We start from the raw sequence: 57,671 nt of genomic DNA, 5'->3' as shown, positions 1-57,671 counted from the left end.
GGGCTGTCCTGCGTGTAGAGAAGCCAGTCATCGAACTCGACCGGACGATGAAACCACATGGCGTGATCGATGCTGGCCGCCTGAATGCCGGGATCGAAAATCGTCGAGCCATGCGCATAAAGCGAGGTGTCGAGCAGGGTCATGTCGGAAAGATAGGCCAGCACCGCCGCCTGGATACCGCGATCCATCGGCACCGGCCCCGTCGTGCGCACCCAGATCTGCTGTTCGGGATCGAGTTTTTCGCGGGTCATGTAGTGGCGCAGCGAGACGGGGCGAAATTCGACCGGACGCTTCTGGCCCCAATATTTGCGGATCGCCTCGGGCGCATGCGAAAGCACCTGCTTCTGGAAATCGTCCTCGCCCAAAAGCTGCTCCGGCGGCGGCACCTTTGGCATGTCGATCTGGTGGTCGAAACCGGGCTCATCCACCTGGAAGGATGCGGTCATCGTGAAAATCGGACGGCCATGCTGAACGGCAACGACGCTGCGGGTGGTGAAACTGGAGCCATCGCGCATGCGCTCCACCTGATAGACGATCGGCACCGCCGGATCGCCGGGGCGCAGGAAATAGGCGTGCAGCGAATGGGTGAAACGATCGGCATCGACGGTGCGCTGGGCGGCCACCAGCGCCTGTGCGATCACCTGCCCGCCAAACACGCGCTGCCAGCCGGCTTTCGGGCTTTTGCCGCGAAACAGGTTTTCCTCGAGCTTTTCGAGATCGAGCGTAGCGAGAAGCCCGTCCATGGCGGAGCGGGTGGAATCGTCATTATGCGGCATTTTGATCAGTCCCGGTGATAGGAAGCCGAAGAGGCATGCTCTATATAGGCGATGAAATGCAATAGCGAACGGAGCGTCAAATGCTGGACATGCTGATCGTCGGAGGCGGCTATGTGGGCCTCAGCGCCGCGGTGGCCGTCAAGCAGGCAGCGCCGCATCTCGCCGTCGAGGTGATCGAGGCAGCACCCGAAGGCGTGTGGGAAAAGGACGAGCGCGCTTCCGCCGTGATTGCCGCCGCCAGCCGCATGCTCGATGTTTTTGGCGCATGGCAGGAAATCCTGCCGGATGCGCAGCAGATCAACCGCATGGTCGTCACCGATTCGCGCACCTCGGATCCCGTCCGCCCCGTTTTCCTGACTTTTGACGGTGACGTCGAGGACGGAAAGCCGTTCGCTCACATGATCCCCAATGTTTCGATGGTACGGGCGCTGCGCAATGCCTGCGCGCGCCTCGGCATCACCATCCGCCACGGCGTTTCCGGCACAGGCTTTGTCACCGGCAACACGGCGACGACGCTGTCGCTTTCGGATGGCTCGACGGTCGAAACCCGCCTTCTCGTCGCCTGCGACGGCGTGCGCTCAAAGCTGCGCGACATGGCCGGCATCAAGACGGTCAGCTGGAAATACGACCAGTCCGGCATCGTCGCGACCGTGGAACATGAACGGCCGCATGAAGGCGTTGCCGAAGAACACTTTTTGCCCTCCGGCCCCTTCGCCATCCTGCCGCTGACCGGCAATCGTTCGTCGCTGGTCTGGACGGAACGCACGGCCGATGCCGAGCGCTTGGTCACCTCCGACGATCTGGTGTTCGAGGAAGAACTGCAGCGCCGCTTCGGTCACAAGCTGGGCGAATTGCGTGTTCTGGGCTGTCGCAAGGCCTTTCCGCTCGGGCTCACCCTGTCGCGTTCCTTTGTGGCGCAGCGGTTTGCACTGGCGGGCGATGCCGCACATGGCATTCACCCGATTTCCGGCCAGGGCCTCAATCTCGGCTTCAAGGATGTGGCGGCTCTTGCCGAAACCGTGGTCGAAGCCGATCGGCTTGGCCTCGATATCGGCTCGCTCAACGTGCTGGAACGTTACCAGTCCTGGCGCCGTTTCGACACGTTCAGGATGGGCGTGACGACTGATGTGCTGAACCGGCTGTTTTCCAACGATATCGGCCCGATCCGCATCGCCCGCGATCTAGGCCTCGGCATCGTCGAACGTCTGCCGGGCCTTAAATCCTATTTTATCAGGGAAGCGGCCGGCACATCTGAAAAAGGCGGCCCACGCCTTTTGGCCGGACAGGCGATATAAGTCAGTCTTCCAGCTTGCGGGCTTCTGACACGAGCATGATCGGGATACCGTCGCGGATCGGATAGGCGAGCCGCGCACCTTCCGACACGAGCTCATTGGTATCGCGCTGGAAAACCAGCCGCCCCTTGGAAAGCGGGCAGACCAGCAGTTCCAGCAGTTTCGGGTCGACCTTGCTCAGTCTTTCGTCCATCACTGTGCCTATTGCAGCCTTGGCCTATTGCAGCCTTGTCGTCTCCGCTTCGCCAAAACCGCGCGCCAGCAGGATTTCGGTGATCGCAATCAGCGTATCGGCGCGGGATTTGAGGTCCGGGGCTTCCAGCAATGCCTGTTTTTCGGCCGGACCGAAAGGGGACATCATCGACAGGGAATTGACCAGCGTGCGATTTCCGGCGCGCTCCACACTTTCCCAGTCGGCTTCCAGCTTGTTGGCATCGAGATAATCGCGAAAGACGCGCAGCAGCGCCTCGCGATCGACCGACGCCTCGTCATCATCCGTCAGGTCCGAGAGAAACGGCGAAATCCTGAATGTGCGGAAGGGGTGGCCGTCGCCGATCTCGTCAAGAAGTCGAAAACGGCAGATGCCGCTGAGCGAGGTGATGTAACGACCATCGCCTGTCTCACCGAAAGAGGTGATGCGCCCGACACAGCCGATATGGCTGAGCGCCGGTCGCGTACTCTCCTCGCCCTCATGCTCGCCCATGGCAGGCTGCACGATGCCGATCAGGCGGTTGCCGGAAATGGCAGCATCGAACATGGCAAGATAACGTGGTTCGAAAATATTGAGCGGGAGCTGCCCACCGGGCAGGAGAAGCGCGCCCGTCAGGGGAAAAACCGGGATCTTTTCGGGAATATCCTCGAGTTTCAGATATCGCGCGTTGCCAACATGCATGCCTAACCTCCGGAAGTTCCGGCGGTCCCTCCCGCGGCCGTGTTTCATGCCGGCTGACCGCCTCACGGTTAATGTGGGGCGGTCATGCCGAAACGCAAGCCTATCCGTTTAGGAAAACAGAATGGACGACAGCCGGCGGCGCGCCGAGATCGTTGCAGGGTCTTTGGGCCCCCAGACTTCGAAAAACTGCAGCAGCTGGCGGCGGGCACCATCCTCGTCAAATGCGCGATCCTTGCGCATGATGGTGAGCAGATGTTCGGCCGCAGCCTCGCGATCGCCCTGCACATTGAGGATCTTGGCAAGGTTCATGCGGGCTTCGTGATCGTCCGGGTTGGCGGCAAGCGCCTGTTCCAGCGCCACGGGATCACCCAGTTTGCGGGCTTCCTCGATCTGCTCGAGTTTTGTCTTCACCGCCTGAATGGCGGGATCAGACGTCATCTCTTCCGGCAGCGAAGCCAGCATCTGCGACGCACGCGCGGTTTCACCGAGCGCGATGAGGCACTGCATCATGCCGGCGGCGGCCTTGGCGTTTTCCTGATCTGCCTGCAGCACCGCGCCGTAAAGCTGTGCCGCCTCTTGTACCTGACCGGCGGCCAGCAGGCCTTCGGCCTCCGTCAGCGCCGCCTCGATTTCGGCCGCCTGATCGGCACCGGGAGGGCCGGCAAGCTTTTCGATGAACTGGCGCACCTGGCTTTCAGGCACAGCACCCATGAAACCATCGACCGGGCGGCCATCGACGAATGCGATCACAGCCGGGATGGACTGGATGCCGAGCTGGCCCGGAATGGACGGATGATCATCGATGTTCATCTTGGCCAGACGAACGGCGCCGCCGGCCTCGTTGACGACCTTTTCGATGACGGGGGTCAGCTGTTTGCAGGGACCGCACCACGGCGCCCAGAAATCGACGAGAACCGGACGGATGCGGGACTCTTCGAGAACATCCTTGGTGAACCCGGCTGTCGTCGTATCAACGATGACATCGCCTGATGGCACTGGGTCTGCGGCAGCAGGTGCGGAAGCGGCGGATGCACCGCCGTAAGAAACCGAGGCACCGCCCTGACCACCATAAGACTGGCCATAGGAGCCGCCGTACTGGCTGCCGCCATAAGGATTGTTCGTGTCGCTCATGATGGTCTCCCCGCGAGTGTCTGTTTGTCTTTGTATATGTAGGCCGAAAAGATCGTATGTCAGCCCGTTACTTTCAAGACAAGCGGCTCATGGCCCGTCGCCTTGAAGAACCGGATCAGGTCAGCGGTCGAAACCGAGGTCGTCGCATCATTGGACAGCGGATGGCCGTTGATGATCTCGTGCTCCATCAGTGCCTCGTCGAGCACGAAGGTGACATTCTTCTGCTTGTCGTTGAAGGCAGCAAACACCGTGACCGAACCGGGGATGACACCCAGAAACTCGATCATCTTTTCCGGCCTGCCGAACGAGACACGGCTGGAAGCGCCGATGACCTTGTGAATGGTTTTCAGGTCCACCTCGGCGCGCTCCTCGACGGTGACGACGAAATACTGGTCCTTCTTGTCCTTCACGAACAGGTTTTTCGTATGCGCACCGGGGATTTCGTCGCGCAGGCTTTCCGATTCCGCCACGGTGAAGACCGGCGCATGGGTTTTCGTCGTATGCGGAATGCCGAGGCTGTCCAGATATTCGAAAAGATCGTCGGCAGTGGCGGGCAACGTTACGGTCTCAGCAGTCTCGGTCATGTCGCGTGGTTCCATTATGGTGTTTGCGCGACATTAGACAGCGCGCCCAAACGCAACAAGGTCCGCAAGCGACATGTTCGCCCCCTGCCCACCCGCAGATCCGTTTTTCCAGCGGCCCAACATTTTCTTCGCGCCAACATTTTCTTCGCGTCGGTGCAATTTCCCTGTTGCATTTGAAAATGGTTTGAGCGATACACCGCCTCGTCGCAGCGATGCGGCCCACGGTTCAGCATAACTACCCCGGACCGGTGGATTATGAGCGGGTGTAGCTCAGGGGTAGAGCATAACCTTGCCAAGGTTAGGGTCGAGCGTTCGAATCGCTTCACCCGCTCCATTTTCTCTTCACATGACATTAAAAGCATGCCGGAAGACGCAACTCATTGCGTCACAGCCGCTTTGCGCTTGCTGCTGCAGTCACAGCGGACACTCTCGCCTTTTCCACAAACTCTCTCAGAAAAAATGCTCCCACCTCGTCACAAAGGTGTTGCATTTGAAAATGGTTTGAGCGATACACCGCCTCGTCGCAGCGATGCGGCCCACGGTTCAGCATAACTACCCCGGACCGGTGGATTATGAGCGGGTGTAGCTCAGGGGTAGAGCATAACCTTGCCAAGGTTAGGGTCGAGCGTTCGAATCGCTTCACCCGCTCCATTCTCTCTTCAAATCATTTCCCATGACATGACGATATGACCGAGCCGGAAACGGCTTTGCGCCGTCTGCCGAAAAAATTTCGCATCCGGCGGAATAAACATCCTTCGGCCTGCGTATATTCGGTCATGAGCAACAAACGACAGCCCTTTGACGTTCTGGCACAGCTTTCGAGCCTGCGCCGTTACGCGCGTTCGCTTGTTCGCCATCCGGACGATGCCGAGGACCTGGTGCATGACGCGCTGGTGCGCGCCTTTGAACGCAAGGCAACCTTCCGCACCGGTGGCAACCTGCGCAACTGGCTGCTGTCGATCGTGCACAATACCCATATCGACCGCCTGCGCCGAGCAAAATCGCTCGACCGCCGTCATGACGATGCCGCCTATCTGATCGACACAGTCGAGCAGGCGGACCCCAACCATTCCATCCGCCTGAAACAGTTGCGCGATGCCTTTCACGGCCTGCCCGACGAACAGCGCGATGCCCTGCATCTGGTGGCGATCGAAGGTCTTTCCTATCAGGAAGCCGCAAACGCGCTTTCCATTCCCGTCGGCACGCTGATGTCGCGCATTTCCCGCGCGCGCGAAAAACTGCGCGATTTCGAGGAAGGCCGGCGCAGTGCCAACCCCACCCACCTGAAGATCATTGGAGGCGGACGCGATGAAACCCGTTGACCCGATCCTGCCCACCGATATCGACGCCTATGTGGACGACCAGCTCGACACCGCGCGCCGGATCGAGGTGGAGGCCCATCTTTCCGAACATCCGGAAATCGCCGCCAAGGTGATGGCCGACCTTTCCATTCGCGGCGAGCTGCGCCTGGCATTGGCGACCGCGCCGACGCATGGAAGGCCGGAAACTCGGGAGGCCGCCCGCCGCCTGCAGGGCGCTCTGTCGCGTCACCGCATGCTCTATCCGCTGCAGCGCATAGCGGCCGTCGGCCTGCTTTTGTGCGCCGGCTGGTTTGCCAACAGCACGATCGGTCCTTTCACGCCAAGCACGGTGGAAGCCTCGACGCCTGTTCCGAGCTTTGTCGATGCGGCAATCAGCGCCCATACGACGTCCAAACTGCGCGAAACCATGCCTTCGCAAATGGAGGCGGCCAATTACGATGCCGCCGGCATCCGTTCCGCCACCGCCATTGTCATGCCGGACATTCCGGAAGGCTGGCAGGTGAAGGACGTGCAGATCTTTCCATCCGCCTTCGGCCCGAGTGTCGAGGTGACCATCCTGCGCGACGGTGCGGAACGGCTTTCGCTGTTTGCCGTGCGTCCCGGCAGTTTTGCCGTGCAGCAGGCGACACTGACCAAATCGGACGGTGTGCAGGCTTCCTACTGGCAGATCGGCGAGGTCGCTTATGCGCTCGTGTCCGAAACCCAGAATGCCAACCAGTTGAAGGACGAGGCCCAAAGCCTCGCCGACACGCTTTATTAAAAATCTCAAGAGGAGCAATTTGATGAATACGCCCCGCTTCGGCTACAATTCTTCCGTCCAGTCCCGCGCGGATTTCGACGAGGGCCTGCGCCAGCATATGCTGCGCATCTATAACTACATGGGCCTTGGCCTGATCATTACCGGCCTCGTCGCCTTCGTTGTCGGCTCCACGCCGGCGCTTTACGTGCCGATCTTCTCCACCCCGCTGAAATGGGTGGTGATGCTGGCCCCGCTCGCCTTCGTGTTCTTCTTCTCGTTCAAGATCCAGTCCATGTCGGCGGCCTCCGCACAGATGACTTTCTGGATCTTCTGCGCCGTGATGGGTCTTTCGCTCGCTTCCGTGTTCCTCGTGTTCACCGGCGCAAGCATCGCCCGCACCTTCTTCATCGCCGCCACCATGTTCGGCGCCACCAGCCTTTACGGTTACGTCACCAAGCGTGACCTGACCAAGCTCGGCTCGTTCATGATCATGGGCCTGATCGGTGTGATGATCGCTTCGATCGTCAACATCTTCCTCGGCTCCAGCGCCCTGCAGTTCGCCGTCTCGGTTATCGGTATCGTCGTCTTCCTCGGCCTGACCATGTGGGACACGCAGAACATCAAGGAACAGTATGCCGAAAACTTCGACCAGGAGAGCCAGCAGAAGATGGCCGTCATGGGCGCGCTTTCGCTCTACCTGAACTTCGTCAACATCTTCCAACTGCTGCTGAACTTCACCGGCCAGCGCGAAGAATAAGACAGACTGACCACAAGGAGCATTCTTCATGGACCAGAACGACCGCCATGCAATCGACGGCCTGTTCGGTAAACTGAAGCAGGTTGAAGGCCAGACCGGACCGCGCGACGGCGAGGCCGAAGCCTTCATCAACCAGCGTGTCGCCTCGCAGCCGGCAGCGCCCTATTTCATGGCACAGACGATCGTCGTGCAGGAACAGGCACTCGAAGCTGCCCAGCGCCGGATCGAGGAACTGGAATACCAGGCCTCGGCCCGTCCGGCCGGCGGCGGAGGTTTCTTCTCCAGCATGTTCGGCAGCAACAGCCAGCCGCGCCAGCAGCCCGCCCCTTATCGCGGCGCAGCCCCTGCGGCTTCGGCAGCCTACGGTAATCAGGGTTATGCCCAGAATGCCTATGCCGACCCGAATGGTCAGCAAGGCGGCCAACAGGGTGGACAGCCGAGCGGCCCATGGGGTCGTTCGGGTGCCGCACAGCGCCCTGGCTTCGGTGGCGCAGGCGGCGGCGGTTTTCTCGCCGGTGCGGCCCAGACGGCCATGGGTGTTGCCGGCGGTGTGCTGCTCGGCAATGCCATCATGGGCATGATGGGCGGCAACGAGGCACAGGCGGCAGAAACCCCGGCACCTGAACCGGCGCAGCCGGTCGAAGATGCCGATACTGGAATGGATGACGGCGGCGACGACATGGATTTCTGATCCACGCATCGCCTTCACCATCCGAAATGGCCGCGCCTGCCCGCGGCCATTTCTTTTTTCTGTCATCTCTTTTGCCTACAAGGCTCACATCGGCAAAATCTCGCATCACCTCTGGACCCGATGGCCTCAGACGACAGAATACAAGACGCCGATCCCCACAAGCCCGAGCAGGCACTGCGCTTTTCCGAAATTCTTGCGAACCTCGCCGGCGACGAAAGCCGCGAACGCATCTCTGTCGGTGACATTCTGGCCAGCATGGATGACCGCGCCATCGCCGCGCTGATCTTTGTGTTTGCGGTGCCGAACTGTTTTCCCACCCCGCCCGGCACATCCTCTGTTCTCGGTGTTCCGCTGATCTTTCTGACCGCGCAACTGATGCTGGGCATGAAACCTTGGCTGCCACGGCTGATCGCCGACCGCTCCATGACCAGAACCGATTTTGCAGCGATGATGGCGAGAACACAGCCCTGGATCATCAAGGCGGAGCGGATGCTGAAACCGCGGCTTCGGATTTTTGCGACACCGCTGGCCGAACGGCTTTTAGGTTGCCTCTGCCTGATCCTCGCGATCGTGCTGGCACTGCCGATCCCGCTCGGCAACATGCTGCCCGCCCTGGCGCTCTGCATCATCGCTTTCGGCATTCTGGAAAAGGATGGTGTCTGGACGATCGCAGGAACTGCGACCGGTGTGGTTTCACTCGGTGTTGTGGCCGGCGTCGTTTACGCCATGGTCAAGAGCGCCATCTACCTGCTCCTGACCTTCTTCCAGTAGTCAGCTGCGCGAGAACACGTAATCCGTTTCCTGCCGCAAGGTTTCGCCCGGACGCAAGACCGCGGTTGGGAAGCGTGGATGATTGGCGGCATCCGGCCAAACCTGGGTTTCCAGGCAGAAGCCGCCGTAATTATCATAAGGACGGCCGCCAATGCCGGAGACCGGCACATGCAGTTTCACGCCGGCATAAAACTGCACGCCGGGTTCCGTCGTGCGCACTTCCATGGCCACGCCGGAATTGAGGCTGCGCACCAGCGCCACGCTGCGCTTTTCGACCCGCTCGGTCGAAAGGCAGAAATTGTGGTCGTAAGGTACCTGCTGACCTTCGACCTCACGGCGGATCGGTCGCATTTCGCGAAAATCGAAATCAGTCTCGGCAACCGGGATCAGCGAACCGGTCGGCATCAGCATGTCGTCGACCTGCAGGTAATGATCGGCGGCCAGCATGATCTGGTGGTCGAGGATCGTATCGCTGCCATCCAGATTGAAATAGGAATGCTGGCAGACATTGCAGACGGTCGGTTTGTCGGTGCTCGCCTCATAGACGACGGACAGAACACCATCACCCTTCAGATGATAGGTGGCCGTGATCGTGCAATTGCCGGGGTAACCACCGCGGCCGTCGGCATCGATGATCGACAGCACGACGCGGTCGGCGGAAAGATCGACGATCGTCCAGTTGCGCTTGGCGATGCCATCGCTGCCGCCATGCAAATGGCCGAGGCCGTTTTCATTGAGTTCCAGCTGGTATTCGACGCCATCAAGTTCGAAACTGCCGGCACTGATACGATTGGCAACACGACCGGGCGTCGCGCCGAAATAGGGCGAATAACGCAGATAGTCTTCCAGCGTGTTGAGGCCGAGCACGAGAGGCGCCCCATGGCCTTCAAGCCGAAGGTCCTGGATGACGGAGCCCCAGGTCAGAACCTTTGCGGTCAATCCGCCACCGGATATCGTGACCCGATGGACGGTTTCTCCCTTCGGCGTATGGCCGAAAACCTCGCGTTCCCCTGCAACCATGATGCGGCTCCCTCAACCTGAGACCGCAACCTGTCTTATTTCGGATGGCTTCGCAATGGCTTACGCATATTCGGGGTTATGAAAATCTTGCGACAGAGTGGTGCTGACGCAAGTGACTTCCATCAGGCGCGATCCGCGCCGATCTCTTCCAGATCATAGGTCGTGGTCTGGTAGATCTCGTTGATCCAGTTGCCGAAGAACAGATGCGCATGGCTGCGCCAGCGGTTCTGCGGCGTCAGTTCGGCATCGTTGTGCGGAAAATAGTCATGCGGCATCTTGATCGGGATACCGGCATCGACATCGCGGAAATATTCATCGGCAAGCGAAGTGGAATCGTATTCGACATGGTTGAACATGAAGAGGCGGTTGCCCTTCTTTTCATGCACGAGGCAGACGCCCATCTCGTCGGATTCCATCAGGATTTCCAGATCCGGGATTTTTGCGATGTCCTCGCGGCGCACTTCCGTCCAGCGTGACACCGGCACCTGAAAGTCGTCGGAAAAACCGTTGAGATAGACCGAAGCCGGCGCCAGGTTGCGGTGGCGATAGACGCCAAACGCCTTTTCGTCGAGCTGGTGCTTGGGCACGCCGTGGAAATGATAAATGGCCGCCATCGCACCCCAGCAGACATTCAGCGTCGAATGCACATTGGTATGCGTCCAGTCGAGGATCTGCTTGAGTTCGTCCCAATAGGTGACGTCTTCATACGGCAGCAGCTCGACCGGGGCGCCGGTGATGATGAAACCGTCGAACTTGCGGTCCTTCACCTCTTCCCAGGTCTCGTAGAAGGACAGGAGATGTTCTTCCGAGGTGTTCTTGGCCTTGTGGCCGCCGATGCGGATGAGCGAAAACTGCACCTGCAGCGGCGAGGCGCCGACAAGGCGCGCCATCTGGATCTCGGTCTTGATCTTGTTGGGCATGAGGTTGAGCAAGCCGATCTGCAGCGGGCGGATGTCCTGCCGCACGGCGGCGGTCTCGGTCATCACGCGCACGCCTTCCTGAACCAGGGTCGTGAAGGCAGGCAGGGTATCGGGAATCTTGATCGGCATGTCGGAACCCACAAAACAAAAAACCGGCCGCAAAAAATCGCAGACCGGTCCGTGGGGAGTACCTTTTCCTCGCGGCCCTTTAGCGACTTTTTTAACGTGGCTGCAAGCCGGCCGGCCAAATCACCACAAAGTTCGGTATATCAGATAATCCTTGCCAGAGCCGGCGTCAATGGGAGCATGATTTTGCGCCGGGCGAGCGGATCACGGGTGCTCGCCCTCGGCGATGAAATTTGCAGGATGCCGGCGTCCCGCTTTCCCTTTTCCGCCGGTTTGCGCTATGGGCAATGCCGATGACATCAACGACCTTCACCATCCTTCTCGGCGGCCCGCTGAATGTAACCGAGCGCTTGCAGCGGGCGCTAGCCGGCAGCCGTGTGATTGCGGCCGATAGCGGTATGCGGCACGCAGCAGCGCTTGGCATCGAGCCGGAACTCTGGGTGGGGGATTTCGACTCCTCCGATGACGACCTTCTGCAGCAATGGCCGAATGTCGAACGACAACCCTACCCACCCGCAAAGAACGAAACCGATGGCGAAATCGCCACTGGCGAGGCGATTGCCCGTGGTGCGACGCGGCTGATCTTTGCCGGCGCGCTTGCCGGGGAACGCTCCGACCACGCCCTGCAACATTTGCTCTCGGCTGTGAGCCTTGCGGAACGCGGACTGGATGTGTTGCTGACCTCAGGTGACGAGGAAGCCGTGCCGCTTCTGTCCGGCACGAAATTTCTGGACCTGCCGCAAAATTCGCTGTTTTCGGTTCTCGGTTTTTCCGATCTGGAAGGGCTCGATATAGCCAACGTACGGTATCCGCTGAAAAAATTTTCGCTTCCCTTCGGCTCCTCGCGCACCGTTTCCAATGTCGCGGAGGGCACCGTGGAATTTTCTCTTGAAGCTGGCCGGGCAATCGTGCTCGCCCGCCCCTATGACCTGACCGGAGCCTGAACCATGGCACCCCCAATCCTGAAACTCGACGATATCCTGCTGACCTTTGGCGGCGCGCCGCTTTTGAACGGCGCCAGCCTGCAGGTGGAGCCGGGCGATCGTATCTGCCTTGTCGGCCGCAACGGTTCGGGCAAATCGACGCTGATGAAGATTGCCGCAGGCCTGGTGGAAGCACAGTCGGGCGAAGTGTTTCGCCATCCGTCCGCGACCATCCGTTATCTCGAGCAGGCACCGGATTTTGGCGCTTACACGACGGTGCAGGCCTATGCCGAGGCAGGTCTTGGACCAGGCGACGATCCTTATCGCGTCACCTATCTGCTGGAACATCTGGGCCTGACCGGTGAAGAAGAGCCATCCCGCCTTTCCGGCGGTGAAGCGCGCCGTGCAGCACTTGCCCGCGTGATGGCGCCGGAACCGGACATCCTGATGCTGGACGAGCCGACCAACCATCTCGACCTGCCGACCATCGAATGGCTGGAAGACGAATTGCGCAAGACCCGCAGCGCGCTTGTGGTCATCAGCCACGACCGTCGTTTCCTCGAAAAGGTGTCGAACGCCACCGTCTGGCTGGATCGTGGCACCTCGCGACGCCTGTCGCGTGGCTTTGGCCATTTCGAAGCCTGGCGCGATCAGGTGCTGGAAGAGGAAGAGATCGAGCAGCACAAGCTCGGCAAGGCGATCGAGCGCGAAGAACACTGGATGCGCTACGGCGTGACCGCCCGCCGCAAGCGCAACATGCGTCGTGTCGGCGAGTTGCAGGCCATGCGCGCCGAATATCGCGGCCACAAGGGGCCGCAGGGTTCGGTGCAAGCCTCGGTGGCCGAAGGCCGCGAGTCCGGAAAACTGGTGGTGGAAGCCGAGAACATCACCAAGACCTATGACAAGCCGATTGTTGCGCCGTTTTCGATCCGCGTGCATCGTGGCGACCGTATCGGTCTGGTTGGCCCCAACGGTGCGGGCAAAACCACGCTGCTGAAAATGCTGACCGGCCAGTTGAAGCCGGACAGCGGCTGGATCAAGCTCGGCACCAATCTGGAAATCGCCACGCTGGACCAGAAGCGCGAGGACCTCGACCCCGAAGACACGCTGTCGCATTACCTGACCGACGGCCGCGGCGAAACGCTGCTGGTGAATGGCGAGCAGCGCCATGTCGCCGGTTACATGAAGGATTTTCTGTTCCAGCCGGAACAGATCCGCACACCGATCAAGAACCTGTCCGGTGGTGAGCGCGCCCGCCTGATGCTGGCCCGCATGCTGGCCAAGCCGTCGAACCTGCTCATTCTCGACGAACCGACCAACGACCTCGACATCGAAACGCTCGACCTGCTGCAGGAAATCGTTGCGGGTTATAACGGCACCGTCATTCTCGTCAGCCACGACCGTGACTTTCTCGACCGCACGGTGACCTCCACCATCGCACCGGCCAGCCCGGATGCGCCGGATGGTCGCTGGATCGAATATGCCGGCGGATATACCGACATGCTGGCGCAGCGAAAGGGTGCTGCCGACGAGAAGCGCAAGGCGGAAAAGGCGAAGACGGATACCGCGCCTGCGGCTTCAGCCACCGCGGCCGAGCCTGCAAAATCCAAGAGCAAGCTTTCCTTTAAGCAGAAATTCGCGCTCGAAAACCTGCCGAAAGAAATCGCCAGGACCGAAGCCGAAATTGCCAAGCACGACCAGGCCATGGCCGACCCCAACCTGTTTTCCAAGGACCCGAAAGCCTTTGCAAAACTGGCGGAACAGGCAGCCGCCTTGCGCGAAAAACAGGCAAAGATGGAAGAGGAATGGCTGGAGTTGGAAATGCTGCGCGAAGAGCTGGAAAGCTAATAGTTACAAAAATTTAGCATTAACAATATCTTGCAACCAAAAAAAGTCTGTTGCGCGGCGGAACATTAGCGTTTTCTGGACGTTCGACATGTAATCCGGTGCTTGGCCTATGGCATGGCGAGCCCCCGGAGACGTGTTTCGAGTTCAACGAGGGGACGTTCCATGTCGGCGGGTTCTGCGTTTCGCCGGGTGGCGAGCAAGCAAATGATTCAACGGGTTATGATCGTTGAGGATGAATTCCTCATTGCGCTTGATGTGGCAGAAACCATTGAAGGCATGGGTCTGGAAGTCTCCGGTTTCGCCAGCGGGCGCAAGCACGCCATGGCGCTCGCCGCCTCTTCCGATATCGCCCTCGTCGACATCAATCTGTCCGACGGACCGACCGGACCGGACATTGCCCGGCAACTGGCGGAAGAATTCGGCATTACCGTCATTTTCATGACCGCCAACCCGGAAGACGTGAATAACGGCGTCGAAGGCACGCTCGGTGTCCTGACGAAGCCGGCCATGCCGGAGGTACTGGAACAGTCCATCAATTACGCGATTGCCAGCCGCATCGGCGGCATCGCCTCGGTTCCGCGCGAACTGCATGTGTTCCGCCAGACGCAGCATTGAAGGCACAGAATTTAGATACTAGGCACTGACGTTTACCACAACGCGGTTGCAACGGCTTGCCAACGTCGCAAGCGACGACTAAATTTTTCACCGCTCTAACGGGGTGCCGCACGAAAATGCGGCTGAGAGGCTTTTGCCAACCCGCGGAACCTGATCCGGCTAACACCGGCGGAGGGATTAGACGGCTCATCACCAGCGCCTATTCCCAAATTTTTTTATTGAGGAGGCGCCGATGCGCAGATGCATGATTTCCGTTGTCGCGGCTTTGACCGCCGCCCTGTCCTTCACCCTGCCCGCCGCAGCGCAGGAAAAGAAGACGCTCACTGTCTACACCTATGAAAGTTTTGTCGCTGAATGGGGGCCTGGCCCCAAGGTGAAAGCCGCGTTCGAGGCGACTTGCGACTGCACGGTGAATTTTGTCGCCGTCGCCGATGGTGTGGCGCTTCTGACCCGTCTGAAGCTGGAGGGGGCAGGCACCAAGGCCGATATCGCGCTCGGTCTCGATACCAATCTCGTCAAGGAAGCCATCGATACCGGACTGTTCGACAAGAGTGGTGTCGACATGAGCAAGCTGACGGTACCGGGCGGTTATCACGACGATATTTTTGTCCCCTATGACTACGGCCATTTCGCTGTCGTCTACGACACCGAAACCATCAAGACCCCGCCCAAGAGCCTGAAAGAGCTCGTCGAGGGCGATCCTTCCCAGAAAATCGTCATCGAGGATCCGCGCACATCCACCCCGGGCCTTGGCCTGCTGCTCTGGGTGAAATCGGTTTACGGCGACAAGGCGCCGGAAGCATGGGCGCAGTTGAAGAAGCGCGTTCTGACGGTGACGCCCGGCTGGTCGGAAGCTTATGGCATGTTCACCAAGGGCGAAGTGCCGATGGTCTTGTCCTACACGACCTCGCCCGCCTATCACATGGTGGAGGAGAAGAGCGACCGTTATCAGGCAGCCGCCTTCGAGGAAGGCCATTACATCCAGATCGAAGTGGCCGGTCTTTTGAAAAACGCGCCGAACAAGGAACTGGCCCAGCAATTCCTGAGCTTCATGGTGACACCGGCCTTTCAGGATGAAATCGCCACCACCAACTGGATGATGCCGGCCGCGCCGACCGAAAAGCCGTTGCCGGAAGCATTCGACAAACTGGTGAAACCGGCGAAGACATTTCTGATGGACCCGGCACAGGTGGCGAAAAACCGCCGCGCCTGGATCGATGAATGGCTGGCTGCCATGAGCCTGAATTGATCGGATGCTAACACGGACAGAGCGATATCAGGGTTATGCTGGCGGCGCAGTGGTCTTTGCCGCTATCGCCCTGTTCATCGCTCTCGCCGTGTTTGCGCTTCTCTCCTTCGATAGTGGCGAGACCGACCGGCCGCTGTTCGACGCCTATGTCTGGCGCATCCTGCGCTTCACGCTTTGGCAGGCGGGCCTTTCCACCCTTCTGTCGGTGGCACTGGCCCTGCCAGTGGCTTTGGCGCTTGCAAGGCAACCGCATTTTCCCGGCCGGATCTGGATCATCCGGCTGATGGCGGTGCCGATGGGCCTGCCGGTGCTGATCGGTGCGCTTGGCCTGATCGGCATATGGGGCCGTACCGGTATTCTGAACTCGGCGCTTGCCGCAATCGGGCTGAGCGAACCAGTCAGCATCTATGGCCTGAGCGGCATTCTGATCGCGCATGTCTTCTTCAACCTACCGCTGGCCTGCCGGCTTCTGCTCGCCGGACTGGAAAGGCTGCCGCCGGATTATTGGCGGCTGTCGGCGAGCCTTGGCCTGCCCGCGCTTTCAATTTTCCGTTTTGTCGAATGGCCGGCGATAAAGCCGCTGCTTGCCGGCATCGCCGGGCTAGTCTTCATGCTCTGCGCCACCAGTTTCACGCTGGTTCTGGTGCTGGGTGGCGGGCCGGCGGCAACGACACTGGAAGTGGCGATCTACCAGTCGCTGCGTTTCGATTTCGATCCTCAGCGGGCGATCTCGTTGGCATTGCTGCAGATTGCGGTGACCGCATCGATCCTGGCGCTGATGGCGCTATTGCCCACACCGAAGGATGACAGCGCCGTAACCGGCCGTGCAGCACGGCGTTTTGATGGCACAGGTTTTGGCGCGCGCGCCTGGGACGGGATCATCGTGGTTCTCGCCGTTATTTTTCTCTGCCTCCCCCTCGCCTCCATCCTTTTTGCCGGGTTGAAGGCGGATTTCGCACGGCTTTTGACCACGCCTGCCTTCTGGAAAGCGGCATGGACGAGTTTCTGGATCGCATTTCTCGCCGGCCTGATATCGCTGACGGCATCCATCGCCATTATCAATGCACGCGCTGCCATTGCCGATGCCCGCAAACCCGGTCTCGCGCCGCGCGGCTTTTCCGCCCTTCTCGCCAGCCTGTCATCTCTCGTGCTTCTGGTGCCGCCGGTCGTGATCGGCACCGGCTGGTTCCTTCTGCTTCGGCCTTATGGAGATGTGGCGAGTTTTGCGCCGCTTCTGGTTGTTATGATCAACGCCATGACGGCCCTCCCCTTCGTGATGCGTGTCCTGTCACCGGCCTTTGCGACACACCGGCAGCGCACCGCGCGGCAGGCCGCCAATCTCGGCATTTTTGGTTTTGCCCGGCTGCGGCTGATCGACCTGCCGGTTCTGGCAGCGCCTCTCGCGACTGCCTTTTCCTTCGCCATGGCACTTTCGCTGGGTGATCTCGGCGCGGTCACTCTGTTCGGATCGGAGGAACTCGTAACCCTGCCCTGGCTGGTCTATAGCCGGCTGGGCAGTTACCGTACCGCCGACGCGGATGGTTTTGCGTTGATTCTGGCCCTTCTGTGCCTGGGCTTGACGATTGCCGGCACAGCGGGCCAACGCGGCAGGAAAGACGACGGATAATGACATCGAACCAACCTTCCGGCATTCGATTGCAGAACGTCAGCCTGATGCTGGGGACAAAACAGTTTCGTTTCGATTGCGAACTGCCGGCCGGTGCGATCACCGCCATTACCGGTCCGTCCGGATCGGGCAAATCGACGCTTCTCAACCTGATTGCCGGTTTCGAGACGCCCGAGAGCGGCAAGGTGACGATCGGCAGCGCCAATGTCACGGCGCTGCATCCTTCGCAGCGACCTGTCTCGCTGGTGTTTCAGGACAATAATCTGTTTGCCCATCTCGACCTTGCCACCAATATCGGGCTTGGCATCCATCCATCGCTAAAACTGTCCGCAGAGGATGGGAAACGCATCAGCGGCGCTCTGGAGCGGGTGGGCTTAGGAGGATACGAAAAGCGCAAACCCGGCACCTTGTCCGGCGGCGAACGCCAACGCGCCGCCTTTGCCCGTGCGCTGGTGCGCGAACGCCCCGTCCTGCTTTTGGACGAGCCTTTTGCCGCACTGGACCCCGGCCTGCGGCAATCGATGGCGGGCCTGTTGCTGGAGCTTCACCGGGAGACGGGCAACACAGTGGCAATCGTTACACATGATGCAAACGAGGTGCGGCAATTGGCGGATCACGCACTCTTCATTGACCACGGCGAGATTACGCTGCAGGCCGAAATCGAGGTGTTTCTGATGCGTCGCGACGTGCCCGGACTCACGGAATTCCTTAAACTGTGAAAAAGCGTCAACGGCCGTGCCACAATTTGGACGTGGGCTGATGCAAAGTCCGCTATCCGAACGATAACGGATTGATAATTACTTGCAAAAGCTGGGTTTCTTTCTATTTCCTTGGATATCGGTGCATGCGGCATCCAAAATCAGCTAAGTGGAATATGACGTTTGGCAGGTTTCGTATGTTGGGTCATTATAAAGACCCGGCAGAGACGCTTGCCACAACAGGCTTGAGCAAATGACGGTTGGCAACGCGGCGAGAGAGATGACGGAAGGCTGGACCAGAAAGGCATTCAGTGACGCGCCTGCGACGACACCACGTCGCCTGCGGTCCGCAGCACTTTGCCTGCTGCTTGCCGGCGCCACCGCCCTTTCCAGCTGCCAGTCGATCCTCGACCAGACCTATCAGGCCAATGTCTCGCCCTCGTCCAATCCGCAGATTGTCGATGAGGTGCAGAAGAACGATCCGCGTGCCCAGATGGGAGCCCGCGAACATCCGCGCATCGTCGCGAGTTATGGCGGCGAATATCACGATGCCAAGACGGAACGTCTGGTCGCCCGCATTGCCGGCGCACTGACGGCGGTTTCGGAAAACCCCAACCAGTCTTTCCGCATCACCATCCTCAATTCCCCGGCGATCAACGCCTTCGCCCTGCCCGGCGGTTATCTTTACGTGACCCGCGGCCTTCTGGCGCTCGCCAACGACGCCTCGGAAGTGGCAGCCGTGCTGTCCCACGAAATGGGCCACGTCACCGCAAACCACGGCATCGAACGGCAGAAGCGTGAAGAGGCGGAAGTCATCGCCAGCCGTGTGGTGGCCGAAGTGCTCTCCAGCGATCTCGCCGGCAAGGCGGCACTGGCCCGCGGCAAACTGCGGCTCGCCGCCTTCTCGCGCCAGCAGGAACTGCAGGCCGACGTGATCGGCGTGCGCATGCTGGGCGAAGCCGGTTACGATCCTTATGCCTCGCCGCGTTTCCTCGACTCCATGGCGGCCTATGCCCGTTACTCGGCAGTCGATCCGGACAACGACCAGAGCCTCGACTTCCTCTCCAGCCACCCGAATGCGCCGCAGCGCGTCGAACTGGCGCGCCAGCATGCGCGCGCCTTCGGGCAGGAAGGCACGGTCGGCGATCGCGGCCGCGACTATTATCTCGCCGGCATCGATGGCCTTCTGTATGGCGACAGCCCCGAAGAAGGCTATGTCCGCAACGAAACCTTCCTGCATGGTGGCCTTGGCATTCGTTTCGACGTGCCGGAAGGCTTTCGCATCGACAACAAGGTCGAGGCGGTGCTGGCAACCGGCCCGAACGAAACCGCGATCCGTTTCGATGGCGTAGCCGCCGGTGATACCGGCAGCCTGACCAATTACATGACCAGCGGCTGGGTGGCAGGACTGCTGCCTGATACCGTGCGAGAAATCACCGTCAACGGCCTGCCGGCGGCAACCGCCCGCGCGAGTGCCGAACGCTGGGATTTCGACGTCACCGTCATCCGCATCGACAAGCAGATCTTTCGTTTCCTGACGGCCGTGCCGAAGGGCAGCGCCATTCTGCAGCCGACGGCGGACATTCTACGCCAAAGTTTTCGCCGCATGACACCGCAGGAAATCGCCAGCCTGAAGCCGTTGCGCGTGCGTGTGGTGACGGTGGGTGCCAATGATACGATCACCAGCCTTGCCGCCCGCATGATGGGCACGGATCGCAAGCTCGACCTGTTCAAGCTGATCAACGCCATGCCCGCCAGCGCGACCGTATCGCCGGGGCAGAAGGTAAAAATCATTTCCGAATAATCGGTCTTCCAGATCGCAGATACGAAAAAGCCTCCGAGCAAAAATGGTTCGGAGGCTTTTTCAATTGGCATGGCCGACACGAACCGTGCCGGCTTAATTTCCAGATTTATGTCCGCTTAGGAAGCGGCCGCCATCTGCGGGTTCATGGTCACCAGAGCCGATTTCAGCTTCTCGATGGCACGGCTTTCGATCTGGCGCACACGCTCCTTGGAAATGCCGAGCTCGGCGCCGAGGGCCTCGAGCGTCGCACCTTCATCGGTCAGACGGCGGGCGCGAATAATCTTCTTTTCGCGGTCGTTGAGCTTGGTCAGCGCGCCCTGCAACCATTTCAGGCGGCGTTCGCCATCGATCATGCCCGAAACCTGCTCATCCGGCAGCGGCTCTGCGCTTTCCAGCATGTCGAGACGCTCGCCACTGTCGGAATCGCCAGCGATCGAGGGCGCCTGCAGCGAAGCATCGTTGCCGGAAAGGCGTGCATCCATGGTCTGCACGTCCGCAACGCTGACGCCGAGCGCCACGGCGATTTCCTCGTGAATGGCCTGGGCGGTGAGATTGCTGTCGCCACGGGCGAGCTTTGCGCGCAGGCGACGCAGATTGAAGAACAGCGCCTTCTGGGCGGAACTGGTTCCGCCGCGCACGATCGACCAGTTGCGCAGGATGTAATCCTGCATGGAAGCGCGGATCCACCAACTGGCATAGGTGGAGAAACGAACATCGCGTGCCGGCTCGAACCTTGCCGCCGCTTCAAGCAGCCCTACATAACCTTCTTGTACGAGGTCGCTCATGGGAAGTCCGAAGCCGCGAAACTTCGATGCCATCGCGATCACGAGACGCATGTGGGCAAGCGCAATCTGATTGCGGGCGTCCTGGTCCTGATCGTCCTTCCAGCGCACGGCGAGGTCTCTTTCCTCTTCGCGGGCCAGATAAGGTGCCGACATGGCGATCTTGATCATATTACGGTCTGCGGACATGGCATTCATCACGGTCTCCTTGAAACAAGTTGATCCGGCAAAGACATCGCAATTCCACAGACCAAGACGTAAACGACGGTTAAACCATTGAAATACGGCATTTTTGTCGTGAAATTGTGGTGTCGTTGCGCCCCTCGTTTTGTCGCTCGTCGTAAGGGATACGCAGCTTGCGCCATGTCCCCCGCGGTTTTAAAACGACGCCGGTCCCATCAGACATCAAAGCGCCGTTCCGGCGGGGTAACGTTTGGAACCAGAAATGGTTCCAATAAAAAACCCGGCTGAGCCGGGTTTTTTAATTCAGGTCAATGCAGCCTTGATCAGGCTGCCTCTTCCTCTTGAGCGTCATCATCCTCGACAGCCTTGCCGCGCTTCGGGCCCTTGGCGAGATTGGTCTCGATCAGGCGAACGGCTTCGGTGTCCGACATCTTGTTGACCGCGCCAATTTCGCGGGCCATGCGATCAAGGGCAGCTTCATAAAGCTGACGCTCGGAATAAGACTGTTCCGGCTGGTTTTCGGCGCGATAGAGATCGCGAACAACCTCGGCGATCGAGATCAGATCACCAGAATTGATCTTGGCATCATATTCCTGGGCGCGACGCGACCACATGGTGCGCTTGACGCGAGCCTTGCCCTGTACGACCTTCAATGCGCGCTCGACGAAATCCGTCTCGGCCAGCTTGCGCATACCGATGCTGACAGCCTTAGCGACCGGCACCTTGAGACGCATCTTGTCCTTTTCGAAATCGATGACGAAAAGTTCGAGCGTCATGCCCGCAACTTCCTGTTCTTCGATTGCGGATATCGTGCCCACTCCATGCGCAGGATAAACGATGGATTCACCAGTCTTGAAGCCATGGCGCGCTGAAGGTTTTTTCTGCTGGGTCGTCATTCTAATAACACACTCCCTGTTACGCTCCCGGCATTATGCCGAGGCCGGGTCAGTCAGGCCCGGATGAGACGGGGGAAACCGTCGGGTGACTCCATTACTGTGCCGCGCAAGCGCGTACGAAAAAAACAACAGGATCACGATTAGCGATCGACCCGGACTTGATAAAAACTCGCGGGATCGTGCGAAAGGGACGTGTTGTTTTCGTGATGTTTTTAGGGCACACGCATGCCGCTTTGTGGAACAGTATTGGTTGTCTACCACAAAAATAGGCGGAAATCAATGATTTGGTTTCGCCGTTGCGAAGAAACAACGCCCGAATCACTGCGCAAGGGTTAGGCAATGCCAAATGACATTGCTCGTTTCTGTCTGAATTGCTGGTCCGACGGTGAGAAATCCCACCGCCAAACATTCAGCAAAATCAATCACCAGACCCCGGTTCGGAAGAGAAGAACTGCTCGAACTTGTCGGTAACGCCATCCATTTCCTTGGCTTCCGGCATAGCATCACGCTTGATGGTGATATTCGGCCAGACCTGGGCATATTCGGCATTGAGCTTCAGCCACTTGTCGAGACCCGGCTCCGTATCGGGCTTGATGGCCTCGGCGGGACATTCGGGCTCGCAGACGCCGCAATCGATGCATTCGTCAGGATGGATGACGAGAAAGTTCTCGCCTTCGTAAAAGCAGTCCACCGGGCAGACTTCGACGCAGTCGGTATATTTGCAGCGAATGCAGTTATCGGTCACGACGTACGTCATGAGGCACTCCAGATCAACGCGTTGGTCAGGAACCCGATTCCGGGAAAGGTCGAGCCCCCTGGGGCCGGACGAGGACAACGCGACCGCTGGAACGACAGAGGCGGGCTATCCGGCTGTTTCGAACGTCAGGTAAAGCCTTTGAGCCTGCTTAGCAAGGATAAAGCTTTTCGAAAAATCGCCAACTGGAGGCGGTTTATTCTAATCGTCCCGCCAATCGATGTCAGGTCCGCCGACCTCCGGGAAAAGACGATCGGTTTCGCGGCGTTCTTTTTTGGTCGGCCGACCACTGCCGGGAATGCGTTGTGCCTGCTCGAAAGCGCTCAGGCGCTCCGTTTCCTCGCGCGGCGGCGTCAGGTCCTCGTACAGCGCCTTGGCTTCCTCATAGGGACCGCGACGTTCGCCACCGGCCTTTACGATGAGGATGACATCCCGGCGCTCGAGAGAAAGCTCGACCCTGTCGCCGACCTTCACTTCGAAGCTCGGCTTGCGGATCGGCAGCCCGTTGATACGGACGTGGCCGGAATTGAGCAGCCCCTGCGCCAGGGACCGCGACTTCACCATGCGCGTGAAGAAAAGCCACTTGTCGATGCGCTGACGCAGATCTCCAGATGGCTTTTCACTCATGGCGTCACTTCTTCAGCTGCTCCTTGAGAGCAGCCAGCTTTGCGAAGGGCGAATCCGGATCCAGCGGCTTTTCCTTGCGCGGAGGGCGGGCCTCGAAACGGGCCGGCTGCTGCGACGACTTGTTACGGTCATTGCGATCTGGACGATCACCACGCGGCGGACGATCGCCACCACGATTGTCGGGACGACGGTCACCGCGGTTCGGCTTGCCGCCATCGCGACCACGGCCTTCCTGCTCGCCACGACCTTCATTGTTGCGGCCTTCGCCACCACGACGGTTGTCGCGACGCTGCTGGCCACCCTCAGTCTGGCCTTCGCCACCACGGTTCTGGTGACCATGGCCACGACGCTCGCCCTGCGGACGGCCACCACGCTGCTGTTCGCTGCGACCGCCACCCGGACGCCACAGGAGAACCGGCTTCGGCTCTTCGGCCTCGGTGGCAGCGGCTTCGGCGGCAGGCGCTTCGGCATCGGCTGCCGGTGCGGCTTCAGCGGAAACTTCCGGCGACGGTTCGGCGGCTTCTGCGCCAGCTTCAGCCGGCGCGGCTTCTGCTTCGGTTGCAGTTTCAGTAGCCGCAGCCTCTTCCGAAACAACAGCTTCAGCCGCAGGCTCGGACGCAGGAGCACCGGCAGCCTTGGCGTCTTCACCGGCCAGGAATGCGGCAGCTTCTTCAGCCTTCACGGCATCGGCGCGATACCCAAGGCCCTTGAGAATTTCTTCCATGTCGTCGGCAGTGGCGCCGAGAATGGAAAGCATCGCCGTCGTCGTGGTGAAGCGGCGACCGTCATACGCGCCTTCCGGACGCGGCTGACCGGGCTTCCACTGCAAGAGCGGACGGATGAGATCGGCCAGACGCTCGAGGATATCGATACGCACGGCGCGCTTGCCGAGGAAACGGAAGCCGGCCAGACGATAGAACATCCGCTCATATGTGGCGTCGGCGACAACAGAGGTGCGGCCAGCGGCCAGAGCCGGAATGAGTTCGCCATAACCCGGCTTGTCGAGACCGTCGTTCTTCAGCGCCCAGAGCAGCGTGATGAGTTCAGCCGGAGCCGGCTTCAACAGTGCGGGCATGAAAATGTGGTAGGCACCGAAACGCACACCGTAACGGCGCATCGAGGCACGACCTTCCTGGTCCAGCGACTTGACGTCGTCTGCGACGTCGCGACGGAACAGCACGCCGAGATTTTCGACGATCTGGAAAGCCAGTCCCTTGGCAATGCCCTGCAGGTCTTCGGCGCGCGACAGATCGTCGAGCGGCTTCAGGACCGTGGCAATGTGATGATTGACGAAACGTTCGATACGGGCAGCAGCATGATCACGGGCAGCGCCGGTCAGCTGCTCGTCGGAGAGCAGGATGACACGCGGCCGCATGACATGGTCGCTTTCCGCAAGACGGGCCACCGGATCGCCGAGCCAACGGACGAAACCGTCCGAGCCAAGCGCGAGGTCACCGTTGCCGCTGGCGTAAAGACGCGCGGCACGAGCCTCGAATTCCAGAGCCAGCGCTTTTTGCGCAGCGGTCTGTACGGCCTTGGCATCCGGTCCTTCCGTCCCCGAGACGGCGGTGAACCGGAAACCGGCGAGTTGTCCGACGTGATGTCCTTCGACGAACACATCGCCATTTACACTAATTTCTGCTTCCAGCATCGCATTCTCTCTCAGGCGCCTCATGAGCACAGATGTCCTGCGATCAACAAAGCGTTTCGTCAACCTTTCATGTAGCGCGTCGGACAACCTATCCTCGATTTCCCGTGTCTTTTCTTGCCAGTGTGTCGGATGCGCCAACCAACCCGGGCGATTTGAAACATAGGTCCATGTCCTGATCTGGGCGATTCGCGCCGAAAGCGTGTCGATTTCGCCTTCGGTTCGGTCCGCCCTTTTCACCTGCTCGGCCATGAATTCTTCATTGACCGCGCCGTGTCGCACCAGATCGGAAAAAAGAGTCGAAATGAGGTCCGCATGCTGCGCCGGTGCAATTCTGCGATAATCGGGCAGCGCGCAGGCATCCCAAAGCGTTTCGACACGCTCGGCCGTTGTCGCCAGATCCTTGATCTCGGGATACCGCGACAGGTGATCCAGCGCCTGGCTATCGGTCGCCGGCAGCGCGCGCGTCAACCCTTGCACGGCAGGTGAAGCATCAAGACTGTTGCGCAACTCGCGCAGAGACGAGAAGTCGAGTTTTTTCGAGCGCCATTGCAGCACTTTCACGCTGTCGAACTGGTGGCTTTCGATGCGCTCGACCAGCTCTTCGTCAAACGGCTGCACCTGACCGGTGACACCAAACGTACCGTCACGCAAGTGACGGCCGGCACGCCCGGCGATCTGCGCCATTTCGGACGGGTTCAAATTGCGAAACTGAAAACCGTCGAACTTTCGGTCCTGCGCGAAGGCGACATGATCGACATCGAGGTTGAGGCCCATGCCGATCGCATCGGTCGCCACCAGATATTCGACATCGCCGGACTGATAAAGCCCGACCTGCGCGTTGCGGGTGCGCGGGCTGAGCGCGCCGAGCACGACGGCCGCCCCGCCGCGCTGGCGACGGATCAGTTCGGCGATCGCATAAACTTCCTCCGCCGAAAACGCGACGATGGCGGTCCGTTGCGGCAAGCGGGTGATCTTTTTCTGGCCGGAATAAAACAGCTGCGACAGGCGCGGTCGCTCGACCACGGTGATCCCCGGCAACAGTTTTTCGAGGATGGGCCGCATGGTGGCGGCACCCAGCAGAAGCGTTTCCTCGCGGCCGCGCAGATGAAGCAGGCGGTCCGTAAAAATATGGCCGCGCTCGAGATCGCCGGCGAGCTGCACTTCATCGATGGCAACGAAGGCAGCCTTGGTTTCGCGCGGCATGGCTTCCACAGTGCAGACGGAAAAACGCGCCATATGCGGCGTGATCTTTTCCTCGCCGGTGATGAGCGCGACATTGTGGTGCCCGACCTTTTCCACCAGCCGGCCATAGACCTCGCGCGCCAAAAGGCGCAGCGGCAGTCCGATGACGCCGGATCCATGCGCCACCATGCGTTCGATCGCAAAATGCGTCTTGCCGGTATTGGTCGGTCCGAGAACCGCGGTAACGCCGCGGCCGCTCAATATCATGGGCTGAACATTCAAGACAAAAGTCCGCACTAAAAAAGAATTCGCCCACGGCCGGGACCGTCGGCGGCTTCGCCACAGATGGCGATAGTGTCTGGCAAAGGCAAGTCGTTTCTCGCAATGAGACCGCGGACGCTGCCGAACGCCCGCTTAGCAGCAGTCAAAAACTGAGTCTTTTCTGCCGGTTGGAACAGTGTGGGAACGAAAGGGCGACGAATCGCTGACTCGACCGATTCCGCATTTGTTCCGGACAACGTAACCTTAACCGGATTTTGCAGTGGACAATGTGGGTATAAATACGATTCATGCTCTTATTTGAATGCAAGATTTCACGCTCTATCCTTTATGCATTGCTAAGAAACGACACTGACTATGAATCGTTCATTGGTCAGACACATGGAAATGACTGAGAACAAGCGTGCCGATTTTTCTGTTGCCGGGGGGCGAGAGTGACTGTTCACTCGATTTTACAATTTTTGGTCTTGGCCCAAGAGGCAAAAACCCAAACAGAACTGGCAACGCAATTCGAGGCAGTGCTGAAAAGCTACGGGTTCAGCTATTATGGCGTCTGGATGAAATCCAGGACGCTGGGCTATCTCGACAGCACCGTTTTATGTGGACGCTGGCCTGAAGGCTGGCAGGAAACCTATGCCGCCAAAAAATTCGGCATGGTCGATCCGACGATCCGGATGCTGGCAGTGGCGCAGCGGCCGTTCCGCTGGCGCGAAGCCATCAGCATGTTCCGCAGCGACCCCAACCGCAAACGCATCCAGCGGATGATGCAGGACGCAAACCGCAGTGGCCTCAACGACGGTTATACGTTTCCGATCCATGGGCGTAACGGCCTGCTTGGTCACGTCAGCATCGGTGGCCTGGTCATCGATCTGTCGCCTGCGGAAATGACGATGTTCGACGCCGCCGCCAAAAAGATGTTCTGGCGCACGCTGGAACTCAGCGGCCAGGCATCCCTTTTCGAGGCGATCAAGTCGGTCGAGACAACGCTGACACGTCGTGAAACGGAAGTTCTGCACCTCCTGGCCGAAGGCATGACCTCGCATGAAATCGCCAAGGCGCTGAGCATTTCGAACCACACTGTCGATTGGTACATCAACGCCATTCAGGAAAAATTCGAAGCCAGCAACCGACAGCATGTGGTCGCCATCGCTTTCCGGCTCGGCCTTGTCTCGTGAGATTGTCGCAGACGCTAATTCAGCGATAGATTGGACTTGATCCGGCAAGATATTAGTGCTCGTCTCGCGCTTGCAGCATATCGCAAGTACGAATGGGAGACAGTCTTGCCGATCTCGAAAATTCTCGTTGCCAACCGATCCGAAATTGCCATCCGCGTGTTTCGCGCGGCCAATGAGCTCGGGATCAAAACGGTCGCCATCTGGGCCGAAGAAGACAAACTCTCGCTGCACCGGTTCAAAGCCGACGAAAGTTATCAGGTCGGCCGCGGCCCGCATCTGGAAAAAGATCTCGGCCCGATCGAAAGCTATCTGTCGATTTCGGAAGTGATCCGGGTCGCCAAGCTTTCCGGCGCCGATGCGATCCATCCCGGTTACGGCCTTCTGTCGGAAAGCCCGGAATTCGTCGATGCCTGCGACGCCGCCGGCATCATCTTCATCGGTCCGCGCCCGGACACGATGCGCCAGCTCGGCAACAAGGTGGCAGCCCGCAATCTGGCGATCTCGGTCGGTGTGCCGGTCGTGCCGGCCACTGATCCGCTACCGGATGATATGGCGCAGGTTGCCAAGATGGCCGAGGAGATCGGTTATCCGGTCATGCTGAAAGCCTCCTGGGGCGGCGGCGGACGCGGCATGCGCGCCATCCGTGACCCAAAGGATCTGGCAAGAGAAGTCGTCGAAGCCAAGCGCGAAGCAAAGGCAGCCTTCGGCAAGGACGAGGTCTACCTCGAAAAGCTGGTCGAACGTGCCCGCCACGTCGAAAGCCAGGTTCTTGGCGATACCCACGGCAATGTCGTGCATCTGTTCGAACGTGATTGTTCCATCCAGCGCCGTAACCAGAAGGTCGTCGAGCGTGCGCCCGCCCCTTATCTCTCGGAGGCACAGCGGGCCGAACTCGCCAATTATTCTCTGAAAATCGCACAGGCGACGAATTACGTCGGCGCCGGCACCGTCGAATATCTGATGGATGCGGAAAGCGGCAAATTCTACTTCATCGAGGTCAACCCGCGCATTCAGGTCGAGCATACCGTCACCGAAGTCGTGACCGGTATCGATATCGTCAAGGCGCAGATCCACATTCTCGAAGGCGCCGCGATCGGCACGCCGGAATCCGGTGTGCCTGCGCAAAAAGACATCCGCCTCAACGGCCATGCCCTGCAGTGCCGCATCACGACGGAAGACCCGGAACAGAACTTTATCCCGGACTACGGCCGTATCACCGCCTATCGCTCGGCCTCCGGCTTCGGCATTCGTCTCGATGGCGGCACGTCCTATACCGGCGCGATCATCACCCGTTATTACGACCCACTGCTGGTCAAGGTCACGGCCTGGGCGCCGCAGCCGCTGGAAGCGATCACCCGCATGGACCGTGCGCTGCGCGAATTCCGTATCCGCGGCGTCGCCACCAACCTGACTTTCCTCGAAGCGATCATCACCCACCCGAAATTCCGTGACAATACCTATACGACGCGGTTCATCGACACGACGCCGGAACTGTTTGCGCAGGTCAAGCGACAGGACCGCGCGACAAAACTGCTGACCTACCTCGCCGACGTTACCGTCAACGGCCACCCGGAAACCAAGGGCCGGCCGGAACCTTCGGAAAACGCGGCGAAGCCCGTGCTTCCTTATGTCGACGGCGATATCCAGAGCGGCACCAAGCAGAAGCTCGACGAACTCGGCCCGAAAAAGTTCGCCGAATGGGTGCGTGGCCAAAACCGCGTGCTGATGACCGACACGACCATGCGCGACGGCCACCAGTCGCTGCTGGCCACCCGCATGCGTACGCATGACATCGCACGCATTGCCGATGTCTATGCCCGCGCGCTGCCGAACCTGTTCTCGCTGGAATGCTGGGGTGGCGCGACGTTCGACGTGTCCATGCGCTTCCTCACAGAGGACCCGTGGGAGCGCCTGTCGCTGATCCGTGACGGCGCGCCGAATCTGCTGTTGCAGATGCTTCTGCGCGGCGCCAATGGCGTCGGTTACAAGAATTACCCCGACAACGTCGTCAAATATTTCGTGCGTCAGGCCGCCAAGGGCGGCATCGACCTCTTCCGCGTGTTCGACTGCCTCAATTGGGTCGACAATATGCGCGTGTCGATGGATGCGGTGCAAGAAGAGAACAAGCTCTGCGAGGCGGCGATCTGCTATACCGGCGACCTGACCAATTCGGCCCGCCCGAAATACGACCTCAAATATTACGTCTCGCTGGCGCAGCAACTGGAAAAGGCCGGCGCCCATATCATCGCCGTGAAGGACATGGCCGGCCTGCTGAAGCCGGCCGCCGCTAAAATCCTGTTCAAGGCGTTGCGTGAAGCGACCTCGCTGCCGATCCATTTCCATACGCATGATACATCCGGCATTTCGGCCGCGACCGTGCTTGCCGCCGTGGAAGCAGGTGTCGATGTGGTCGATGCGGCCATGGACGCGCTCTCAGGCAACACATCGCAGCCCTGCCTCGGCTCGATCGTCGAGGCACTTTCCGGCACCGAGCGCGATCCCGGCCTCGACCCCGAATGGATCAGAAAAATCTCGTTCTACTGGGAAGCCGTGCGCGGCCAATACGCCGCCTTCGAAAGCGACTTGAAGGGTCCGGCCTCGGAAGTCTATCTGCACGAAATGCCGGGCGGCCAGTTCACCAACCTCAAGGAACAGGCGCGTTCGCTGGGGCTGGAAACCAAATGGCACAAGGTCGCGCAAACCTATGCCGACGTGAACCAGATGTTCGGCGATATCGTCAAGGTCACCCCTTCTTCCAAGGTGGTGGGCGACATGGCGCTGATGATGGTCAGCCAGGATCTCACCGTCGCCGACGTCGAAAACCCGCAAAAGGATATCGCCTTCCCGGATTCGGTTGTCGCCATGCTGAAGGGCGACCTCGGCCAGCCTCCGGGCGGATGGCCGGAAGCGATCCAGAAAAAGGCGCTGAAGGGTGACAAGCCTTATACGGACGTGCCCGGCTCACTGCTGGCGCCGGCCGATCTCGACAAGGAACGTCAAGACATCGAGACCAAGCTGGAACGCAAGGTCGACGATTTCGAGTTTGCCTCCTACCTGATGTACCCAAAAGTCTTCACCGACTTTGCGCTGGCCTCCGACACCTATGGCCCGGTCTCGGTTCTGCCAACCCACGCCTATTTCTACGGAATGGCGGATGGCGAGGAACTGCTGGCAGATATCGAAAAAGGCAAGACGCTGGTCATCGTCAACCAGGCCGCCAGTGCGCCGGACGCGCAGGGCATGGTGACAGTATTCTTCGAGCTGAACGGCCAGCCGCGCCGCATCAAGGTGCCGGATCGCAACCGCACTTCGGCCAGCGCTGTGCGCCGCAAGGCCGAGGCCGGCAATGCCGCCCATCTCGGCGCACCGATGCCGGGTGTGGTTTCGACCGTTGCCGTCTCGGCCGGCCAGACGGTGCAGGCCGGCGACGTGCTGCTCTCCATCGAAGCGATGAAGATGGAAACCGCGCTGCACGCGGAAAAGGACGGCACGATCTCGGAAGTTCTGGTGAAAGCCGGCGACCAGATCGACGCCAAGGATCTGCTGATCGTTTACGGCAACTGATCTTGATTGATACCGGGCGCCTGAAAAACTCAGGCGTCCGTCACCTCATCGGGCTTGCCGAGACGATAACGGCGGGCCGCCAGCCGTTCGGACGAGACAATGAGCAGGCCGGCGCAGAAAATCAGCAGGGCACCGAACGCGACATTGCTGGCCGGGATATCCTGCCAGATGACGTAACCGAGCACGAAAGCCCAGATCAGCGACGAATATTCGAACGGCGCCAGAACCGAAACCGGCGCGCGCCGCATGGCTTCGAACAGCGCCGCCTGCGCCGTGCCGCCGAGCAGGCCGACCAGCAGAAGCAGGGTGCCACTTGAAAGATCGACCGGCTTCCAGTGATAAATGGCCATGACACATGTCATCAGCACGAAAAACGCATTGGTGAGCGTCATCTGCACCAACGTCGATTCGCTCATCGCCGTCTTGCGGAGCAGCACGCTCGCACCAGCCCACAGGATCGCGGCGAGCAGCGCCAGACCAACCGGGATGGAGATTGTCAGCCCGACCGGATTGGCGGCTATCAGAACACCGACAAACCCCAGAATGATCGCCGCCCAACGCACCGGCGGCACCTTTTCATGGAGGATCGGAATGGCCAGCAGCGTGGCGACGACCGGGGCCGCGTAATAGATGGTGGTGAGTTCGGCGAGCTGCAGCGATTTCGCCGCCGTGTAATAGGCGAACCACGCACCCAGCAGAAAAAGGCTGCGCACCGCCATCGGCTTCATCACGGGCGTGCGGATGACCCGACCCACAAACCCGCGCCCGCCGATGATCAGGCAGGCGATCAGGATCGTTGTGCTGCGAAAGAAAAGGATCTGCCAGACGCTGACATCGGCGACCAGAAGTTTGACCACCGCATCGTGCAGGGTGAACACGAAATAGGACAGGCTGACGAAAAGAATGCCGCTGGCTGTGCTGGTTTTCAAGAGATCACGCCCGGTGGCGCCTCGCATGGTTGCAGGCTCTGCGCTTTAGGGTATTTCAGAAGGAATGCAATCGGGATTCTGCTTCGCCCGAAAAAGCTGTTTGGGAGGACAGATGGATACCAGATCGAAAACCGCCAGGCCTGCAGTGACCCGCGAACGTATCGGCGTCGCCCTCCTGTTTCTGATGAACGGCTTTCTGATCGGCGCCTGGGCGCCCAAAATCCCGGAATTCGCGACGCGTCTCGGGCTGGACGAGGCAAAGCTCGGCGTGATGATCCTGCTGTTCGGCTTGGGATCGCTGGTGATGATGCCGATCGCCGGCAGCCAGATCGCCCGTTTCGGTTCCAGTACCGTCACCCGTTTTGCCGCCGTGCTGCTCACCCCCTGCCTTCTTTACCTGACTTTTGTCGGCAATGTCTGGCTGGGCGGTGTCGCCATTTTTCTGTTCGGCGGGCTGATCGGCGCCATGGATGTGGCGATGAATGCCAATGCGGTTTCGGTAGAGCGCCATATGCGCCGCGCCATCATGTCGTCCTGCCACGCGTTCTGGAGTCTGGGTGGCCTGATCGGCGCATCGACCGGCGGCTTTCTCATTGATCACATGGGCGTCGGCCCACATTCCATTCTGGCAACCGTCGTGGCGGGCCTGATGGTGGCGGCTGCATGGCCACTGGTTTTCCATGACGCCCCCCATCCCGACGAACGCAAGGAAGGACATTCGCGTGGCCTGCCAAGATCGCCCCTGCCCTGGCTGATCGGCATTCTGGCGCTGTTCTGCATGATCCCGGAAGGCGCCATCCTTGATTGGGGCGCGCTTTACATGCGCAATGAGCTGGGTGCTTCCGCCACGCTTTCCGGTTTCGCATTCGCCGCCTTCTCGCTGACCATGGCAGTCATGCGGTTTGCCGGCGACCTGATCCGCGACCGTTTTGGCGCGGTGACAACCCTGCGGGCCTGTGCGGCCATCGCCGTTGTGGGGCTGGTGATCATCGGCTTCGCCGGCAATTCCAGCGTCGCCATCATCGGCTTTGCATTGTGCGGCATCGGCATTTCCAACATCGTGCCGATTGCGTTTTCTGCCGCCGGCAACCTTCCGGGCATGGCACCGGGTGTTGGCCTGTCGATCGTCACCACGATGGGTTATTCCGGCATTCTGGTGGCGCCATCGGCGATCGGCTTTATCGCCCGCCATACCGGGCTTGGCATCATTTTTGTCGGACTTTCGGTGCTGATCGTCATCGCCATGGCGTTTTCTTCGCTCGCCCGCCATGCGGACAGCGCACATCATTGACGCAACGGGAAGGCTCGCCCCGAGAGGCCGAACGGAGTAAAGTGACGCCCTCGCAGGTTGACAAGGCGCATGCCATGATCCACCTGAGTGGTCCAACAGCCAAGGTACCGAGACGTTTGATGTCCTCACCCATCGATTTTGATCCAAAACCCCGTCGCGCCACTGTTGCCGTCGATGTCGGTGGCGTGATCGTCGGCGGCGGCGCGCCCGTTGTCGTCCAGTCCATGACCAATACCGACACGGCCGACGTCGACGCGACGGTCGCGCAGGTAGCCGCCCTCTACAAGGCCGGTTCGGAAATCGTGCGCATCACCGTCGACCGCGACGAAAGTGCTGCCGCCGTGCCAAAGGTGCGCGAACGCCTGCTGCGTCTCGGCCTGGACGTGCCCCTCGTCGGCGATTTTCATTATATCGGCCACAAGCTGCTCGCCGATCATCCGGCCTGCGCCGAGGCGCTGGCAAAATACCGTATCAATCCGGGCAATGTCGGTTTCAAGGACAAGAAGGACAAGCAGTTCGCCGATATCATCGAGATGGCGATCCGCTACGACAAGCCGGTGCGCATCGGCGTCAACTGGGGTTCGCTCGATCAGGATCTCCTGACCACGCTGATGGACCGCAACTCGGAACAGGGTTCGCCGCTATCGGCCCGCCAGGTCATGCATGAAGCGATCGTGCAGTCGGCGCTGATTTCTGCCGAACTCGCCGAATCGATCGGCCTGCCGCGCAACCGCATCATCCTGTCGGCAAAAGTCAGCCAGGTGCAGGACCTGATCGCCTGTTATTCGATGCTGGCCGAACGCTCCAACCATGCGCTGCATCTCGGCCTCACCGAGGCCGGCATGGGCTCCAAGGGCATTGTCGCATCTTCGGCCGCAATGGGCTACGTGCTGCAGCACGGCATCGGCGACACTATCCGCGTTTCGCTGACGCCCGAGCCGAATGGCGACCGTACCAAGGAAGTGCAGGTGGCCCAGGAAATCCTGCAGGTCATGGGTTTCCGCCAGTTCATTCCCGTGGTGGCCGCGTGTCCCGGCTGCGGTCGAACCACCTCGACCGTGTTCCAGGAACTGGCGCAGAACATCCAGAACGACATCCGCAAGAACATGCCGATCTGGCGCGAGAAATATCCGGGCGTCGAGGCGCTGAACGTTGCCGTCATGGGCTGCATCGTCAACGGACCGGGCGAAAGCAAACATGCCGATATCGGCATTTCGCTGCCCGGCACCGGCGAAACACCGGCAGCCCCGATCTTCATCGACGGCAAGAAGGCCATGACCCTGCGCGGGCCGAATATCGCCGCCGATTTCGAAAAGCTGGTGATCGACTATATCGAGAACCGTTTTGGCCAGAAGACGGCTGCGGAATAAGTCCTGAAAACTCCGGGAGTTTGTAAGGTCGGTGAAGCCATGCTTCACCGACAATCGATCACTTATCCGTTGTTTCGTGGTTTCGCCGCATTTTGTGGTAAAGGGAAACCATCTCAGACGACGGGGACAACGATTCGAATGCTCAAGAAATTTGCCATCGCAGCACTTGCCGCGACCTTCCTTTCCGCCTGCACCACCACCGACCCGTATACGGGTGAGCAGAAGATGTCGAACACGGCCGGCGGCGCTGCCATCGGCGCCGGTATCGGCGCGCTGGGCGGCCTCGTGGTCGGCGGCGGCAACAAGGGCCGCAATGCGCTGATCGGCGCGGCCATCGGCGGTCTGGCCGGCGGTGCGATCGGCAACTACATGGACAACCAGGAAGCCGAACTGCGCCGCGAGCTGCAGGGCACCGGTGTATCCGTCACCCGCCAGGGCGACCGCATCATCCTCAACATGCCGTCCAACATCACCTTTGCCACCGATCAGGACCAGGTCATTCCGCCGTTCTACCGGACGCTGGATTCGGTCGCGATCGTGCTCAACAAGTTCGGCAAGACCTATATCGACATCAACGGTCACACCGATTCGACGGGCAGCCTGCAGCATAACCAGGGCCTGTCGGAACGTCGTGCCGCTTCGGTTGCGAACTATCTCGGTGGCCGTGGCATCGATCAGCGCCGTATCTCGACCATGGGCTTTGGCCCGTCGCAGCCGATTGCCACCAACGCAACACCGGACGGCCGCGCCCAGAACCGCCGCGTCGAAGTGGCAATCGCGCCGATCGAACAGAACTGATCGCCTGACGGCATCATACAGACATCAACGGCCTCGCATCCATCCGGCATGCGGGGCCGTTTCCGTTTGCGACTGCCTCAGATGCGGCTGGTCAGCAGTTTGACCCCGGCAACGCTGTAGAACACAGCCATCGTGCCCTCGATCCAGCGACGGGCGGATTTATAGACGCGTAGCGCATGCCGCGTCGAAAACAGCAGCGCATACCCCATGAAGATGACGAAACTCGACGTGCTGAAAATACCGAGCATCGTTGCAATCATTGACGGTGGGGCATCGGCAGGCAGTCCTAGCGACATGATGGCGAGCCAGCCAAGGATCGCTTTGGGATTGGTGATGTGAATGGCATAACCACGTAACCAAAGCTGCCTCGCGGTATAATCCGTTCGTGCCGCACCGCCTGCAAGGGCTGCGTCCGCCGTACGGGCAGACCTGTAAGCTTTCCAGGCGAGATAAATCAGATAAATCCCACCGATGATCTTGATGATTTCGAGCGTAAAAGCATAGGTCCGCAACAACGCAGCCAGACCGAGCGCTGCCGAAATGCCCCAAGTCAGCGAACCGCAGAAGATGCCGAGCGCAATGACCAGGCCAGCACGTCGCCCTTGCGAGATCGCCGTACCCATGATGGCGAAATTGGCAGGACCAGGACTAAGGACAGTGATGAGATAGGCCATGTAGGCTGGCCAGATGACGGGCAGATAACTGAAGATATCCGGCATGCCATTCTCTCCCCGAAATGTTCGAGATGCCAGATGGATCCGAACCCTAGCTCTTGCGGTCGGCTATGAAACGCGCCGTGTCGCGCAATATGGCAGCCTTTTCGCCATAGGGCGAGAGCAGGTTTTCTGCCTCTTGCGTCAGCGCATCCAGACGCTTTTCCGCCCACTCGGTGCCATGCAGGGCAACCAGCGTGCCCTTGCCGCGGCCTGCATCCTTGCCGGTTGCCTTGCCGAGCGTTGCGGCATCCGAGGTGACGTCGAGCAGGTCATCGGCCAGTTGGAAGGACAATCCGACGGTTTCGCCAAATTTCCGCATCGTCAGCCGGTCGGTTTCGCTGGCGCCAGCAGCGATCGCACCGGCCTCGCATGCGAAACGCAGGAGAGCGCCGGTCTTCATGGCCTGCAGCTTGACGATGCCGGTCTCATCCGGCCGGGACTTTTCGGCCTCGATATCGAGCACCTGCCCGCCCACCATGCCGCCCATGCCGGCTGCGCGTGACAGGGCGAGCACGAGCTCCACCTTCTGGCGGTCGGAAAGATCTGTTTCCGGCGCCGTGATGATATCGAACGCATAGGTCAGCAGCGCATCGCCGGCCAGAATGGCGGTCGCCTCGTCAAAAGCCTTGTGTACTGTCGGCAGGCCACGACGCAGATCGTCATCGTCCATGGCCGGCAGATCGTCATGGATCAGCGAGTAACAATGCAGGCATTCCAGCGCCACGCCGACACGCAGCGCCGCTTCGGCCATGCCGCCCAGCATGGCCGCAGTCTCGCGCACCAGAAACGGTCGCAGGCGCTTGCCGCCGTTCAGCGTGCCATGCCGCATGGCGGCCAGCAGTTGTGACGGCCGCACCGTTTCGCCCGTCAGGGCAGCGTCACCCAGCATGGCGACAAGAGCGGCCTGCGTTTCCGCAGCGCTGTCGCGCAGGCGCGTTTCGAATGTGGATGCGGAAGGGCTGGCTTCTGAGGTCATGGCCGCTATCTGACATGAGGCAAAAGCGCTGGCAATGTCATATTCCGATCACAGTCAGTTTTACGGGCATGACCGGGTGAGCCGGCTGGTTTTTAACCGGTTTGAACGCTAGAACGGGCGAGAGGCGACAAATGAGTGCGATCTTGGACATAAGCCCGGTCGAACAGCACGATAGGAAAAAAGAGGAGCAGCCAGTGGCGCGATCCCGTCACAGGCGGATGCTTTCAAACCCGATTGTCCGGCGCGTGGTGCTGGCCATCGCAGCGTTTCTCATCCTTCCCTATTTTCTCGTCCTCCTCTACGCCATTCCCTTCATCCGTCCGATCTCGACCCTGATGATCGCCGATCTCGCGATGCTGCGCGGTTACGACCGGCAGTGGACATCCTTTGAGGATATTTCGCCGACACTGGTGCGCTCGGTGATGATGTCGGAAGACGGTCAGTTCTGCGCCCATGGCGGGGTGGACTGGAACCAGATGCGCGGCGTCGTTCAGGATGCGCTGGATGGCGCATCCACCCGCGGCGCCAGCACCATTCCCATGCAGACGGTGAAAAACCTGTTTCTGTGGAACGGTCGTTCCTTCCTGCGCAAGGGGCTGGAACTGCCGCTTGCCATGTGGGCGGATTTCATCTGGTCGAAAGAGCGGATGATGGAAATCTATCTCAACGTCGCCGAGATGGGACCGCAGACCTATGGTGCCGGCGCTGCCGCCCAGCGGCATTTCAAAACCTCGGCATCGAAACTAAGCCGGCGTCAGGCCGCCCTCCTCGCAGTTTCGCTGCCCAACCCGATCATCCGTGTGGCCAGCAAACCTGGCCGTGGCATGCAGCGGCTTGCCTCCGTGGTCGAGCGTCGCGCGCAGCGTGCCGGCGATTATATCACCTGCCTTTATAGATAGGGTTTCAGGATTTCATTGGTCACGCTCACGACCTTTCGTTAGGTTCTCTCCATCATCAATGGGGAGCACCGGGCATGGACGCGCTGACGCTTTATATCGCCAACAAGAATTATTCCTCTTGGTCCTTTCGTCCCTGGATCGCGCTGACGGCTTTTGATGTGCCGTTCGAGGAAGTGCTGATCCCCTTCGACATGCCGGCCGGCAATCCCCGTTTTGCCGAAATCTCCCCGACCTCGAAAGTACCGGCGCTGCACCATGGCCGGCTGCGGGTGTGGGAATCGCTGGCGATCATCGAATATGTTGCCGAGCTTTATCCGGAAAAACAGTTCTGGCCGGAAGATCCCGGCGACCGGGCGATGGCGCGCGCCATTTCCATGGAGATGATCTCCGGCTTCCGTGGTCTGCGCAACGCCTGCCCGATGAACATGCGGCGCCCGCGTGCCGCCCTCGATCTTAACGCGGATACGGCGAAGGCTGTCGCGGACGACGTGAAGCGCATCACCACGATCTGGCGGGAGATGCGCGAGCGTTCCGGCGGGCCCTTCCTGTTCGGCGCCTTTTCCGCTGCCGACGCCATGTATGCGCCCGTCGTCAACCGTTTTGATGTTTTCGACATTACCGTTGACGACGACGCCCGTGCCTATATGGATGCGATGAAGGCGACGCCCGCATGGCAGAGCTGGGAAACGGCGGCCAAGGCGGAAAGCTGGTTCGTTCCCGAGGACGAGGCCTGAATCAAAGTCCCGATCGGGCGATTCTCAAAAATCGACTCGAAAATCGCTGTGGGGACTGGTCAAAGGCCGATACAGCATGTATAAGCCGCCCCAATTTCCGAGTTCCAGACACGTCCATTCGGCCTGATTTCTCGGCCGGGGATTATAGTCTGCACGTCAATTGGAGTACTTAAAATGGCAGTACCGAAGAGAAAAGTTAGCCGGTCCAAGCGCGGCATGCGTCGCTCCACCGACGCGCTGGCAACCCCGACGTTCGTCGAGGACAAGAACTCCGGCGAACTTCGCCGTCCGCACCACATCGACCTGAAGACCGGCATGTACCGTGGTCGCCAGGTTCTGACCCCGAAGGAAAGCGCATAAGCTTTTCTGACGGCAAGTCATTCAAAAAAGCCCGGTCTCGCGACCGGGCTTTTTTGTTGTCAATATTCTTCGTGAATTGTCACGGACAGATCATGTCAGGCTGTCCAGACGGGTCTGCAGCGAGCGCAGCTGTTCTTTCAGTTCGTCGATATCCCTGGCATCGGCCGGCTTGCGTGGCTCGCGCGGCGCTTCTGCCTGGGCGGTGAAGGGTGTGAACATCTGCACCGCCTGACGGAACATTTCCGTATTGCGGCGCACCTGCTCTTCCATCATCTGCATCGGTGCCTGCAGGTTTTTGGTCAGCGGTGTTTCGCCGAATGTGCGGGTCATGTGTTCGCGCATCTGCGTCTGCTGATCGGCAAATGTCTTCATCGAATGTTCGAGAAATGTCGGCACGACCATCTGCATCTGATCCCCGTAATAGGTGATCAGCTGGCGCAGGAAGGACACCGGCAGAAGCGTATTGCCGGTCTTGGATTCCTGCTCGAAGATAATCTGCGTCAGAACCGAATGGGTAATATCCTCGCCGGTCTTGGCATCCTGAACCGAGAATTCCTCACCCTTCTTGACCATCTTGGCGAGATCTTCCAGCGTTACATAGGTGCTGGTGCCCGTGTTATAGAGGCGTCTGTTGGCATATTTCTTGATGACAACTTGGCCTTCATTCTTCGCCATATTCTCCTCCTCGTCCCCTTAACATCGTTCTGTTATGCGGGTTTCCTCTCCCGCGAGAACACTACGCCCAAACCGGTTGCAGTGACAACGGATTTTTGTGCGCTGCGATGAAGGCATGCTGCGCGGAAAATGCAGGCATATTGGCAATCCGGCCATTAGCCCGCTTTGGTGCAATGCAGTTTGACTTGCCGCATCAGCTTTGCCAGTTTCAGACAAAACCATGCAGATAGCCGAGGAGACATCTCATGACACTGCCTTCGATCGTGATTGCGTCAGCGGCACGCACAGCCGTCGGCGCCTTTAACGGCGCATTGTCCAGCGTTCCGGCACACGAACTCGGGGCGACGGTCATTCGCGGTGTTCTGGAGCGGGCGGGCGTGGATGCGGGTGAAGTCGACGAGGTCATCCTCGGTCAGGTTCTTGCCGCCGGCGAAGGCCAGAACCCCGCGCGGCAAGCGGCGATGAAAGCTGGCACACCGCAGGAAACAACCGCCTGGGGTGTCAACCAGCTCTGCGGTTCGGGCTTGCGCGCCGTGGCGCTCGGCATGCAACAGATCGCCACCGGCGATGCCGCGATCATTGTTGCCGGGGGTCAGGAATCCATGTCGATGGCACCGCATTGCGCGCATTTGCGCAGCGGCACCAAGATGGGTGACATGAAAATGATCGACACCATGATCAGCGATGGCCTGACGGATGCGTTTTACGGTTATCATATGGGCATCACGGCGGAGAATATCGCCCGCCAATGGCAGCTTTCGCGCGACGAACAGGACCAGTTTGCAGTCGCTTCGCAGAACAAGGCCGAGGCTGCACAGAAGGCCGGCCGGTTTACCGACGAGATCGTGCCTTTCGTGCTGAAGACCCGAAAGGGCGATGTGACCATCGACAGCGACGAATATATCCGCATCGGCGCGACGCTGGACGGGCTTGCGAAATTGCGCCCGGCCTTCGACAAGGACGGCACGGTGACGGCCGGCAATGCTTCCGGCATCAATGACGGTGCTGCCGCCGTGTTGCTGATGACCGAGGCGGAAGCGGTGCGCCGTGGCCTGACGCCGATCGCCCGTATCGCCTCCTGGGCAACCGCCGGCGTCGATCCGCAGCTTATGGGCACCGGACCGATCCCGGCCTCGCGCAAGGCGCTCACAAAGGCCGGCTGGTCGGTTGCGGATCTCGATCTCGTGGAGGCCAACGAGGCTTTTGCGGCCCAGGCCTGCGCCGTCAATCGCGACCTCGGTTGGAATCCCGACATCGTCAACGTCAATGGTGGAGCGATTGCCATCGGCCACCCGATCGGCGCCTCGGGCGCGCGCGTACTCAACACGCTGCTGTTCGAAATGAAGCGCCGCAAAGCCGCCAAGGGCCTGGCAACCTTGTGCATTGGCGGCGGGATGGGTGTTGCCATGTGTCTTGAAGCGATGTGATTTAGGCCCATCTGCCACTCCTTGAGGGCTGGGGCATGAAAGGGAGGCGCCGGGAATGACCAGAGTGGCCTTGGTATCGGGTGGCACGCGCGGGATCGGCGCTGCGATTTCCATCGCATTGCAGGCGGCCGGTTACAGGGTGGCCGCCAATTATGCCGGCAATGTCGAGCGGGCGACGGCCTTTCATGACAAGACCGGCATACCGGTGTTTCGCTGGGATGTGCGCGATTACGAGGCCTGCGTGGCGGGCATTGCGCAGGTCGAGGCACTGCTGGGACCGGTGGAGGTGCTGGTCAACAATGCCGGCATTACCCGCGATGCCATGTTCCACAAGACGACGCCCGACATGTGGAACGCGGTGATCGCCACCAACCTGACCGGCCTTTTCAACATGACGCATCCGGTGTGGCCCGGCATGCGGCAGCGCAATTTCGGACGAGTGATCAGTATTTCCTCGATCAACGGCCAGCGCGGACAGGCGGGACAGGTGAATTATTCCGCCGCCAAGGCCGGTGATCTCGGCTTTACCAAGGCGCTGGCGCAGGAAGGTGCAAGCCGCAATATCACCGTCAATGCCATCTGCCCCGGTTACATCGGTACGGAAATGGTGATGGCGATACCACCGGATGTGCTTGCGGAAAAAATCATTCCGCAGATCCCGATCGGCCGGCTGGGCACGCCGGAAGAGATCGCCCGCTGCGTGGTGTTTCTGGCGTCGGACGATTCCGGTTTCATCACCGGTTCAACCTTCAGCGCCAATGGCGGGCAGTTTTTCGCCTGACTGGACATCGACGCAAAAGAAAACCGGCGCGGAGATTTATCATCTCCACGCCGGCTTTCAGGACGTTCAAGCCGTCAGATTAGCGGCAACGAGCTTCGTAGGTGCGGCCATAACGGTCACGATAGATGCAGTAGCCCTGACGCTTCTGCGACTCGCCGATCGCGGCACCAACCAGACCACCGGCAACTGCGCCGACGGCTGCACCACCCCAGCTGTTGGTGACCGCGCCACCGATCAGAGCGCCGGAACCGGCGCCGATGGCGGTGCCCTTTTCCGTCGAGGTGCAGGATGCGAGAGCGCCGACCATGGCAGCGACGAGCACAATCTTTTTCATAACGACTTCCTTCCCTAAAACGCGGGGTCCCCCGCCTGTTAAATCCTGCCCATCAGAAGCAGGATGATCAAGATCAGAACAACCAGGCCCAGACCACCAGACGGACCATAACCCCAGTTGCGGCTATGACCCCAGTTCGGCAGAGCGCCGATCAGGAGCAGGATAAGGACGACGAGCAAGACTGTACCGAGCATTTCACTTCTCCAACACGAATTGGTTAGCTTCGTGACCGCGACAACGTGGCGACTGTCATTTTTGTTCCATCCACAACGAATCAGTTGTTACGAATGCTGCCGGCTGTCGTATCCTGGCGAAAACAGTACCTTGACTGGTCATGATCGGCATATGCGCTATCTGCCGACGTTCAGCACCGATACAGGTTCCCTGAGCTAGAAAAAGCATGAAATATCATCAGAGGATGACGCATTGAGCCTGCTGCAGATCTATTGGAGAGCACTGAAATATCTTGGAGCCAACAAGCTCAAGGTGACGATGGTGGTGATTGCCAACGTCGTTCTGGCGGCCGTGGCCATCATCGAGCCGATCCTGTTCGGCCGGATTTTCGATGCGATCTCCTCCAACAGTTCAGTGACCCCGATCCTTCTGGCATGGGCGGGCTTTGGCCTGTTCAACACCATCGCCTATGTGCTCGTGTCGCGCGAGGCCGACCGGCTGGCGCATGGCCGCCGCGCCACACTTCTGACGGAAGCATTCGGCCGCATCATTTCCATGCCGCTGTCCTGGCACCACAAGCGCGGCACATCCAATGCCCTGCACACGCTTCTGCGCGCAGCCGAAACCCTGTTCGGCCTGTGGCTGGAATTCATGCGCACGCATCTGGCCACCGCCGTTGCCATTCTGCTGCTGATCCCGACCGCCGTTTCGATGGACTGGCGTCTCAGCCTCGTGCTTTTTGCGCTCAGCATCGTCTACTGGTTCATCGGCCGCATGGTGATGAAGCGGACCAAGGAGGGGCAGGCCTCCGTGGAAAGCCATTACCACAACGTCTTTTCCCACGTCAGCGATTCGATCAGCAACGTTTCGGTCGTGCATAGCTATAACCGCATCGAGCAGGAAACGCGGGCGCTGCGCGACTACACCAAGAACCTGCTGGCCGCCCAGTATCCGGTTCTCGACTGGTGGGCACTGGCCGGCGCTCTGAACCGCACCGCCTCGACCGTTTCGATGGGTATCATCCTCGTTATCGGCACGATGCTGGTGCAGCGTGGCGAACTCAAGATCGGCGACGTCATCGCCTTTATCGGTTTCGCCAACCTGCTGATCGGCCGCCTGGACCTGCTGCGCCAGTTCGCCACGCAGATTTTCGAAGCACGCGCCAAGCTGGACGACTTTTTCGTGCTCGAGGATTCCGTCGAGGAACGTGAAGAGCCGGCCGGTCTCGCCGAATTGGCCGCGGTACGTGGCAAGGTGGAATTCCGCAATGTCAACTTTGCCTTCGGCGGCACCTCGCAGGGCGTGCATGACGTTTCCTTCGTTGCCAATGCCGGCGAGACCGTTGCGATTGTCGGGCCGACCGGTGCCGGCAAGACGACGCTGGTGAACCTCCTGCAACGCGTCTACGAGCCGGATACGGGAAAAATCTTTGTCGACGGCACGGATATCTCGACCGTGACCCGCAAATCGCTGCGCAACTCGATCGCCACGGTTTTCCAGGATGCCGGACTGCTCAATCGTTCGATCAGCGAAAACATCCGCCTGGGCCGCGATGGCGCGACGGAAGAAGAAGTGCTGGCGGCCGCCGAAGCCGCCGCTGCCGCCGATTTCATCCAGACCCGCCTCACCGGTTTCGACACCTCCGTCGGCGAGCGCGGCAACCGGCTTTCCGGCGGCGAACGCCAGCGCATCGCCATTGCCCGCGCCATCCTCAAGAACGCGCCGATCCTTGTGCTCGACGAAGCGACCAGCGCGCTCGACGTGGAAACCGAGGCAAGGGTGAAGGTGGCGATCGACCGGCTGCGTGAAAACCGCACCACCTTCATCATCGCCCACCGTCTTTCGACCGTGCGCGACGCCGACAAGGTGATTTTCCTCGAACAGGGCCGTATCGCCGAAATGGGCACGTTCGACGAACTCAGCGACAAGGGCGGACGTTTTGCCTCGCTGCTGAAGACAAGCGGGCTTTTGACGGACGACACCAAGACTGCAGCAGAGTGAGATTTGCCTGAGCCGAGATTGCAATGCCCGTCCTTTGTGGCGGGCATTTTTGTGTGCGGGAGCTTTCGCTGGCCGGAACTGTGACAAGGCAGAGTCCTCCCTTGGCGATCTCGGTTTTTCAATTTTTGCCCGGCGCCATTGTCTGGCATTGGTCCGGGTTATGCGGCCGGGGCACGTCCTGTGCCTCCTAATTTAATTTTATAATGGCGCACGACGTGCCCCGTTTCGGCGGTTTTTGCCCGCGACTTCGGTTCCTCTGCGAAAGCCGTGCCCGTGATTGCTCACGAACCGGCGATCATGTGTGCCGCACAGGCACGCCCGGCGCGCTTCTTTCGGGCTTCAGAGGCATTGCGAGGTTTGACGCTCCCAACACCTCCCCCGTGTCGCCGGAGGAGAACCAGTTTCCGCGAACCCTGAGGATGGAGACTTACGTCTTTTCTCCAACACCAGCGCCGGCTCCAACTCGCCGGGACGCCTCCCGGTGTATCCACGATGGAACGGGAGAATTGTAGGCATGGGTTTTGGGAAGGTGGACGAAGTCGAGCGTAACTATTTTACAAACGATTGATTTGGCTTGGAGATATTTTCAGGAAGAACGGATCTCCGCTAAAAATTGTTCTGTTTGCGCCGCGAGTGTCGTTAATGGCGCAGGGTGTTTGGGCGTGGCGGTTACCCCTCACAAAGCGCGTTCAGCGCTCGGCTGCGCCTCTCGCAGACTTGCTATCCTCTCCCGCAAGGGGAGAGGTAGGCGTCGAGGGTGCCGCAGCGTTATCTCTCCCCTTGTGGGAGAAGACCCCGTCAGATCACACCGCTCCTCGTTTATTCACCCAGCAACCAACAAAAAACCCGCCCTCCAACCGGAGAGCGGGTTCTGATCACATCAGCAGAACCAGAGGATCACTCCTCTGTCTTCTTGCGTGCCCTTGGCTTGGCTGCCGGCTTTTCTGTTGCCGACTTTTCGGGGGCAGGCGTTTCAGCCTTGGGCTTGGCAACCCGCGCAGGCTTTGCAACGGCAACCTTCACCGGTTTTTCCACCACGGGTGCGGCGGCAATCGCAACCGGCGTGACCGAAGCCGCACCGCCGAGAACAGCACCGCCCGCAGCATCGAGTGCGGCATCATTGACGGTGACGGCAAGCGCACCACCGGCACCCCGTCTGGCGGCAACATTGAACGTGCCTTCCGGCAGCGTCAGGTCGAGCTCAAAACCATCCCATTCGGCCGGGATGACCGGATTGACCTGAAGGCGACCGCCCTCCCGCTTGATGCCCAGAATGCCTTCGATGGCGGCGCGGTAGAGCCAGCCTGCCGAACCGGTATACCAGGTCCAGCCGCCACGGCCCGTCAGTTCGCCGACGCCATAGACGTCCGCCGCAATGACATAAGGCTCGACGCGGTACTGTTCGGCCGCATCTGGTGTCAGCGCGTGGTTGACCGGGTTGAGGATCTGGAAGGCTTTCCAGGCATCCTCATTGCGGCCCTGCGCTGCCAGCGCCAGCACCACCCAGATGGCCGCGTGGGTGTACTGGCCACCGTTTTCGCGAACGCCCGGCGGATAGGATTTGATGTAACCCGGATCCTGCGGCGTGTTGGCAAAGGCCGGCGTGAACAGACGGATGATGCCGGCCTGTTCGTCGATCAGCTTTTCGATGACCGCATCCATGCCTTGGCTTGCACGTTCCGGATCGCCCTCGCCCGACAGCACGCTCCAGGACTGACCGAGACTGTCGATGCTGCATTCAAGGTTTTCCGACGAACCGAGCGGACTACCATCGTCGAAATAACCGCGACGATAATAGGCACCGTCCCAGCCGGCCGTTTCCAGCGCCTGCTTCAGCGAAACGAGATGCGTCGTCCAGCGTTTTGCACGCGCCTTGTCACCCCGCTCTTCAGCGATCGGAGTGAAACTGCGCAGCGCGCTGGCGAGGAACCAGCCGAGCCAGACACTGGTCCCCTTGCCACCGGAGCCGACGCGGTTCATGCCATCGTTCCAGTCACCACCAAGGATCAGCGGCAGGCCGTTGGAGCCGGTGCGCTCAATGGCGAGATCGAGCGCGATGGCCGCGTGTTCGTAGAGACTGGCCGTGTCCTCCGAGGTGCCCGGCTGGAAGAAAGCATCATGCTGTCCATCGGCCAATGCCTGACCGGTGAGGAAAGGCAGTTCCTCGTCGAGCAGGGTCTTGTCGCCGGTGGCGACGATATACTGGTTGGCGGCGTAAGCGAGCCAGACCACGTCATCGGCAATATTGGTGCGCACGCCGGCGCCGGTGGCCGGAAGCCACCAATGCTGCACGTCGCCTTCCCTGAACTGGCGCGAGGCGGCATTGATGATCTGGCGGCGCGCCAAGGCCGGCTCGTGAATGAGGAAAGCCAGCGTATCCTGCAACTGGTCGCGGAAGCCGTAAGCGCCGCTCGACTGGTAGAAGGCCGAACGCGCCATGATCCGGCATCCCAGCGCCTGATAGGGCAGCCAGTGATTGACCATGTTGTTCAACGCCTTGTCCGGCGTCGAGATTTTCAGGCGGCCGGTGAACTCCTGCCAGAAGCCACGAGTGGCGGCGAGAATGCCGGCAAAGCTTTCCGAGCGGATGCCGGACGCATAGGCCTGCGCTTCCTCACGGGTGGCGGCATCGCCGAGCGCGTAGGTGATGGTCCTTTCTTCACCCGGCGCGATTTCGACATCCCATGCGAGAGCCGCACACGGATCGCCATCGAGTTCCATGGCGCTGCTGAGCGCCGCACCGGCAACAACGGCCGAAGGCAGAGCCACCGAACCATGACGACCGACAAATTCGCGGCGGCTGGTGGTGAAACCGGACGGCTGTTCGCTGGAGACGAAGAAGGCCGTGCGCTGGAAATCGTTGCTGAACCGGTTGGTGGCAAAGATCGCGCCGCTTTCCTCGTCACGACCCGACAGGATGAACGGTGCGGTGCGCTTAGGGTTCTGGCCCAGCACCCATTCAACATAACCGTAGACACGCAGACGACGGGTTTCCGAACCGCTATTGCGGATCTTCATCGATGACAGTTTGATCGGACGCGTGCGGTCTACCGTCTGGGTGAGTTCGAGCTTCAGGCTTTCGTCATCGGCGGAAAACACCGAGTAACCGAGGCCGTGGCGGGTTTCGAACTTCGTGGCCGGGCGGCGTGACAGGGCCGCGAACGGCGTGTGCATCATGCCGCTATCGAGGTCGGTGAGGTAAAAACCTTCGCCCGGGCGGTTGACGACCATGTCATTGGTCCATGACGTCAGCTGATAGTCACGCGAGTTCTGGCTCCAGGTGTAACCGGCGCCTTCCGCCGAAACGTGGAAACCAAAATTCTCGTTGGAGATGACGTTGATCCACGGCTGCGGCGTCGAGCCACCGCCGTTGATACGCGTGACATATTCCGAACCGTCCTTGGAAAAACCGCCAAAACCGTTCCAGAAGTCGAGATCGGCAGGCGCTTCGCCACCGACGGGTGCGGCAAAGTTTTCGGCAGACAACAGTGCCTGGCGATTGACCTCCACAGATGCCGGCGCAAGGGCGGCAGCACGGGTGACCTGATCGATGATCTTGCCGTTGCGGGCATGAAGGACGACGCGGGAGGCAGCGATGAGAGCCGCCCATGTCTCTTCGTCCATCAGGTCGCGGCGCAGCGAGAAGACGTGTTCGCGGGCACCTTCGGTCTGGCCGAGCTTGCGGATGTTTTCGCTGAGCTGGTCGATCGCGTGCTGCATGTCCTGCGCGTAGGAGGCAGGCTTTTCGTTGACGATGACAAGATCGAGCGTGACACCACGGGAGCGCAGATATTCCTGGGCGGAAAATGCTTCCTTGGCGACATCCATGTCCATTTCGTCATTGATGCGCAGCGTCAGGATCGGATAGTCGCCCGAGATCGACTGTGCCCACAGCATGGACTGACGGCCAAGGCCGGTTTCCAGCGTGGCGGCATCGGCGCGCAGGTTCATGTCCGGATAGACAAGGTAACGGCCGATCTGCTGGAAGGCTGCGGCCTGCTGCGAGTTGATGCCGATATGGCGCATCTGCACCTGAACGCGGGTCCAGGCCTGCGTCAGTTCGTGACCGAAGGCATCGGCGTGGCGATAGCGTTCGATGGCGACATCGAGTTCTTCGCGGATCGGGGCGGCGATAGTCCAGAAGATCACCGTCGCCTTCTTGCCGGCAGGAACGCGCACGACGCGGCGCAGCGACATGATCGGATCGAGCGTGAAACCGTCTGTGCCAGAAAGCGTCGCATCCTGATCGAAGGCGGCGGCTTCCGACAGCGAGCGGCCACGGCCAAGGAAACGGCGGCGATCGGTTTCGAATTCGGTCGGGCGCGACGAACCGGCATTGTCGGCGGCAAGATGCGCCACCCACATGGAGGCATCGCCCGAGGTGCGCTTGTTGCGCGTCGCGCGGATGACGTCGCCACGACGGCCGATCTCGGTCTTCACGAACATGCGCGAAAACACCGGATGGGCGCTGTCGTCATTGTCGTGAGCGATGACCGGTTCGAGGTAGGACGTGACCTCGATATAACGGTCTTCGGTGCCGGTATTGAGCAGCGTCAGGCGGCGGCCTTCGGCATCGTGCTCGGTGGCGACAATGCATTCAACGGTGCTGGTCAGCGTGCCGACCGTCTTGTGGAATTCGGCCTTTTCGTCTCCGAAGACGGCCTTTGTTTCCTCGCCTTCGATACGGCGCGGTTCCGCCGTCGTCGACCACCACTGATTGGTGGCGGTGTCACGCAGGAAGATGAACTGGCCCCAGCGATCCTCGGTCGGATCCGGCTTCCAGCGGGAAACGGACAGGCCGTTCCAGGTGGCGTAACCGGTGCCGGTGGAGGTGAGCATGGTCGAATAATGACCGTTGGAGAGGAACACCAGCTGGCGATCCTGAGCGGCCGGATCGTTGATGGTGCGGATTTCCGAGCGCAACAGTTCGCCCTGGCCGCTGCCGGGGGTTTCCTCGTGCTTGGCGCTCATGACAGGCACTTCGCGCGGCGCCTTTTCCTGCAGCAGAAGCTCAGCGGCTTCGATCACCGGATCGGCGTGGAAGAGCTCACGCAGGCGACCGTTGAAGACGACGTTGGCAATCGCCGCAATCGACATGCCATGGTGGTGGGCATAATAGTTGTAGACCACCGCACAACGCTTGCCTTCCGGCACGCGGGTCGGAGTGAAGTCGACGGCATCGTGGAAACCGTATTTGCCGAGCGCGCCGACGGCCTTAAGCTTTTCAAGGTTTTCCAGTGCCGCATGCGGGGCATACTGGCTGGCGAGGATCGAGGCATAAGGTGCGATGACGGCGTTCTGGCCAAGACCACGCTTGAGACCAAGCGAAGGCACGCCAAAATTGGTGTACTGGTAGTTCAGCTGATGGTCGCGGGCGTTGAAGGCCGCTTCCGAAATGCCCCACGGAATACCCAGACGGCGGCCGTGGTTCATCTGTTCGAGAACGATCAGATTGTTGGTCTGGTTGAGAATGCCACCCTGACGCTCCTGCATGACCAGAGGCGGCATCAGGTATTCGAACATCGAACCCGACCAGGAGATCAGTGCGCCGCGCGAACCGATCGGCACGACCTGACGGCCGAGGCGATACCAGTGTTCGGTCGGCAGGTCGCCCTTGGCGATGGCGAACAGGCTGGTGAGGCGGCATTCCGATGCCAGAAGGTCGTAGCAGGCCTCGTCGAGTTCATTTTCCTCGTGACGATAACCGATCGACAGGAGGCGACGGTCCTTGTTGTAGAGGAAGGTGAAATCCATCGCGAAGGCAAGCGAGCGCGCCTTGTCACGCAGCACGGCCAGACGCTTGCGCATCAGTTCCAGCGTCGAATGATCGAAGGTGGTATCGGCGATATGGGCTTCGCAGGCGGCGACCAGATAGTCGGTCCAGTTGACCAATTCGACCGACTGCGCAGATCCGACCTCGTGATCGAGATTGACGGCGAGCTTCTGGATGTCACGCGCCAGAACCGAGAGGTTGATGATGCGGATGGAGGCGAATTCGTGTTCGCGTTTGACGGCGGCAAGCGCATTGGCAAAACCGGCGATACGCTCTTCCAGACGGCGGCGCAACGGACGCACGGTCTTGCGATCGTCCGGCAGGGCCTTCAGGTTTTCGCTCAGGATTCCGGCGACATCGCCGATACCATCGAGATTGCCCTGAAGATGCGCGGACGGTGCTTCCGCCCATTCGCGGCAGGCCGAGGAAATGGCGATCAGGTGACCGGCAAGGTTGCCGCTGTCGACCGTCGAAACGTAACGGGCGCCGAGCGTCTTCAGCGTATCGGTGTAATACCAGTTGAACAGGTGGCCGCGATACTTGTCCATCTTCTCGACGGTCGCCAGCGTGTTTTCGATACGCTCGACGGTCTCGGAAAAACTGATCCAGCCGAAATGGCGGGCGGACACGGTGGAGAGGAGATAAACGCCGATATTGGTGGGCGAGGTGCGCGCCGCAATGATCGGTTCAGGGCGCTCCTGGAAATTGTCCGGCGGCAGGAAATGCTGCTCCTGCGTGACGAAGGTCTCGTAATAACGCCAGGTGCGGCGCGAGACCTTGCGCAGCTCGACCGCCACCGGCTCGGGAACGAAGAGCTGATCTTCGGTTTCGGCCGACTGGCTGACATACCATGCGACGAGCGGCGACAGAACCCAGAGGATGACGAAAGGCAGACCGATGAGGAAGGCATTGTCTTCCGGAAGGGCCGCGAGGAACAGGGCCAGCAGCGCCACGACCGGGGCGTGCCACATCTGCCGATAATAATCGGCCGGGCTACCCTGGGCAGAACCCTGAATGGAGGCAGCCGTGCGCCATTCCAGCATCATCTTACGGCTGACGAACAGGCGATAGAGCGAACGCACTATGGCATCCGTCATCATGCAGGCGGAGTCGGCAATAAAGACGATCCGCAGCGCGACCTGCGCATTGGCGTCGCGCACATCGGTCCATAGCGAGTGGAAATGCGCGCGCGGCACGATATCGGTCGAGCCCGGCACGATGCCGCGGATGAGCGACAGAGTAGGTGCCACGAACAGCATGAAGATCAGGAGGATTTGCCAGATCAGCGCGCCGAGCGGCGACATGAAATACCAACCGAGGACGGAGGCGAAGAACCAGGCGATCGGGGTGAGCGAACGACGCAGGTTGTCGATCATCTTCCAGCGGCCGAGCGCGGTGACGCCGCGCATCGGATCCATGATGTAAGGCAGAAGCTGCCAGTCGCCTCGCGCCCAGCGATGCTGGCGCGAAACTTCGACCTCGTAACGGGTCGGGAAATCCTCGACCAGCTCGACATCGGTCACAAGGGCGCAGCGCGTGAACGAGCCTTCGAGAAGGTCGTGGCTGAGAACGGTGTTTTCCTCGATACGGCCACGCAGCGCGTGTTCGAAGGCATCGACGTGGTAAAGGCCCTTGCCGGTGAAGGAACCTTCGCCGGTGAGATCCTGATAGACGTCGGAAACGGTGAAGACGTAAGGATCGACACCGCGGCTGGCGGAATAGATGCGCTGGAAGACCGAGGCATCCTTGCCAGTGGTCAAAGATGGGGTGACGCGCGGCTGCAGCAGGCCGTAACCCCGCACGACACGGCCGGTGCGCGGATCGTGAACCGGACGGTTCATCGGGTGATGCGCCTTGCCGACCAGCTTTGTGACGGCATCGCGCATCAAGCGCGTATCGGCATCGAGCGTCATGACGTACTGGACGTTTTCCGGCACGGTATTGGCGCCGGCCATATAGGTGGTGTCCTTGTCGCCGCGCAGCAGCATGTTGAGTTCATGCAGCTTGCCGCGCTTGCGCTCCCAGCCCATCCACGCGCCTTCCGAAGGATTGTAGAGGCGGCGGCGGTGCAGCAGGAAGAAACGCGTGCCGCCGTCATAGGCATAACGGGCGGCAAGATTGGCGACCTCGCGCTTGGCGTATTCGAGAACCTCGTGATCGGCCTCGGTCTCTTCGACCTGGGCGTCACGCCAGTCGCTCAACAGCGCGAAATAGACTTCGCCGCGCGGGTTGGCGAGGTAATGGACTTCCAGATTGCGGACGAGTTCATCGACCGTATCGCGGTTGTTGATGAGGCACGGCACGACGACGAGCGTGCGGGCTTCTTCCGGCACACCGGCCTTGAATTCGTAACCGACCAGACGCGCCGGCTTCACCACATAGGTGACCAACGTGTTGAAGAGGCCGGTTGCACCTTCCGATGCGGGCAGCGCGAACATGAGAAGGAAAAGCAGGATGACCGGCCAGGACATGCCGGCGCTGCCAAGAAAATAACCGACAATGCCGAGAACCAGCGCGGTCAAGAGCAGGATCGGGCCGGCCACGGAGAGCCAGCGCATGCCCTGAACCCTGGTAAGGAAAGACGCCCAAGGGCCGCGCTTGTAACCGATCGCCTTTTCGAGTTCCTGCTGGTAAAGGCCGACAAGGAAGGCGCCGACATTGGCCTTGTGCGGATCGGCCTCCGGTGTGTTGGCAGCGTCCTCGGCCAGCTGGATGGCCGCCTTGGCGACATCGATTTCCGACTTCTTGGTGCGGCGGGCAAGCTTTTCGACGCGGTTTCGGTAGGAGTTGCGCGAACCGAAATCGAGAACCTGGTAATCGCTCTGCTCACGAAAGACCTGGTCGACGAGGCAGACTTCCTCGAACCAGACGCTCCATTCGGTATCGTCGATCTCACGCAGGCTCTTGATGATATTGCCCATCGTGACATTGCCGGACGACAGGCGGTTATGTTCCGCCATCATCACGTCTTCGGCGTCGGTGCCGGCGCGGCGCATGCGCTCTTCCAGCCATTCGAGCGCAACATTCTGGCTCTGCGGCGCATTGCGCAGACGGTAGAGAAACTGGGTGTTGAACGTGTTGTCGTCGGTGAGCGGCTCGAGACGCTTCAAAAGTTCGGCGCTAGCGGCCGGATCGTTGAGGCGGATGACCTCGTCGGCGGCCTCATTGGCCTTGAGGCGCATGCTGCGCGAGCGGGCGACACGCACCGCGATACGGCGGGCATTTTCCACCAGCACGAAACGCAGGAAGGACGGAAGCGCCCAAAGTTCGCCGATCTGCAGCGGCTGATGGACCTGGAAACCTTCGGTGATCGCCGTCAGTTTTTCGCGCGATACCGTGCTGTGGGTGTGGCCGACATAAAGCCATGCCATGACCAGCACGCGCGGCAACTCCATGCCGCCGACCTTCATCGTCGGCAGCTGCGCATAAAATTTCTTCGGGAAGTCGCGGCGCACTTCCTGAATGGCTTCCTCGACGATGTAGTGGTTGTCGATCAGCCATTCTGCGGCCGGCGTGATCGTCGCGCCGGCATCCACATCCTTCGCCGTGGTGCGGTAGACCTTCAGAATTTCCGCTTCGTTTTCGCGATGACGCTCGCGGAAGGAGAACTCCATCAGGCCGGGCAGCGTCTGCGTTCCGTCGCGCGCCAGCGTTTCCCCGCATTCGCGCAGCTCCTCTATCGTCAGATAGGTAGAGCGGATCGCCTCGTTATGGTCGATCTGTCTTGTGTCGGTTTCGCGAGGGGCGGTCGGCGTATTATGAAAGGACATGTCTCGGCTTCTGAAAGAGGAATGTCGTCGTAGGGATGGCGCTCTGCCGGATCAAACGGGCCCGGCGGCCCCACCTTTTATTTTGCTTCAGACATCATCCGAACACCGTCCGAACGAAGCTTGCGGGCACAGAGGAGATAGGGGGCAAGAGCGATATGGCAAATCGAAAGACAGCAACGGCCCACATGTTCCTCCAGGATAATAAGGATTGACCGGTCTAGAGCCGCCGGCCTGAATGAAACCTGAACGTAATCAGCCGCTTGGAACACCTATTGTGAAGCTTTCATGACCGACGGAAGGCAAGCTGCCCTTGTCGGGATGGCAAATCCCGTTTCGACATCCCGAAAAGCAGAAAATACTGGAATGGAACAGATGGGAGAACTGTTAGCCTGACGAAAAAACACCTTCCGTGCATGGCGCGGAAGGTGTTTTTCTTCAAACCGATGATGGCTTTGCCGCTACGGGAAAAGCCCGAGCGTGACGCCGCAGACAAAGGCGAACGCGGCCGTGACAAGCACGGCATGCAGGGCGAACTGCCATTTGCCGGAACGTCCAGAAAGATGCCGGGGCGCATGTGTATCGAGATGCCGCATGTTATCCTCCAGCCGTAAAATGCTCATGATCGAGCAGACACCATCCTACCTTAACTCTACCAGTTCGATAGAGATAAACTTGCGCGTACCCCGGCCTGCCTTAGAAAATCCTTTTTCGTCTGAGCCGGATTTCGAACTTTCCAAGAGGATTTTGCTACGGCCTCACAGTGTGTAAAAAAACTGTAAAAATCGGAGAGGTGGGAAAATGAGCGCGGATATCGATGCGATCGTGATCGGGGCAGGCGTGATCGGACTGGCGACGGCGCGTGAACTGGCGATGACGGGCCTCTCCGTAATCCTTCTGGAAAGCACGGACGCGATCGGGACCGGGATATCCTCGCGCAACAGCGAGGTCATTCATGCTGGGCTCTATTATCCGCAAGGCAGCCTGAAGGCGAAATTCTGCGTCGAAGGACGACATCAACTCTACGATTATTGCAAAAGCCATGGCGTGGCGCATCGGCGCTGCGGCAAGCTGATCGTGGCAACGACCGACGACGAAACTGGTGTCATCGAGGGGTTGCGAACCAAGGGCGAGGCCAATGGCTGTGACGACCTGACGATGATTTCCGGCACAGAGGCGCGACGGCTGGAACCTTCGCTTTCCTGCGTGGCGGCACTGGTTTCACCGTCCACCGGAATCATCGACAGCCATGGTTACATGTTGGCGCTGCGCGGCGATGCGGAAGATCATGGTGCGGCGATCGCGCTTCTGTCACCGTTCGAGCGGGCGGAGGTGACGGGCGGCGGATTTACCGTTTTTGTCGGCGGGGCGGAGCCGATGTCGCTGACCTGCCGGATGCTGGTCAATGCCGGTGGTCTGCACGCGTCACAGATCGCCCGGCGGATCCACGGGCTTTCGCCCGATCTCGTGCCGGAAACCCGTTACGCCAAGGGCAATTATTTCATGCTGACCGGTCGCGCGCCGTTTTCCCGGCTGATCTACCCCGCGCCGCATGCGCATGGGCTGGGCGTGCATCTGACGCTCGACATGGGCGGACAGGCCCGGTTTGGGCCGGATGTGGAATGGGTGAAAAATATCGACTACGCGGTCGACCCGCACCGCTCGGACGGGTTTGCCGAAGCCGTACGGCGTTACTGGCCTGACATGCCGGACAATGCGCTGGTTCCGGGTTATTCGGGGATCAGACCAAAGATCGGCGATCCAGGTGCACCGGCCGCGGATTTCCGCATCGACGGGCCGGAAGTGCATGGCATTGCGGGACTGGTCAACCTGTTCGGGATCGAAAGCCCCGGCCTGACATCGTCCTTGGCGATAGCCTCAGAGATACGCTCACGCCTCGGCGACGGATGAGAGCGAAGACGCCCTCTTCTGGCGCACCACGGCCTTGATCGGCAAATGATCCGAGGCGATGCGGGCAAGCGCGCTGTCATGCACATGCACGCGGTCGATCAGGCCGGCACGGTTGCTCATGATACGGTCAAGAGCCAGAACCGGCAGACGCGACGGGAAGCTGGGAACCGCCTTCGGCGTGCCGCCAAAAACGCTCGACAATCCGTGCAGGGACGAACGATCGCCAAGGCGCCATTCGTTGAGATCACCAAGCAGCACGGTCGGCTGGTCGGAGCGCGCGCCCATGATTTCCAGGATCATCTTTGTCTGCTGATGGCGGGAGCGATGCAACAGGCCGAGATGAGCGGCGATGACACGCAATGTCGCGCCATTGTTGAATTCGATTTCGGTGACGAGGCAGCCGCGTGGTTCAAGCCCCGGTAATTTCACCTGATGTACGTCGCGCACCAGACCTTCGCGGAACAGAACGACATTGCCATGCCAGCCATGCGCACGCGCCACGCCCGACACAGGCACCGGCGTCAGCCCGGTCTCGCGTTCCAGCCAGTGCAGGTCGAGAAGACCGCGGCGTTCGCCAAAACGTGTATCGGCCTCCTGCAAAGCCATCACATCCGCACCGATCTCGCGGATGACGTGGCTGGTGCGCTCGGGATCAAAACGACCATCGACACCGACACATTTGTGGACATTGTAGGAAGCGACCAGCATGCCTTCGGCGGGATCATGCGGATGCGGGCCGGCATCGCGTTTCTTGCGATTGCGAATGGAGGCGATAATGCTCGCCGGGAGCGTGTCACGCTTGCTGCGCATGGGTTTGGTCATCGCTGGCAATCCTTTGACTGATAAAATACCCTAGCCGCCCGAGCGTTCCATTTTCGTTAAATGCCGGCTTGGTTAACGGCCGGGTTAGTCAAAGATAAGGCGAACCGAGCCAGAGAATTCTTTCCAGCAGACGCACGACGAAAGGCCGATTACGCAGGCCCTCCAGCGTGACGGCGGAGGCGGTCTCGATCGTCCGGTCGATGCGTTTTTCCAGATCCTCGGCAAAATTGCGATCCAGCACTTCGAGATCGACCTCGAAATTCAGCCGCAGCGAGCGCGGGTCGAGATTGGACGAGCCGACATAGGCCCAGCAACCATCGATCGCCATCAGCTTGGAATGGTTGAAGGGGCCGGTGGCGCGCCAGATGCGGCAGTAGTTTTTCAGGATCTGGTCGAACTGGGCGGTCATGGCGCGATCGACCAGCGTCAGGTTGTTGGCATCCGGCACGACGATATCGACCGTGACACCACGGCGGGCGGCGGTGATGAGCGCAGTGATAAGTTCGCGATCTGGCAGGAAATAGGGTGAGACGATGCGGATCGATTTGCGCGCGATCGAAAACGCGCCCATCAGCATCTTGTGATTGGTTTCGTTGCTGCGGTCCGGGCCCGAGCCGACGGCACGCAGCAGAACCGGTTCGCCCGGCTGTTTTTGCGGCTCGGTGATCTGCCAGGCATCACCATCCAGCACCTCGCCGGATTCGAACTGCCAGTCTTCCGAAGCGATCGCAAAGAGATCGGTCACCACAGGACCGGTGACGCGGAAATGCGTGTCGAAGGCGCATTTGTCGCCGGATATTTCTGCAGAAAAACCCTCGCGGATATTCATGCCGCCGGTGAAGGCGAGCGCGCCATCGACGATGATGATCTTTCGGTGGGTGCGCAGATTGGCATAGGGCAGACGCAGACCCATGATGACATTGCCGTTGAACACTTCCACCCGGACGCCGCCATCACGCAGCATGCCCAGAATGCTCGGCACCGAATAACGGGCACCGACGGCATCGATCAGCACCCGCACCTCGACACCGCGCCGGACAGCCTGGATCAATGCT

At 60.2% G+C, this 57,671-nt stretch carries 46 protein-coding genes, 2 tRNA genes, 1 pseudogene and 2 riboswitches (2 of these 51 cut by a window edge); of the genes and pseudogenes, 27 read left to right on the top strand and 22 right to left on the bottom strand.

What is annotated here, in order from left to right:
- Positions 1–776: the 5' portion of an acyl-CoA thioesterase II gene (tesB, locus tag J2T09_RS10615; protein ID WP_306834080.1), read on the bottom strand. 112 nt of this gene lie to the left of the window's left edge; only the first 776 of its 888 coding nucleotides appear in the window; its start codon is at positions 774–776; its stop codon lies off the left edge, out of view.
- 80 nt (positions 777–856) lie between these two features.
- On the opposite strand from tesB, the gene J2T09_RS10610 reads away from it, so the two are divergent.
- Positions 857–2,071 (top strand): ubiquinone biosynthesis hydroxylase, encoded by a 1,215-nt coding sequence (locus J2T09_RS10610; RefSeq protein ID WP_306834077.1) that lies wholly within the window; start codon positions 857–859, stop codon positions 2,069–2,071.
- Between the two features lies 1 nt (position 2,072).
- On the opposite strand, the gene J2T09_RS10605 is transcribed toward J2T09_RS10610, so the two are convergent.
- The 4 genes from J2T09_RS10605 to J2T09_RS10590 form a co-directional block, all read right to left on the bottom strand.
- Positions 2,073–2,261, bottom strand: coding sequence for a Trm112 family protein (locus tag J2T09_RS10605; protein ID WP_306834076.1), 189 nt, complete (start codon positions 2,259–2,261; stop codon positions 2,073–2,075).
- 24 nt (positions 2,262–2,285) lie between these two features.
- Complete coding sequence (locus tag J2T09_RS10600) at positions 2,286–2,960, bottom strand: LON peptidase substrate-binding domain-containing protein (protein ID WP_306834074.1); 675 nt, start codon at positions 2,958–2,960, stop codon at positions 2,286–2,288.
- Between the two features lie 108 nt (positions 2,961–3,068).
- A complete protein-coding gene (trxA, locus tag J2T09_RS10595; protein WP_306834072.1) occupies positions 3,069–4,091 on the bottom strand; it encodes a thioredoxin in 1,023 nt (340 codons plus the stop codon).
- Positions 4,092–4,150: 59 nt separating this feature from the next.
- Positions 4,151–4,675: a prolyl-tRNA synthetase associated domain-containing protein gene (locus J2T09_RS10590; RefSeq protein ID WP_306834070.1), complete on the bottom strand. Its 525-nt coding sequence runs from the start codon at positions 4,673–4,675 to the stop codon at positions 4,151–4,153.
- Between the two features lie 259 nt (positions 4,676–4,934).
- On the opposite strand from J2T09_RS10590, the gene J2T09_RS10585 reads away from it, so the two are divergent.
- From J2T09_RS10585 to J2T09_RS10555, 7 genes are all read left to right on the top strand, one after another.
- Positions 4,935–5,009, top strand: a tRNA-Gly gene (locus J2T09_RS10585).
- Between the two features lie 242 nt (positions 5,010–5,251).
- Positions 5,252–5,326, top strand: a tRNA-Gly gene (locus J2T09_RS10580).
- Between the two features lie 125 nt (positions 5,327–5,451).
- Entirely contained in the window at positions 5,452–5,997 is a 546-nt protein-coding gene (locus tag J2T09_RS10575; RefSeq protein WP_306834068.1) for a sigma-70 family RNA polymerase sigma factor, read from the top strand.
- Positions 5,984–6,757: an anti-sigma factor family protein gene (locus tag J2T09_RS10570; protein WP_306834066.1), complete on the top strand. Its 774-nt coding sequence runs from the start codon at positions 5,984–5,986 to the stop codon at positions 6,755–6,757. Before J2T09_RS10575 ends, J2T09_RS10570 begins: the two co-directional genes overlap by 14 nt.
- Before the next feature lie 22 nt (positions 6,758–6,779).
- Positions 6,780–7,493 carry a Bax inhibitor-1/YccA family protein gene (locus J2T09_RS10565; protein WP_306834064.1) on the top strand — a complete coding sequence of 238 codons (714 nt, stop codon included), beginning with the start codon at positions 6,780–6,782 and terminating at the stop codon, positions 7,491–7,493.
- A gap of 28 nt (positions 7,494–7,521) precedes the next feature.
- Positions 7,522–8,184, top strand: coding sequence for a DUF2076 domain-containing protein (locus J2T09_RS10560; RefSeq protein ID WP_306834062.1), 663 nt, complete (start codon positions 7,522–7,524; stop codon positions 8,182–8,184).
- A 120-nt stretch (positions 8,185–8,304) separates the two neighbouring features.
- Positions 8,305–8,955 carry an exopolysaccharide biosynthesis protein gene (locus J2T09_RS10555; RefSeq protein WP_306834060.1) on the top strand — a complete coding sequence of 217 codons (651 nt, stop codon included), beginning with the start codon at positions 8,305–8,307 and terminating at the stop codon, positions 8,953–8,955.
- On the opposite strand, the gene J2T09_RS10550 is transcribed toward J2T09_RS10555, so the two are convergent.
- Both J2T09_RS10550 and metA read right to left on the bottom strand, forming a co-directional pair.
- Positions 8,956–9,975, bottom strand: coding sequence for an aldose epimerase family protein (locus J2T09_RS10550; RefSeq protein ID WP_306834057.1), 1,020 nt, complete (start codon positions 9,973–9,975; stop codon positions 8,956–8,958).
- 122 nt (positions 9,976–10,097) lie between these two features.
- Positions 10,098–11,024, bottom strand: coding sequence for a homoserine O-acetyltransferase MetA (metA, locus tag J2T09_RS10545; protein WP_306834056.1), 927 nt, complete (start codon positions 11,022–11,024; stop codon positions 10,098–10,100).
- 59 nt (positions 11,025–11,083) lie between these two features.
- Positions 11,084–11,161, bottom strand: a riboswitch (SAM riboswitch).
- A gap of 147 nt (positions 11,162–11,308) precedes the next feature.
- On the opposite strand from metA, the gene J2T09_RS10540 reads away from it, so the two are divergent.
- The 7 genes from J2T09_RS10540 to J2T09_RS10510 all read left to right on the top strand — a co-directional run bounded on the left by J2T09_RS10540 (position 11,309) and on the right by J2T09_RS10510 (position 19,785).
- Positions 11,309–11,965 carry a thiamine diphosphokinase gene (locus J2T09_RS10540; RefSeq protein WP_306834054.1) on the top strand — a complete coding sequence of 219 codons (657 nt, stop codon included), beginning with the start codon at positions 11,309–11,311 and terminating at the stop codon, positions 11,963–11,965.
- A gap of 3 nt (positions 11,966–11,968) precedes the next feature.
- Positions 11,969–13,792: an ABC-F family ATP-binding cassette domain-containing protein gene (locus J2T09_RS10535; RefSeq protein ID WP_306834052.1), complete on the top strand. Its 1,824-nt coding sequence runs from the start codon at positions 11,969–11,971 to the stop codon at positions 13,790–13,792.
- Between the two features lie 162 nt (positions 13,793–13,954).
- On the top strand, positions 13,955–14,407 hold the full coding sequence (locus J2T09_RS10530) for a response regulator (RefSeq protein ID WP_306834050.1): 453 nt from the start codon (positions 13,955–13,957) through the stop codon (positions 14,405–14,407).
- An 89-nt stretch (positions 14,408–14,496) separates the two neighbouring features.
- A riboswitch (TPP riboswitch) is annotated at positions 14,497–14,601 on the top strand.
- A gap of 50 nt (positions 14,602–14,651) precedes the next feature.
- Entirely contained in the window at positions 14,652–15,656 is a 1,005-nt protein-coding gene (gene thiB, locus J2T09_RS10525; protein ID WP_373458429.1) for a thiamine ABC transporter substrate binding subunit, read from the top strand.
- Positions 15,657–15,660: 4 nt separating this feature from the next.
- A complete protein-coding gene (gene thiP / locus J2T09_RS10520; protein ID WP_306834045.1) occupies positions 15,661–17,283 on the top strand; it encodes a thiamine/thiamine pyrophosphate ABC transporter permease ThiP in 1,623 nt (540 codons plus the stop codon).
- A complete protein-coding gene (locus J2T09_RS10515; RefSeq protein ID WP_306834043.1) occupies positions 17,283–18,002 on the top strand; it encodes a thiamine ABC transporter ATP-binding protein in 720 nt (239 codons plus the stop codon). The genes thiP and J2T09_RS10515 overlap by 1 nt, the downstream gene beginning before the upstream one ends.
- A 259-nt stretch (positions 18,003–18,261) precedes the next feature.
- Positions 18,262–19,785: a M48 family metalloprotease gene (locus tag J2T09_RS10510; RefSeq protein ID WP_306834525.1), complete on the top strand. Its 1,524-nt coding sequence runs from the start codon at positions 18,262–18,264 to the stop codon at positions 19,783–19,785.
- A 116-nt stretch (positions 19,786–19,901) separates the two neighbouring features.
- On the opposite strand, the gene J2T09_RS10505 is transcribed toward J2T09_RS10510, so the two are convergent.
- The 5 genes from J2T09_RS10505 to J2T09_RS10485 form a co-directional block, all read right to left on the bottom strand.
- Complete coding sequence (locus tag J2T09_RS10505; protein ID WP_306834041.1) at positions 19,902–20,765, bottom strand: RNA polymerase factor sigma-32; 864 nt, start codon at positions 20,763–20,765, stop codon at positions 19,902–19,904.
- A 308-nt stretch (positions 20,766–21,073) separates the two neighbouring features.
- Positions 21,074–21,646 (bottom strand): CarD family transcriptional regulator, encoded by a 573-nt coding sequence (locus tag J2T09_RS10500; RefSeq protein WP_306834039.1) that lies wholly within the window; start codon positions 21,644–21,646, stop codon positions 21,074–21,076.
- 418 nt (positions 21,647–22,064) lie between these two features.
- Entirely contained in the window at positions 22,065–22,403 is a 339-nt protein-coding gene (gene fdxA, locus J2T09_RS10495; protein ID WP_306834036.1) for a ferredoxin FdxA, read from the bottom strand.
- Positions 22,404–22,601: 198 nt separating this feature from the next.
- Entirely contained in the window at positions 22,602–23,027 is a 426-nt protein-coding gene (locus tag J2T09_RS10490; RefSeq protein WP_306834034.1) for an RNA-binding S4 domain-containing protein, read from the bottom strand.
- Between the two features lie 4 nt (positions 23,028–23,031).
- On the bottom strand, positions 23,032–26,127 hold the full coding sequence (locus tag J2T09_RS10485; RefSeq protein WP_306834032.1) for a helicase-related protein: 3,096 nt from the start codon (positions 26,125–26,127) through the stop codon (positions 23,032–23,034).
- Positions 26,128–26,606: 479 nt separating this feature from the next.
- Here J2T09_RS10485 and J2T09_RS10480 point away from each other — a divergent pair, with 479 nt between their 5' ends.
- Both J2T09_RS10480 and pyc read left to right on the top strand, forming a co-directional pair.
- Positions 26,607–27,314 (top strand): helix-turn-helix transcriptional regulator, encoded by a 708-nt coding sequence (locus tag J2T09_RS10480; protein WP_306834030.1) that lies wholly within the window; start codon positions 26,607–26,609, stop codon positions 27,312–27,314.
- A 105-nt stretch (positions 27,315–27,419) separates the two neighbouring features.
- On the top strand, positions 27,420–30,878 hold the full coding sequence (gene pyc, locus J2T09_RS10475) for a pyruvate carboxylase (protein WP_306834028.1): 3,459 nt from the start codon (positions 27,420–27,422) through the stop codon (positions 30,876–30,878).
- A gap of 29 nt (positions 30,879–30,907) precedes the next feature.
- Here the strand turns inward: pyc and J2T09_RS10470 are convergent, their stop codons facing one another.
- Entirely contained in the window at positions 30,908–31,807 is a 900-nt protein-coding gene (locus J2T09_RS10470; RefSeq protein WP_306834026.1) for a DMT family transporter, read from the bottom strand.
- Positions 31,808–31,919: 112 nt separating this feature from the next.
- Between J2T09_RS10470 and J2T09_RS10465 the strand changes: the two genes are divergently transcribed.
- The 3 genes from J2T09_RS10465 (at position 31,920) to J2T09_RS10455 (ending at position 35,266) form a co-directional block, all read left to right on the top strand.
- Positions 31,920–33,098 (top strand): MFS transporter, encoded by a 1,179-nt coding sequence (locus tag J2T09_RS10465; protein WP_306834024.1) that lies wholly within the window; start codon positions 31,920–31,922, stop codon positions 33,096–33,098.
- 119 nt (positions 33,099–33,217) lie between these two features.
- Positions 33,218–34,468, top strand: a complete 1,251-nt coding sequence (gene ispG, locus J2T09_RS10460; RefSeq protein ID WP_306834022.1) for a flavodoxin-dependent (E)-4-hydroxy-3-methylbut-2-enyl-diphosphate synthase — start codon at positions 33,218–33,220, stop codon at positions 34,466–34,468.
- Between the two features lie 138 nt (positions 34,469–34,606).
- Positions 34,607–35,266, top strand: coding sequence for an OmpA family protein (locus J2T09_RS10455; protein WP_306834020.1), 660 nt, complete (start codon positions 34,607–34,609; stop codon positions 35,264–35,266).
- 77 nt (positions 35,267–35,343) lie between these two features.
- Here J2T09_RS10455 and J2T09_RS10450 read toward each other — a convergent pair whose 3' ends face one another.
- Positions 35,344–35,985, bottom strand: a complete 642-nt coding sequence (locus J2T09_RS10450) for a LysE family translocator (protein ID WP_306834018.1) — start codon at positions 35,983–35,985, stop codon at positions 35,344–35,346.
- Between the two features lie 46 nt (positions 35,986–36,031).
- Positions 36,032–36,958, bottom strand: coding sequence for a polyprenyl synthetase family protein (locus J2T09_RS10445; RefSeq protein WP_306834016.1), 927 nt, complete (start codon positions 36,956–36,958; stop codon positions 36,032–36,034).
- Positions 36,959–37,176: 218 nt separating this feature from the next.
- Between J2T09_RS10445 and J2T09_RS10440 the strand changes: the two genes are divergently transcribed.
- The 3 genes from J2T09_RS10440 (at position 37,177) to rpmF (ending at position 38,951) form a co-directional block, all read left to right on the top strand.
- On the top strand, positions 37,177–37,857 hold the full coding sequence (locus J2T09_RS10440; RefSeq protein WP_306834524.1) for a transglycosylase domain-containing protein: 681 nt from the start codon (positions 37,177–37,179) through the stop codon (positions 37,855–37,857).
- 74 nt (positions 37,858–37,931) lie between these two features.
- The gene (locus J2T09_RS10435; RefSeq protein ID WP_306834015.1) at positions 37,932–38,591 is read left to right on the top strand and encodes a glutathione S-transferase family protein; all 660 of its coding nucleotides are present in this window, start codon (positions 37,932–37,934) and stop codon (positions 38,589–38,591) included.
- Positions 38,592–38,765: 174 nt separating this feature from the next.
- Positions 38,766–38,951, top strand: coding sequence for a 50S ribosomal protein L32 (rpmF, locus tag J2T09_RS10430; RefSeq protein ID WP_112728869.1), 186 nt, complete (start codon positions 38,766–38,768; stop codon positions 38,949–38,951).
- A gap of 90 nt (positions 38,952–39,041) precedes the next feature.
- Here rpmF and phaR read toward each other — a convergent pair whose 3' ends face one another.
- Positions 39,042–39,626, bottom strand: coding sequence for a polyhydroxyalkanoate synthesis repressor PhaR (phaR, locus tag J2T09_RS10425; protein WP_306834012.1), 585 nt, complete (start codon positions 39,624–39,626; stop codon positions 39,042–39,044).
- 245 nt (positions 39,627–39,871) lie between these two features.
- Here phaR and J2T09_RS10420 point away from each other — a divergent pair, with 245 nt between their 5' ends.
- Both J2T09_RS10420 and phbB read left to right on the top strand, forming a co-directional pair.
- Positions 39,872–41,053, top strand: a complete 1,182-nt coding sequence (locus tag J2T09_RS10420; protein ID WP_306834011.1) for an acetyl-CoA C-acetyltransferase — start codon at positions 39,872–39,874, stop codon at positions 41,051–41,053.
- Between the two features lie 55 nt (positions 41,054–41,108).
- Entirely contained in the window at positions 41,109–41,834 is a 726-nt protein-coding gene (phbB, locus tag J2T09_RS10415; protein WP_306834009.1) for an acetoacetyl-CoA reductase, read from the top strand.
- A 79-nt stretch (positions 41,835–41,913) separates the two neighbouring features.
- Here the strand turns inward: phbB and J2T09_RS10410 are convergent, their stop codons facing one another.
- Together J2T09_RS10410 and J2T09_RS10405 are read right to left on the bottom strand one after the other, a co-directional pair.
- On the bottom strand, positions 41,914–42,168 hold the full coding sequence (locus J2T09_RS10410) for a YMGG-like glycine zipper-containing protein (RefSeq protein WP_132277485.1): 255 nt from the start codon (positions 42,166–42,168) through the stop codon (positions 41,914–41,916).
- A 38-nt stretch (positions 42,169–42,206) separates the two neighbouring features.
- Positions 42,207–42,362, bottom strand: a complete 156-nt coding sequence (locus J2T09_RS10405; protein ID WP_306834004.1) for a DUF3309 family protein — start codon at positions 42,360–42,362, stop codon at positions 42,207–42,209.
- 232 nt (positions 42,363–42,594) lie between these two features.
- Here J2T09_RS10405 and J2T09_RS10400 point away from each other — a divergent pair, with 232 nt between their 5' ends.
- Complete coding sequence (locus J2T09_RS10400) at positions 42,595–44,343, top strand: glucan ABC transporter ATP-binding protein/ permease (protein WP_306834003.1); 1,749 nt, start codon at positions 42,595–42,597, stop codon at positions 44,341–44,343.
- Between the two features lie 1,080 nt (positions 44,344–45,423).
- Here the strand turns inward: J2T09_RS10400 and J2T09_RS10395 are convergent.
- Together J2T09_RS10395 and J2T09_RS10390 are read right to left on the bottom strand one after the other, a co-directional pair.
- A pseudogene (locus tag J2T09_RS10395) lies at positions 45,424–53,886 on the bottom strand (GH36-type glycosyl hydrolase domain-containing protein); the annotation flags it as partial.
- Between the two features lie 458 nt (positions 53,887–54,344).
- A complete protein-coding gene (locus J2T09_RS10390; RefSeq protein ID WP_306834001.1) occupies positions 54,345–54,479 on the bottom strand; it encodes a hypothetical protein in 135 nt (44 codons plus the stop codon).
- Between the two features lie 205 nt (positions 54,480–54,684).
- On the opposite strand from J2T09_RS10390, the gene J2T09_RS10385 reads away from it, so the two are divergent.
- Entirely contained in the window at positions 54,685–55,794 is a 1,110-nt protein-coding gene (locus J2T09_RS10385) for an NAD(P)/FAD-dependent oxidoreductase (RefSeq protein ID WP_306833999.1), read from the top strand.
- Here J2T09_RS10385 and J2T09_RS10380 read toward each other — a convergent pair.
- The gene (locus J2T09_RS10380; RefSeq protein ID WP_306833997.1) at positions 55,774–56,616 is read right to left on the bottom strand and encodes an endonuclease/exonuclease/phosphatase family protein; all 843 of its coding nucleotides are present in this window, start codon (positions 56,614–56,616) and stop codon (positions 55,774–55,776) included. The genes J2T09_RS10385 and J2T09_RS10380 overlap by 21 nt on opposite strands.
- A gap of 88 nt (positions 56,617–56,704) precedes the next feature.
- On the bottom strand, positions 56,705–57,671 hold the 3' portion of the coding sequence (gene cls / locus J2T09_RS10375) for a cardiolipin synthase (RefSeq protein ID WP_306833995.1). The gene runs 494 nt beyond the window's last position; 967 of the gene's 1,461 nt are visible here — the last part of the coding sequence; its start codon lies off the right edge, out of view; the stop codon is at positions 56,705–56,707.

Origin of the sequence: Neorhizobium huautlense (assembly GCF_030811685.1) — a bacterium.
In the GTDB taxonomy this organism is placed as follows: Bacteria; Pseudomonadota; Alphaproteobacteria; order Rhizobiales; family Rhizobiaceae; genus Neorhizobium; species Neorhizobium huautlense_A.
Note: the sequence above shows the minus strand (reverse complement) of the source record. Positions and strands in the feature narration are given on the sequence as shown.

Bases quoted from the DNA above. Each gene is read 5' to 3' on its own strand.
- J2T09_RS10610 (WP_306834077.1), top strand. From the start codon at position 857: ATGCTGGACATGCTGATCGTCGGAGGCGGCTATGTGGGCCTCAGCGCC.
- J2T09_RS10605 (WP_306834076.1), bottom strand. From the start codon at position 2,261: ATGGACGAAAGACTGAGCAAGGTCGACCCGAAACTGCTGGAACTGCTG.
- J2T09_RS10600 (WP_306834074.1), bottom strand. From the start codon at position 2,960: ATGCATGTTGGCAACGCGCGATATCTGAAACTCGAGGATATTCCCGAA.
- trxA (WP_306834072.1), bottom strand. From the start codon at position 4,091: ATGAGCGACACGAACAATCCTTATGGCGGCAGCCAGTACGGCGGCTCC.
- J2T09_RS10590 (WP_306834070.1), bottom strand. From the start codon at position 4,675: ATGACCGAGACTGCTGAGACCGTAACGTTGCCCGCCACTGCCGACGAT.
- J2T09_RS10575 (WP_306834068.1), top strand. From the start codon at position 5,452: ATGAGCAACAAACGACAGCCCTTTGACGTTCTGGCACAGCTTTCGAGC.
- J2T09_RS10570 (WP_306834066.1), top strand. From the start codon at position 5,984: ATGAAACCCGTTGACCCGATCCTGCCCACCGATATCGACGCCTATGTG.
- J2T09_RS10565 (WP_306834064.1), top strand. From the start codon at position 6,780: ATGAATACGCCCCGCTTCGGCTACAATTCTTCCGTCCAGTCCCGCGCG.
- J2T09_RS10560 (WP_306834062.1), top strand. From the start codon at position 7,522: ATGGACCAGAACGACCGCCATGCAATCGACGGCCTGTTCGGTAAACTG.
- J2T09_RS10555 (WP_306834060.1), top strand. From the start codon at position 8,305: ATGGCCTCAGACGACAGAATACAAGACGCCGATCCCCACAAGCCCGAG.
- J2T09_RS10550 (WP_306834057.1), bottom strand. From the start codon at position 9,975: ATGGTTGCAGGGGAACGCGAGGTTTTCGGCCATACGCCGAAGGGAGAA.
- metA (WP_306834056.1), bottom strand. From the start codon at position 11,024: ATGCCGATCAAGATTCCCGATACCCTGCCTGCCTTCACGACCCTGGTT.
- J2T09_RS10540 (WP_306834054.1), top strand. From the start codon at position 11,309: ATGCCGATGACATCAACGACCTTCACCATCCTTCTCGGCGGCCCGCTG.
- J2T09_RS10535 (WP_306834052.1), top strand. From the start codon at position 11,969: ATGGCACCCCCAATCCTGAAACTCGACGATATCCTGCTGACCTTTGGC.
- J2T09_RS10530 (WP_306834050.1), top strand. From the start codon at position 13,955: ATGTCGGCGGGTTCTGCGTTTCGCCGGGTGGCGAGCAAGCAAATGATT.
- thiB (WP_373458429.1), top strand. From the start codon at position 14,652: ATGATTTCCGTTGTCGCGGCTTTGACCGCCGCCCTGTCCTTCACCCTG.
- thiP (WP_306834045.1), top strand. From the start codon at position 15,661: ATGCTAACACGGACAGAGCGATATCAGGGTTATGCTGGCGGCGCAGTG.
- J2T09_RS10515 (WP_306834043.1), top strand. From the start codon at position 17,283: ATGACATCGAACCAACCTTCCGGCATTCGATTGCAGAACGTCAGCCTG.
- J2T09_RS10510 (WP_306834525.1), top strand. From the start codon at position 18,262: ATGACGGAAGGCTGGACCAGAAAGGCATTCAGTGACGCGCCTGCGACG.
- J2T09_RS10505 (WP_306834041.1), bottom strand. From the start codon at position 20,765: ATGAATGCCATGTCCGCAGACCGTAATATGATCAAGATCGCCATGTCG.
- J2T09_RS10500 (WP_306834039.1), bottom strand. From the start codon at position 21,646: ATGACGACCCAGCAGAAAAAACCTTCAGCGCGCCATGGCTTCAAGACT.
- fdxA (WP_306834036.1), bottom strand. From the start codon at position 22,403: ATGACGTACGTCGTGACCGATAACTGCATTCGCTGCAAATATACCGAC.
- J2T09_RS10490 (WP_306834034.1), bottom strand. From the start codon at position 23,027: ATGAGTGAAAAGCCATCTGGAGATCTGCGTCAGCGCATCGACAAGTGG.
- J2T09_RS10485 (WP_306834032.1), bottom strand. From the start codon at position 26,127: ATGATATTGAGCGGCCGCGGCGTTACCGCGGTTCTCGGACCGACCAAT.
- J2T09_RS10465 (WP_306834024.1), top strand. From the start codon at position 31,920: ATGGATACCAGATCGAAAACCGCCAGGCCTGCAGTGACCCGCGAACGT.
- ispG (WP_306834022.1), top strand. From the start codon at position 33,218: ATGTCCTCACCCATCGATTTTGATCCAAAACCCCGTCGCGCCACTGTT.
- J2T09_RS10455 (WP_306834020.1), top strand. From the start codon at position 34,607: ATGCTCAAGAAATTTGCCATCGCAGCACTTGCCGCGACCTTCCTTTCC.
- J2T09_RS10450 (WP_306834018.1), bottom strand. From the start codon at position 35,985: ATGCCGGATATCTTCAGTTATCTGCCCGTCATCTGGCCAGCCTACATG.
- J2T09_RS10445 (WP_306834016.1), bottom strand. From the start codon at position 36,958: ATGACCTCAGAAGCCAGCCCTTCCGCATCCACATTCGAAACGCGCCTG.
- J2T09_RS10440 (WP_306834524.1), top strand. From the start codon at position 37,177: ATGCTTTCAAACCCGATTGTCCGGCGCGTGGTGCTGGCCATCGCAGCG.
- J2T09_RS10435 (WP_306834015.1), top strand. From the start codon at position 37,932: ATGGACGCGCTGACGCTTTATATCGCCAACAAGAATTATTCCTCTTGG.
- rpmF (WP_112728869.1), top strand. From the start codon at position 38,766: ATGGCAGTACCGAAGAGAAAAGTTAGCCGGTCCAAGCGCGGCATGCGT.
- phaR (WP_306834012.1), bottom strand. From the start codon at position 39,626: ATGGCGAAGAATGAAGGCCAAGTTGTCATCAAGAAATATGCCAACAGA.
- J2T09_RS10420 (WP_306834011.1), top strand. From the start codon at position 39,872: ATGACACTGCCTTCGATCGTGATTGCGTCAGCGGCACGCACAGCCGTC.
- phbB (WP_306834009.1), top strand. From the start codon at position 41,109: ATGACCAGAGTGGCCTTGGTATCGGGTGGCACGCGCGGGATCGGCGCT.
- J2T09_RS10410 (WP_132277485.1), bottom strand. From the start codon at position 42,168: ATGAAAAAGATTGTGCTCGTCGCTGCCATGGTCGGCGCTCTCGCATCC.
- J2T09_RS10405 (WP_306834004.1), bottom strand. From the start codon at position 42,362: ATGCTCGGTACAGTCTTGCTCGTCGTCCTTATCCTGCTCCTGATCGGC.
- J2T09_RS10390 (WP_306834001.1), bottom strand. From the start codon at position 54,479: ATGCGGCATCTCGATACACATGCGCCCCGGCATCTTTCTGGACGTTCC.
- J2T09_RS10385 (WP_306833999.1), top strand. From the start codon at position 54,685: ATGAGCGCGGATATCGATGCGATCGTGATCGGGGCAGGCGTGATCGGA.
- J2T09_RS10380 (WP_306833997.1), bottom strand. From the start codon at position 56,616: ATGACCAAACCCATGCGCAGCAAGCGTGACACGCTCCCGGCGAGCATT.